Here is a 56,761-nt window from a genome sequence, read left to right on the forward strand (position 1 = left end):
ATCTGCGACGACACCGGGTCGATGTAGGTGACGTGGGCACCCTGGTCGTGGGCCGCGACTTCGAAGGCGCAGCGGGTGCGGGTCGAGGTTTTTTCGAAGATCAGCGCGATGTTCTTGCCCTTGAGGTGCGCGCGCTCGGTGCCGGTGTATTTGGCGCGTTTGAGGTCGCGGGACAGGTCCAGCAGGTAGTGCAGCTCGCGATTGGTGTGGTGCATCAGCGACAGCAGGCTGCGGTTGCGCATGTTGAAAGCCATGGTGGATCTCCTTGTGTTCAGGTTATCCCCTTGGCCGACGCCTTGTGGGCGGCGGCCAAGGCCTGGAAATTAATAGTCGATAGGGTCGCGGATGATCGGGCAGGTCATGCAGTGGCCGCCGCCACGGCCACGGCCGAGTTCACCGGCACTGATGGTGATGACTTCCACGCCGGACTTGCGCAGCAGGGTGTTGGTGTAGGTGTTGCGGTCGTAGCCGATCACCACGCCAGGCTCCAGGGCCACGACGTTGTTGCCGTCATCCCACTGCTCGCGCTCGGCGGCGAAGCTGTTGCCGCCGGTTTCGACCACACGCAGGGTTTTGAGCTTGAGGGCGGTGGCGACCACATCGAGGAAGCTTGCGTCTTCACGGCGCACATCGATGCCACCGGGCTTGCTGTCGTCCGGGCGCAGGCTGAAGGCGACGATCTGGCTGACCACTTCGGGGAAGATGGTGACCAGGTCGCGGTCGCAGAAGCTGAACACGGTATCCAAGTGCATCGCCGCGCGGGATTTCGGCAGGCCGGCGACGATGACGCGCTCGACGGCTTTGTGCTTGAACAGGTTCAGCGCCAGTTGGCCGATGGCCTGGCGCGACGAACGCTCGCCCATGCCGATCAACACCACGCCGTTGCCGAGCGGCATGACGTCGCCGCCTTCGAGGGTGGCGTTGCCATGGTCCTGGTCCGGGTCGCCGTACCAGATCTGGAAGTCGGCGTTGGTGAACTCGGGGTGGAATTTGTAGATGGCGCTGGCCAGCAGGGTTTCCTGGCGTCGCGCCGGCCAGTACATCGGGTTCAGCGTCACGCCGCCAAAGATCCAGCAGGTGGTGTCGCGGGTGAACTGGGTGTTCGGCAGCGGCGGCAGGATGAAGCTGGAGTGGCCGAGGAAATCGCGGAACATCTCGATGGTCTTGCCACCGAAGCTGTCCGGCAGGTCATCGGCCGACACGCCGCCGATCAGGAACTCGGCGATTTTGCGCGGCTCCAGGCTGCGCAGCCACGAGCCGACTTCGTTGATCAGGCCGAGGCCGACCTGGTTGGCGGTGATCTTGCGTTCCAGAATCCAGTCCAGGGCTTCGGGGATGGCGACGATATCGGTCAACAGGTTGTGCATTTCCAGCACATCGATGTCCCGTTCGCGCATCTTGGTGACAAAGTCGAAATGGTCGCGCTTGGCCTGGGCCACCCACAGCACATCATCGAACAGCAGTTCGTCGCAGTTGTTGGGGGTCAGCCGCTGGTGGGCCAAACCTGGGGAGCACACCATGACTTTACGCAGTTTGCCGGCTTCGGAATGTACGCCGTACTTCACTTTTTCCGTGGTCATTACAGATCCTCCAGTGAGCAACAATTACATAGTCAGGAAGCCGGCGTAGAGGCCATAGGCAGCCACCAGGGCGCCAACGACCACCGCAGCGAAAATCAGCTTCTCGACGTTGGTGAAAATCGGTTTGCCCAGTTCATGCTTGGCCTTGGCGAACAGGATCGCGCCAGGGGCATAGAGCAGGGCGGAGAGCAGCAGGTATTTGGTACCGCCGGCGTAGAGCAGCCAGACCGCATAGATCAGCGCGATCGCGCCGATGATCAGGTCCTTTCTGCGCTCGGCCGGGGCGTTTTCGTAGGTCTCGCCACGTACCGCCAGCAGCAGCGCATAAGCTGCCGACCACAGGTAAGGCACCAGGATCATCGAGGTGGCGAGGTAGATCAGCGACAGGTACGTGCTGGCGGAAAACAGGGTAATCACCAGGAACACCTGGACCAGAGCGTTGGTCAGCCACAGGGCATTGGCCGGCACGTGGTTGGCGTTCTCGCGGCGCAGGAACTCCGGCATGGTGTGGTCCTTGGCGGCGGCGAACATGATCTCCGCACACAGCAGCACCCACGACAGCAGCGCGCCGAGCAGCGAGATGACCAGGCCGACGCTGATCAACACGGCGCCCCAGTGGCCCACGACGTGCTCCAGCACGGCCGCCATCGACGGGTTCTGCAGCTTGGCCAGTTCCGGTTGGGTCATGATGCCCAGGGACAGCACGTTGACCAGCATCAGGAACAGCAACACGGTGATAAAGCCGATCACAGTGGCCTTGCCCACGTCGCTGCGTTTTTCGGCCCGCGCCGAGAAGATGCTTGCGCCTTCGATGCCGATGAACACCCACACGGTGACCAGCATCATGTTGCGCACTTGGTTCATCACGCTGCCCAGGTCCGGGTTTTTCAGGCCCCAGATGTCAGCGGTGAAGATGTCCAGCTTGAACGCGAATACAGCGATCAGCACGAACAGCACCAGCGGCACGACCTTGGCGACGGTGGTCACCAGGTTGATGAACGCCGCTTCCTTGATCCCGCGCAATACCAGGAAATGCACGGCCCACAGCAGCACCGAAGCGCCAATCACCGCGGCCGGGGTGTTGCCCTCGCCAAAGATCGGGAAGAAGTAGCCGAGGGTGCTGAACAAGAGCACGAAGTAGCCGACGTTGCCCAGCCAGGCGCTGATCCAGTAACCCCAGGCGGACGAGAAGCCCATGTAGTCGCCGAAGCCGGCCTTGGCGTAGGCATATACGCCGCCGTCGAGATCGGGTTTGCGGTTAGCCAGGGTCTGGAACACAAACGCCAGGGTCAACATGCCTACAGCCGTAATCACCCAGCCAATCAGGACGGCGCCGACATCGGCGCTGGCCGCCATGTTTTGCGGCAGAGAGAAGATCCCGCCGCCAATCATTGAACCCACGACAAGTGCAACCAGTGCGCCAAGTCGAAGTTTTCCGGCAGATTCAGACATTGTATGACTCCAATGCAGGAGAAGAGAGACCACAGAATAATTCCGTGCGCTAATCAAACAGCTGACTTAGATCACATCATTGGCACATTCCATTGTGAATTAATGACTTAGAGTGAAAATGCCGTGCGCGCGATAGTGCCGCCAAGACGCTCGTCATAGAGCCTCTATGCGCTTTTTTATTGTTAAGGTTTCCTGATTGCCGGGACGTTTCAAGCTAGTCCCTTTTGGTGAATGTGCAAACTTTTTCCGGGCCGGCTTGGCAAGACGCTCAAAACCTTAAAGTTCAATACTTATTTAATTTATAAATTTGACTAAACTCTATTTTTTGACATGCCTTTGGGTTATTAGAGCCTGCGTTTTATTCGCGATATCTGATAAACGCTAACGCGCCTGCGTAAATTAGTTGAGTACACGGTGGTTCTTTTAATTCTGGAGAATTCATGTCGCAATCGTCTGAAAAGCTTCGACTCAGCGCCTTGATCGCCCTGGTGGTGGGCTCCATGATCGGCGGCGGGATTTTTTCCCTGCCACAAAACATGGCCGCGCGCGCGGAAGTCGGCGCGGTATTGATCGGCTGGGCGATCACCGCCGTGGGCATGCTGACCCTGGCATTTGTGTTCCAGACCCTGGCTAACCGCAAGCCCGAGCTGGATTCCGGGGTGTATGCCTACGCCAAGGCCGGTTTTGGCGACTACATGGGCTTCTCGTCTGCCTGGGGTTACTGGATCAGTGCGTGGATGGGCAACGTCGGTTACTTCGTGTTGCTGTTCAGCACCCTTGGCTATTTTTTTCCGGTATTCGGCGAAGGCAATACGCCAGTGGCCATCGGCTGCGCCTCGGTGTTGCTGTGGGCCGTGCATTTTCTGGTGATGCGCGGGATCAAGGAGGCGGCGTTCATCAACCAGATCACCACCGTGGCCAAGCTCGTGCCGCTGCTGATGTTCGTGGTCATCGCCGGCGTGGCGTTCAAGGCCGATGTCTTCACCGCCGACATCTGGGGCCTGGGCAAGCCGCATTTCGGCAGTGTGATGAATCAGGTGCGCAACATGATGCTGGTCACGGTGTTCGTGTTCATCGGCATTGAGGGCGCCAGCGTGTACTCGGCGCGGGCGCAGAAGCGCTCGGACGTGGGCCGGGCCACGGTGATCGGGTTTCTCGGTGTGCTGGCGTTGCTGGTGCTGGTGAATCTGCTGTCCCTGGGGATCATGAGCCAGGCGGAACTGGCGCAATTGCAGAACCCGTCCCTGGCCGGCGTGCTGGAGCACATCGTCGGTCCCTGGGGCGCGCTGCTGATCAGCATCGGTTTGGCGGTATCGCTGCTGGGCGCGTTGTTGTCATGGGCGCTGCTCTGCGCGGAAATCCTCTACGCCACGGCCCATGACAAGACCATGCCGGCCTTCCTGAAAAAGGAAAACGCCAATCAGGTGCCGGTCAATGCGCTGTGGCTGACCAATGTGATGATCCAGATATTCCTGGTGATCACGCTGTTTTCCGAAAGCACCTACACCACCCTGATTTACCTGGCTTCATCCATGATCCTGGTGCCTTACCTGTGGTCGGCGGCCTACGCGGTGTTGTTGAGCGGGCGCGGGGAAACCTACGAAGGCGCCCAGCGCCAGCGTCTGAAAGATCTGCTGGTGGGCCTGATTGCATTGGGCTACGCGGTGTGGCTGCTGTACGCCGGGGGCCTGAAGTACTTGCTGCTGTCGGCGTTGCTGTATGCGCCGGGCGTGGTGCTGTTTGCCCTGGCCAAGCGCGAGCAGGGCCTGCCGTTGTTTACCCATGTGGAAAAAGGCATTTTCGCCTGTGTGATTGCGGGCGCGGGGTTGGCGGCGTATGGGCTGTATAGCGGGGTGTTGTCGTTATGAGCTGGGTGGCTTGATCGTGTGGGCCTCATCGCGGGCACGCCCGCGATGGCGGTCTCAGGTCACCAGCGAGGCCGGTGCGACCCCAATTCCCCTGCCGGCAAATCCCACTGCAACGGTGTGCCGCTGATGGTCAGCGGCGCGAGCAATCGGTGCGCCGGTCCCCAGGCGGTTTGCTCCACCACCAGCCCCTGGTCTTCGAGGGCTTCGGCCCGCAATGCCGGTTGCTCCGGAACCGGCCCGGCCTCCATCAAGCATTTTGCCGTGCGCGCCAACGATAATCGCGCCGAGCCGCCACGGCCGGACTCCAAGCGCTCGCGCAGGGCCAGGATCGCGCTGGCCGCCATCAAGTAGCCGGTGGCGTGATCCAGCGCCTGCAACGGTAGCGGCACAGGTTCATTCGTGTGTTTCCAGGCCATGCCCGCGTCGGCGATGCCGCAGCTCATCTGCACCAGGCTGTCGAAGCCCCGGCGGTTACGCCACGGGCCGCTCCAGCCATAGGCGTTGAGGCTCACGTCGATCAGGCCGGGGGCGAGCTGTTGCAATGCGCTGGCGGTGTAGCCCAATTGCTCGAGGGCATCGGCGCGGTAACCGTGGAACAGGATGTCGGTGTCTTTGAGCAACCCTTCGAAAACCTGGCGGTCTGCGGCGGTTTTCAGGTCCAGGCGCGCACAGCGTTTGCCCAGGGTCATTTCCGGCACTACGCCCGGCTCGTTCCAGGTCGGCGAGTCGATGCGCAGCACGTCCGCGCCCAGCCCGGCGAGAAAACGACTGGCCACGGGGCCGGCCAGCACGCGGGTCAGGTCCAGCACTTTGAGGCCGGCCAGCGGGCGGGCCGCCGAGCCGCGCCAGGGCCTGTTGGCGGCGGGTTCAAAAGTTTGGCGCTGAACCAGGTGCTCGGCATTCACCGCCAAGCCTTGGGGATGTTGCTGCCAGGCCTGCCACGACCGCATCTGCGCGGCACAACCGCCGGCATCGACAATCGCCTGCTCCAGCTCGGCAGCGTTCCACGCGACGACCTTGCTCGCCATCTCGGCACGGTCAGCGACGTGGCCCAGCACCCGCTCGGCAGCCGCACGGTGATGGGGCGCGTTGGTGTGCAAGCGAATCCAGCCGTCGGCGCTGGCATAGTCGCCGGCCACCGGGTCCCACAGTGGCGGTACTTGCCAGCCTGTGGGGCGGATCGAAGAAGAGAACCAGAAAGACGCGAGGCGTCGGTCCACGCTGACGCTGGGCAAGCGTCCGGTCTGTTGCAGGATGAGTTGGGCAACCGCCTGGCCGGCGGCGCCGATGCTGGCGCAGGCCAGGTCGCTCACGGCGAAGATCGACGGCAGGGCGCCGGCCCCGGTCGAGGTCAGCGGGGTGCGCGGTAGATCGAGTGCGGCTTGGATGGGAGTCAGCAGGTCAGTCATCGAAGGCCCTCCATAAGAGAAGGGCCACTATAGAAGATCATCACACCGGTGTGACAACCCCCGGCGTCAATGGCAGGTCGATGCTGGCGCTGAAACCGCCGTCGGGATGATTGGCCAGGATCAGGTTGCCGCCATGCCGTTCCGCTGCGCGCCGTGCAATCGCCAGACCCAGGCCGTGGCCCTGCGCCGTTTGGCCGGGGGCGCGGTAGAACGGCTCGCCCAGTTGGCTCAGGTGCTCGGCTTCGACGCCGGGGCCGTGGTCGCGCACGCTGATCAGAATGCGTTCGCCCAGGCGGCGCGCCTGCAACTCGATCGGTTGGCCGGGCGGGTTGAAGCGCTGGGCATTGCGCAACAGGTTATCCACGGCGCGTTCGATCATGGTCGGCCAGCCTTTGAGGCGCAGGTCGGGATCGGCGCTCAGTTGCACCACTTGGTCTGGCGCGCTGAGTTGGGCGTCCTTTTGCAGGGTCTTGAGCAGCGGGATGAGGTCGACGTCTTCGGCACTGGCGTTGTCGGCATCGACCCGGGCCAGCACCAGGATTTCGCTGATCAGTGCTTCCAGGCGGTCGCACTCGCGGGTCAGGCGCGGCCAGAGTCTTTCCCGTTCCTCGGGGCCGGCCCGCTCGGCCAGGGCCAGGGCGATACGCAGGCGGGCCAGGGGCGAGCGCAGTTCGTGGGACACGTCTCGCAGCAGCTGGCGCTGGCTGCCGATCAGGCTCTGCAAGCGTGCGCCCATGCGGTTGAAGTCGGTGGCGAGTACGCCGAACTCATCGCGGCGGTTGGCCAGTTGCGCCAGGCTGTTCTGCTGGTAGGTGGCCTGGCCGAGGTCGTGTACCGCGCCACGCAGGCGGCTTAAGGGGCGGGTGATGGACAGCGTCACCAGCAGGCTGAACAGGGTCAGCACCACCAGGGCAATCGCCAATGCGCTCAACGGCCACATCAGGCTGCTGCGGTGCCAGGCGTCCAGCTCCGGGTGGGGGATGCGATAGATCAGCAGGTAGGTGTCGCCGGTCTTTTCGCTGGTGTACTCGGCGGTCAGGCGCCGCCAGGGCAGGTGGCCGTCCTTGCTGTCGTTCTGCCGGGCTTCGAAGGCGGCGGCGCGGCGCGGAAAGGTGCCGCGGACCACGGGCTCGCCGCTTTCGTTGAGTACTTGCACGTCAATGTGATACTGACGCTTGCGCTGTTGCAGCAAGTCTTGGGCGGCGTCCTCGCCCTGGGCTTCGTAGAGTTGGGTCCACTCTTCGGCCAGGTTATTGAGGCCGGGGTGGCGGCTGAGAATCCAGGCGTCCTGGTTGAGCATATGCCCAAGCAGGATCGACAGCCCGGCAACCAAGGCGATAGCCAGCCAGAAACTGGCCAGGATGCGCCAGAACAATGAACGCACAGGAAACCCTCAAACAGGAAAAGCCCAGCGGCGCGAACCGCTGGGCTGGGGCAGTGAAGCTAACGCATTATTGCGCTTTTTGCGGCTGCTGCGCTTTCCAGGCCTGGAATTCCTTCCATTCGGCGCGGCGTTGTTCCTGTTTCTTGACGATCTCGTCGAATTTCTTCTGCTGGTCAGGCTTGAGTACGGCACGGATATCGGCCTGGGTTTTCTGCTTGCCGGCGGCGATTTCATCTTGCATGGCTTTCTGCTCAGCAGCCGGGAGTTTGTCCAGGTACTTTTTGACCAGGTCTTTGCGAGCCTGCCATTGGTCACCCATCAGCTTGCCAATTTGCTCGCGCTGTTCCTTGCTCAAGTCCAGCTGGCTGAGTGGGCCACCTTTGCCACGCGGACCGTGTTCACCGCCGTGGCCCGGGCCACCCATCATCATGTGGCCTTCTGGGCCGCCCATCGGGCCTGGGCCTTCGGGCATTGCCGCCATGGCAACGGTGGGCAGGGCAGCGGCGAACATCAGAGCGATTAGGGTCTTGCGCATGGTGATTCTCCTGTCTCTATTCCGGTGAGTCCGGATGTGAGTAGATTACGGAGATCAAGGTCAGCGGCGGTCAGGTGTGGGTAAAGCTTGGGTAAAGAGGGTTTTGGCGGCGCCTGACAAAACCCTTGGGAACGAGCAGATCAACGGTGGGATCAGTGTGGCGCGGGGTTCAGAGGCTGTAGTAGTAGCCGCGGCTGCGCAGCGCCACGATCCGTGGCCGGCCATCCGGGTGCGGGCCGATCTTCTTGCGCAGATTGCTGACGTGCATGTCGAGGCTGCGATCGTAGAGGGTCAACTTGCGGCCGAGGGCGATCTGCGCCAGTTCCTGTTTATCCAGCGGTTCGCCGGGCTGGCGCAGCAAGGCTTCGAGCAGGCGGCTTTCGGAGACGGTGAGGGTGAATTCCTGATTGTCGATGCTGACCACGCCGCGCACCGGGCTGAAGCACAGGTCGCCCAGTTCCAGCTGGGTCGACACGGCAGCCGGGTGGCTGCGGCGCAGCACCGCGCGCAGGCGGGCAGTCAGTTCCCGCGGGTCGCAGGGCTTGGCCAGGTAATCGTCGGCGCCCAGTTCCAGGCCGAGGATGCGGTCCAGCGGCTCGCCCCGGGCCGACAGCATCAGCACCGGCAACTCCGGATGGTCGTTGCGCAATTGCTTGAGCAGCTCCAGGCCGCTGCCGTCGGGCAACATCACGTCGAGCACCACGGCCGCCGGGGCGCTGTCGGCCAAGGCTTTGCGGGCGCTCAAACCGTCGTGGCAGGCGCGCACCTGGAAGCCTTCCTGGCCCAACCAACTGGTCAGCAGCTCACAGAGCTCCTGGTCATCATCTATCAGTAACAGCTCGCTCATGACTCACTCAATTTAGCCATTGTCGACGGCGACGGTGCCCACCGCTGGCGAAGATCCCGCACAGCAAGGCGATCAGCGCGACGGCCGCGCCGGTGACAAACCACTGCTGCTGCTCGGTCAGCCATCGGGTCAAGCCGCCGCCCTGTACCTCTTTGAGTTGCTGGGCCAGGCGTTGGTTCTCTTGGCGCAAGCGACTCAACTGGGCACTGTCACGCGCAGCATCCGTGGTTTGCAGTTGCTTGCTCAGTTCTTCACGCAGCCGTTCGCTTTCTTTCAAGCGTTGCTGCAATTCGGTGATCTGGCTGCCGGCGCTCAAGGACAGGGGCGTAGAACTGCCGGTGCTTGAGGTTTCTTCAGCGTGGGCCGTAGCCCCGATCATTAACACTGCCAACAGACACAACTGACGTAAGCGCATCGGAACTCCTGATTCCACACGAATATTCAGAACGTTGTCGGCAGGTTACCCAGAATAATGAGCAATTAGGAGTGCGCCGAACCGAATTGGTTCGGCGCGACCGGGGTCAAGGCAGGACTTGCTTGAACGGTTTGATCACCACGTCCGCGTAGACGCCGGCCGCTACATACGGATCGGCCTTGGCCCAGGCCTGGGCATCGGCCAGGGACGCGAACTCGGCAACGATCAGGCTACCGGTGAAACCGGCGTCGCCCGGGTCGTTGCTGTCGATCGCCGGGAGCGGGCCGGCCAACACGATGCGGCCTTCGGCCTGCAGTACTTTCAGGCGCTCGACGTGGGCCGGGCGCGCGGAGAGGCGTTTTTCCAGCGAGTTGGCAACGTCGGTGGCAATGATGGCGTAGAGCATGTCAGTCCTCGGTTTTCGGCGAAGTGGGGTCGGTGTCATGCAGGTGGCGCGACAGGTAGATGCCTTGGCCGACCAGGAACAATACGGTCATGCCCAGGCTGCCGAACACCTTGAAGTCGACCCAGTAGTCCTGGAAGGTGAAGGCCACGAACAGGTTGGCGGCGCCGCAGAACAGGAAAAACACGATCCAGGCCATGTTCAGGCGCGTCCATACCGGCTCCGGCAGGGTCAGGGCGTGGCCCATGATCCGCTTGATCAGCAGGCGGTCGCCAACGAAGTGGCTGCCGATAAACGCCAGGGCGAACAGCCAGTTCACCACCGGGGCTTTCCATTTAAGGAAGGTTTCGCTATGGAAGGCCAGGGTCAGGCTGCCGAAGACCAGGCAGGCGACGAGGGTCAGCCATTGGCTTTTTTCGAGTTTGCGCTGGGAGATGAAGATGGCGCCGTAGACCACGATGGAGCTGATGATCAGCACGGCGGTGGCGCTGTAGATGCCTCCGAAGGTCAGTTCATGGCCGGCGAGATCGATGACCCTGGGGTCGAGTTTGTAAACGATGAAAAACAGCAACAGCGGGATGAAGTCGATGAATTGTTTCACAGTAAGAGCCAGAAGCTGGATGTGGCGGCATAATAACAAACATCCTTGGTAGCGAAAGCGCCACCTGACTTGAGGTTACACACTTCCGTGAATGTTGATTTGCACTGCCACAGCACGGCCTCCGATGGCGCCCTGGCGCCCGCGGTGCTGGTTGCGCGTGCGTTTGAAAAAGGCGTGCGAGTCCTGTCGTTGACCGACCACGATACCCTCGAAGGCCTCGACGAAGCCCGCGAAGCCGCCCAGGCCCTGGGCATGCAACTGGTCAACGGCGTGGAATTGTCCTGCACCTGGGGTGGCGCCACCATTCATGTGCTTGGCTACGGTTTCGACCAGAAAGCTCCGCCGCTGGTGGAGGCCATCGCCCAATTGCGCGATGGCCGCTGGCTGCGCTCCGAAGAAATAAGCCGCAAGCTCGGCCTCAAAGGCATGTCCAACGCCCTCGACGGCGCCCGGGCCATCCAGCAGGAACTGGGCGACAGCGGCAACGCACCGGCCCGGCCGCATTTCGCCGATTGGATGGTGCGCGAAGGGTTTGTCAGGGACCGCGCCGAAGCCTTTCGCAAATGGCTGGGCGCCGGCAAGCTGGGCGACGTCAAGCAGCACTGGCCGACCTTGGACGACACCGTCGAGACCCTGCGGGCCTCCGGGGCCTGGGTCAGCCTTGCACATCCCTGGCATTACGATTTCACCCGCAGCAAGCGTCGCAAGCTGATTGGCGACTATATTGGTGCGGGCGGCCACGCAATTGAAGTGGTCAACGGGCATCAACCCGCCGAACAGGTTGGCAGCCTGGCGATTCTTGCCCGCGAATTTGGTCTGCTGGTCAGCGCCGGCAGTGACTTTCATGGCCCAGGCGGCTGGTCCGAGATCGGCGAATATCGCCCGGTCCCGGAAGACTTGCCGCTCTTGTGGGGGCGATTCAAGCATGACCCCATTATTGCCACCGTCTGAACAGGTAGAGCACGTGAGTCAATTCTTCCAGATTCATCCGGAAAACCCTCAGCCACGCCTGATCAAGCAGGCTGTGGAGATCATTCGCGCCGGTGGCGTGGTGATCTATCCAACGGATTCGTCCTACGCCATCGGTTGTCAGATCGGCGACAAAAACGCGGTCGAGCGTGTCAGACGCCTGCGTCAGTTGGACGACAAGCACAACTTCGCGCTGATCTGCAGCGACCTGTCCCAACTGGGCCTGTTCGCCAAGGTCGACACCGGCACCTTCCGCCTGCTCAAGGCCCACACGCCGGGGCCGTACACCTTTATTCTCAACGCCACCCGCGAAGTGCCGCGCCTGCTGCTGCATCCGAAGAAGCGCACCATCGGCCTGCGCGTGCCGGAACACCCGATTGCCCTGGCGCTGCTGGCCGAGTTGGGCGAGCCGCTGATGAGCGTGTCGCTGATCATGCCCGGCGCCACCGAACCGCTGGAAGACCCCTACGAAATGCGCCAACTGTTGGAAAAACACGTCGACCTGATCATCGACGGTGGTTTCGGCGGTGGCAAGGCGTCCACCGTGATCAACCTGGCCGACGGCGACCCCGAAGTGATCCGCGTTGGCTGCGGCGACCCCGCGCCGTTTATGGCCGAGGCCTGAATGTCGGCCGTGGAAACCGTCGACAGCCAGGCCGGCGCCCAGCAGGAACTGCCGTTTGCCATGGTGTATGGCCAGGCGGTCATGGAAATGCCGCTGGACCTGTACATCCCGCCGGATGCCCTGGAGGTGTTCCTCGAGGCCTTCGAAGGCCCGCTGGACTTGCTGCTGTACCTGATTCGCAAGCAGAACATCAACATCCTCGACATCCCGGTGGCGGAAATCACCCGCCAGTACATGGGCTATGTCGAGCTGATGCAGTCGGTGCGCCTGGAACTGGCCGCCGAGTACCTGGTGATGGCCGCGATGCTCGCCGAGATCAAGTCGCGCATGCTGTTGCCGCGCTCGGAGACGATCGAGGCCGAAGAGGACGACCCGCGCGCCGAACTGATCCGACGCCTGCAGGAGTACGAACGCTTCAAGGCCGCCGCCGAAGGCATCGACGGCCTCAGCCGCGTGGGCCGCGATGTGGTGGTGCCCAAGCTCGATGCCCCGGAAGCCCGGGCGCGCAAGCTGTTGCCGGACGTGAGCCTGGAAGAGTTGCTGATGTCGATGGCCGAGGTACTGCGCCGTGGCGACATGTTTGAACACCACCAGGTCAGCCGCGAGGCGTTGTCGACCCGCGAGCGCATGAGCGATGTGCTCGAACGCCTCAAAGGCGGCGGTTTTGTGCCGTTTGTCGAGCTGTTCACCGCCGAAGAGGGGCGCCTGGGGGTAGTGGTGACCTTTATGGCGATCCTTGAGCTGGTCAAGGAATCCTTGGTCGAGCTGGTCCAGAATGAGCCTTTTGCGGCTATCCACGTGCGGGCGCGAGCCGAATAACGAGCTGAATCGATGAATCTGACTGAACCCCGCGAACTGGCCCCGCTGCTGGAGGCCTTTCTTCTGGCCTCGGGTAAGCCGCAATCCCTGGAGCGCCTGTTCGAACTCTTTGAAGAGGCCGAACGTCCTGAACCGCCGGTCTTCAAGAAAGCCCTGGAGATCCTGCGCAAGTCCTGCGACGGCCGCGCCTTTGAACTGCGCGAAGTGGCGTCGGGTTATCGCCTGCAGATACGTGAGAAGTTTTCCCCATGGGTCGGCCGCTTGTGGGAAGAACGCCCGCAACGTTATTCCCGGGCGATGCTGGAAACCATGGCGCTGATCGCCTATCGCCAGCCGATCACCCGTGGTGAAATCGAGGACGTGCGCGGTGTGGCGGTCAACAGCCATATCGTCAAGACGTTGCTGGAGCGCGAGTGGATTCGCATCGTCGGTTACCGCGACGTGCCCGGCAAACCGGCGATGTTCGCCACCACCAAGGTGTTCCTCGACCACTTCAACCTGAAAAACCTCGACGACCTGCCGCCCTTGGCCGAATTGCGCGAGATGGAAACCGAGCCGGAACTCGACTTCGACGACGCCCCGGTCCCGGCGAGCCTGCAGGAACTGGCCGATGCCACGGCCGAGCCGGAAGAACCGAAGGACGAAACCAGTTTCCATACCTTGTTGCTGGAACTGGACGACATGGAGCAGGGGATCAAGACCGACTTCGATGACTTGCTGCGTGATGGCGCGGCCGAGCCCGAAAGCCAGGTGAATGTTGAAGCCGAGCCAGAGCCCGAAGCGGAACCTGAGGAAGACATTCTCGGCGTCGCCCAAGCCCGCGAAAAACTCCTGGCCGCCGTCGCCGCCCTCGAACAGCCGCCGCTGAGCGACGAAGAGGACGAAGCCCGTGCCCTGGCCGAAGCCATCGAGGCCGAGCGCCGCCAGCTCGACGACTGACGCCCACCTTGTAGGAGCGAGCTTGCTCGCGAAAAACCCAAGAGCACCGCAGACAACCAGATTCCCCGCGTTATCGTTGACGATTTTCGCGAGCAAGCTCGCTCCTACAGCCGGTGGGCACCACCGGTCGGCGGAAAAACCACCGACTCGGCACTTATCGACTAGCCTCTGATGCGCAACGCGCGCCATGCGCGTATGATTCGCGACCCTTTGCCGATGTATTCGGCCAAAGCCCCGCTTTCAACACTCTTCAGGCCACGCCTGAATCGACCCACCGGGAGGTGCTTAAGATGAACGATAAAGACCAGAACGACAGCCAGGAAATCGGCCCAGCAGGCGAAAAACTGCAAAAGGTGCTGGCGCGTATCGGCGTGGGCTCGCGCCGCGACGTCGAAGCCTGGATCACCCAGAAGCGCATCAAGGTCAACGGCGTCGAGGCCACCCTTGGCCAGCGCGTCGACCTGCACGATGCAATCACCATTGATGGCAAGGTCATCAAGCGTGAAGAGGCCGCCGAATCGGTGCGCCGCGTGATCATGTACAACAAGCCCGATGGCGAGATCTGCACCCGTGACGACCCGGAAGGCCGTCCGACCGTGTTCGACAAGATGCCAAAGCCCAAAGAAGGCCGTTGGATCAACATCGGCCGTCTCGACATCAACACCACCGGCTTGCTGATGTTCACCACCGACGGTGAGCTGGCCAACCGCTTGATGCACCCGTCCTACGAGATGGACCGCGAATACGCCGTGCGTGTGCGTGGTGAAGTCGACGACGAGATGATCGAACGCTTGAAAGCGGGCGTCGTCCTCGAAGACGGCCCGGCCAAGTTCACCGACATCAAGCAAGCACCCGGCGGCGAAGGTTTCAACCACTGGTACCACTGCGTGGTGATGGAAGGTCGCAACCGTGAAGTGCGTCGCCTGTGGGAATCCCAGGGCCTGGTGGTCAGCCGCCTGAAGCGCGTGCGCTTCGGTCCGGTGTTTCTCAACTCCGACCTGCCGATGGGCCGCTGGCGCGAAATGAGCCAGTACGAAGTCGACATCCTCAGCGCCGAAGTCGGCCTGACGCCGGTCGCGATGCCGCAGATGAACGCCAAGAGCAAAGACAAGCTCGAACGCATGCAGCGTAAATCGTCGCGCCCGGTGGCCCGCACCGAACGCGTTGCCCGCACCCTGCGCCCGGCGCTGGATGCACCGGCTACCGGCGGGCGGATTTCCCGTGAGCCGCACATTGAAGGCGAGCGTCGTCCAACCGCGCCATCGCGTCAGGAAGGCGAACGTGCGCCACGCACGCCGCGTCCTGCCGGCCGTGGCGAAGCGCCAAGCGGTGGTCGCGGTAATCGCGGTGAAGCCGGTCGCGGTGCGCCCGCAGGTCGCCCGGCCGACAACGCCAGCACCAAGCGCCCAGCCAAGCCCGCGCCGAACAAGCGCCCAGGCCTGAAACTGGTGGCGGACGAGCCGTCGGGCAAGCGCCGTGGCGCGCCGGCCGGTTCCGGTCAACGCCCGGGTTTTGGTCGCAAGAAACCGCAGTGATGTAACGGCTGCATAAAAACGCCAACCCTCGGGTTGGCGTTTTTTTTGGATCTGCATTTGCAATGCCATCAACTGTGGGAGGGAGCAAGCCCCTCCCACAGTTGGATCTGATCAGAACGCAAAGGTGCCATCGAACACCGGCTTGTCATCCAACGCCAACACCCCGCTGGCGAAGATCAAATCCAGGTGATGACTGCCTTTCTGCCCGCCACCCAACCCAAGGTGCAGGCCGCAGTGACGCTCTTCGAACCCGGCGTTGCGCGCATACAGATCCTTGACCCCTTCATTGGTACCGATCCCCAGTTCCTCCACGCGGCGGTTCGATGGGTTGGCGTTCAGGTACTTGTTGAAATCGTCCGCCAGCCCCGGGACGTCGCTGGCCACACTGCAGATGGTCGAGTTTTCGATCCACAGCTCCAGCGGTGATTGCAGCACGCCATATTTGCGTGCGAAGGGGATGGTGCTGAGGAAGGTGCCGACAAACCGCACCTGGCCGTTGATGGCTTCGCTGTGGGTGGCGATCTCGCCGGGGGCCAGGTCGTGGTTGCCGATGCCGTTGATATTGGTCCACTTCTTGATGCTGCTCAGCGGTGCTCGCAGGCGTGAGCCGTGCCGATCGCTGAAGCTCAGCACCGAGGCCTGGGACATGCGCCGGATCAGCGTGGCGTTGAGGTCGGCGATGCGTTGCGGCTCGACGCTGAAGGTGTCGTAGAAGTAGTCGCCGTAGTCCTTGAACAGCAGGGATTTTTTCCAGTGCTCGGCCATTACGCCATGCAAGGCGCGGATAAAGTCCGGGCCTTCGGCGCGGGGGTTGGGCAGGGTCGAGGCGTCGTAGAAAAACAGGTACAGGTCGCAGGTTTCGATGGCTTCGGCCAGGGTGTCGCTGGCGGCCAGGTCCAGGCGCTGCACCTGGAAGTTGAAGCGGGCGGCGCTGCCGAGGCTGATCGCCTGGGCAATCGCCTCGTAGCGTTCGGTATGGCCCAGCAGCACGGTCGGCCGGCTCAAGCCGCTGAGGGCCGGATGGTGGGCCAGGTAGTAGAGAAAGTGTTCGACGGCGCGGGCCTTGTCCATGACGGGTGTCCTTGTGTGCCTTGGGTAAGGGGGCAGGCGCAGCGCACTGCGCCTGCCGGATGCCTGCCGAGGGTTAGAACGGCCACATCGCGGTGCCAAAAGGCACCACGGCATCGGCTTGCATCATTTCAACGGCGGCCTCATGGGTCGGCGCTTCAAACCAATCGTCGAGTTGCAGTTCGGTTTCCAGGTCGTTTTCCAGTGCTTGCATGGTGTATCTCCTAGAGGACGTTGTTTGAGAACGGCTTACCCGCGGGCTTCGCAGGGCAAGTGAAAGAACCTAGGTGAGAGTGTTTCGGAATGCAAAAATTTTATTGACACGGTCTCATTTGGATTTTTTGTTCTGTTTTTGACGCGCCATTTTTTCCTCATGCAAAACAGCGCACTGGGGCAGGCGAGTGTTCGGATATGTCCTACCGCCAATTTTTTGTGAACTGACAGATACTGGCTGGGTGTAACGCCGATTTTCCGCGCTGTAACGATTGATTTACGCAAAAGGCCTGCGGTATCGGGCCGGTGCCGTGCTGTAAGGAATACCTGACAGATTGTCGCGGAGGCTCGCCAGGGCCGTCCGCAAGCGGTCGAGCGGTGTACAATGCGCCGCGTTTTACTGTGACCCCCTTGCGTAACCGCGCAAAAGGCCAAGACCTCAGGGTTTATCCACCCTGATCACTCCGCCTGGCCACGAGCCAGACGGGTTCGATTTCGTCACAGATAAAAACAAACAGGTGACGCATGACCGATAGAACGACGCTGTATTCCTGGTGCCTGCGCTGGGGTTTGAGCGGCGCTGCTTGAGTCGCACATCAAGGCAGCAACCTGCATTCAACATCATCAAACCTTGCGTGAGAGCCTTTTCATGAGTGGACCCGATTCCTCTTCAGGCGAACTGAAACGTGGCCTGAAAAACCGTCATATCCAGTTGATCGCCCTCGGTGGCGCCATCGGCACCGGCCTGTTCCTGGGCTCGGCCGGGGTGCTCAAATCCGCCGGCCCGTCGATGATCCTGGGCTATGCCATCTGCGGCTTCATTGCCTTCATGATCATGCGCCAACTCGGCGAAATGATCGTCGAAGAGCCGGTAGCCGGTTCCTTCAGCCACTTTGCCCACAAATACTGGGGCGGTTTCGCCGGCTTCCTGTCGGGCTGGAACTGCTGGATTCTGTACATCCTGGTGGGCATGTCGGAGCTGACGGCTGTCGGCAAATACGTGCATTACTGGTGGCCGGAGATTCCGACCTGGGTGTCGGCGGCGGCGTTTTTCGTGTTGATCAACCTGATCAACCTGGCCAACGTCAAAGTCTTCGGCGAGGCCGAGTTCTGGTTCGCCATCATCAAGGTGGTGGCCATCGTCGGCATGATCGCCCTGGGCAGCTACCTGCTGGTCAGCGGCAGCGGCGGCCCGCAAGCCTCGGTGAGTAACCTGTGGGAACACGGCGGCTTCTTCCCCCACGGTGTCGGTGGGTTGGTGATGGCCATGGCGCTCATCATGTTCTCCTTCGGCGGCCTGGAAATGCTCGGCTTTACCGCGGCCGAAGCCGACCAGCCACGCACCGTGATCCCCAAGGCGATCAATCAGGTGATCTACCGCATCCTGATCTTCTACATCGGCGCCCTGGTGGTGCTGTTGTCGCTGACGCCGTGGGACAGCCTGCTGGCGACCCTCAATGCGTCCGGCGATGCCTATAGCGGCAGCCCGTTCGTGCAGGTGTTTTCGATGCTCGGCAGCAACACTGCCGCGCATATCCTCAACTTTGTGGTGCTGACCGCCGCGCTGTCGGTGTACAACAGCGGCACCTACTGCAACAGCCGGATGCTGCTGGGCATGGCCGAGCAGGGCGACGCGCCGCGGGTGTTGGCGAAGATCGACAAGCGCGGCGTGCCGGTGCGCTCGATCCTCGCCTCGGCGGCGATCACCCTGGTGGCGGTGCTGATGAATTACCTGGTCCCGCAACACGCGCTGGAACTGCTGATGTCGCTGGTGGTGGCCACGCTGGTGATCAACTGGGCGATGATCAGCTTCTCCCACTTCAAGTTCCGCCAGCACATGAACCGCACCGGCCAGGTACCGTTGTTCAAGGCGCTGTGGTATCCGTATGGCAATTACCTGTGCCTGGCGTTCGTGGTGTTTATCCTGGTGATCATGTTGATGAGTCCGGGGATTCAGGTCTCGGTGTATGCGATCCCGGTGTGGGTGGCGTTCATGGGGCTGTGTTACTGGATCAAGAACAAGCGCCGCGCGGATCAGCGTCTGGCGATGGCCGCGCTGGAGTAACCCTTCGATGCTGTTGAGCAAACCCGGCCGCGTGCCGGGTTTGTCGTTTGAAGGGATGGGCGGGGCGCATTCGCGTATCCTTGGGCTCCCCTTAGAGGAACCCGTTGCTCATGCTGGTGATTTCCAACAACGTCCACTTGCCCGACGCCGAGATCGAGCTGACCGCCATTCGCGCCCAGGGCGCCGGCGGGCAGAACGTCAACAAGGTGTCGAGCGCGGTGCATCTGCGCTTTGATATTCCGGCCTCGTCGTTGCCGGAATTCTATAAGGAGCGCTTGCTGGCACTGCGCGACAGTCGGATTACCAGCGACGGCGTGCTGGTGCTCAAGGCCCAGCAATATCGCACCCAGGAACAGAACCGCGCCGATGCGCTGGAGCGCCTGGTGGAGTTGATCCTCAGCGCCACCAAGGTGGAGAAGAAACGCCGCCCGACCAAACCGACCCTGGGCTCGAAGAAACGCCGCCTCGAATCCAAGACCAAGCGCGGCAGCATCAAGGCCGGGCGCGGCAAGGTCGACTTCTAGGCGTCGCGTGCCTCGCGGGCCCTAGGGGCTTGCCGGTACAGGTAGACACTCAGCAGCAGCCCGACCAGGGCGGCGAGGGCGGCGAACAGGAAGATCGACGCAAAGCCAAAGCCGGCCGCCACGGCCCCGGCCAGCGGGCCGGTGATCCCCAGCGACAGGTCGATGAACAGCGAGTACGCGCCCACCGCCGAACCCCGGCTGGACGCAGGCACCAGATTGACCGCCTCCACTCCCAGCGCCGGAAACACCAGAGAAAAACCGAAGCCGCTCAACGCCGCGCCCGCCAGTGCCCACGGCGCATCCGGCGCCAGCCACAGCAGCAGCAAGCCCAGCACCTCCACCGACAGGCAGGCGATCGCCACGCGAAAGCCGCCGATGCGGTTGATCAAATTGCCGAACAACAGGCGCGCGCCGATAAAACTGGCGCCGAACAGGCTCAGTGCCCACACCGCGTTATCCCAATGCTGGGTGGTGTAATACAAGGTGATGAAGGTGGCGATGGTGCCAAAGCCGATGGAGCCCAGCGCCAGTGCGCAACCGTGAGGCAATACCCGGCCCAGCACATTCATGAAAGGCAGGCGCACCCCGGCGACAATCGGTGCCGGCTCTTTGCGCCACGCCAGCAGCAGACCCACCGCCGCCAGCAGCAGGATACTCACGCCCATGCTCCACAAGCCGAGGTGACGCACCAGCAGCACCCCCAACGGCGCGCCGACCGCCAGGGCGCCATAGCTGGCGATGCCGTTCCACGAGATGACCTTCGCCGTGTTCGCCGCCCCCACCCGGCCAATGCCCCAGCCGATGGCGCCCGAACCTACCAGGCTTTCGGCACTGCCCAGCACCAGGCGGCCGATGAGCAGGCTACCCAGGCTCAGCGCCGGCAGGCTGGAAAACCACGCCGCGAGCAACATGAACACGCCGCTCAGGCCGCAGCCCGCCAGGCCGATCAGCACGGCGCGCTTGCTGCCCAGGTTATCGATGATGCGCCCGGCATACGGCCGGCTCAGCAGGGTGGCGAGGTATTGCACACTGATCACCAGCCCGGCGATCACCGCGCCAAAGCCCAGCTCACTGTGGACATAGCCCGGCAACACGGCCAGGGGAATGCCGATATTCAGGTAGCCGATAAAGGTGAACAACACGATGGAAACAACTTGCAGCGTGACCGCCATGGGGCGCTGGGTATCTGGCATGGGAAGGGTCCACTGTCGCAGCAGGTAAAGATAGGCTGCTAATGATACCGATGCTTTGGCCCGCGCAGGGCAGTAAAAAGCCAAAACGTCGGTCTAAACCGCGTCAGGACCGGGCAGGAGCGAGCAATTGCGTGGTGACCAGGGCGGCCAGGGCGTTTTCCTGGGTGCCGAAGCGCTTGAGCAGCAGGGCCTGTTTGTCCGCGTTGAGGCGGTTCCATACGTCGACCATCTGCAGGGCAGTGTCGAGTATGGCGGCGTTGGGGCTATCGGAGTGGTTGTCGGTCATGGCGGGTATCTCGGGAATTTCAGGCAGTGTGGAAAGCGCTCAAAGGTGCGCTTTCCACACGGTCTGGTACGGCGTCAGTCCTGGCTTTCGCGGTCGACTGGTTTTGCTTCTTTGGCCTCAGGCTGCTTGTCGCTGGCCTGCTGCGGTGTTGGCTGCTCTGTTGGGTGCAGGCTTGGGAAGGGGAGATTAGGTATCTCGTGCATCGTCGTCGCTCCTCGCAAAGTCTGTTTTTTCAATCGCAGGTGATTCCGCGCTCTCAAAAAGCCTTGGCAGGATACAGCACTGTAAATGACAAAAAGACTTTTATATCGACGGATGGACAAAGCGTCATCGTTAAAGCACAAGTGACCAGACGTCGCACCACTAGAACGGCACTTTGCCCAGGATCATGTCGCGGTACATCACGAAATCCCCGAGCAGGCTGTAGAACGGATGCTGGAAGGTCGCCGGGCGGTTCTTTTCGAAGAAGAAGTGGCCCACCCAGGCGAAGCCGTAGCCGGCGATGGGCACCGCAATCAGCAGGCCGAGGGCGCCTTTGCCCAGCACATACGCCAGAAGCCCAATCACCAGCGTGGTGCCGATAAAGTGCAGGCGCCGGCAGGTGCTGTTGCCGTGTTCTTTCAGGTAATACGGGTAAAACTCGGCGAAGCTATTGAATTGCTTGGTATTTCCCACGGTGATCGGCCCTCTGATTGTTATGCCGTCGAACAGTTGTTCGGCGGGGAGCTTATTTGAGTCTAGAGTGATCAGTGGTAACAGCCAGTGACATTAGATGCCACTTTAGTATCCTTGCCTTCCTGGCTGCGGTTTCAGCCTGCTTTATTAAGAAGACGCCATGAGCGAACGAACAACTTCTGCAAGCTGGGCGATGGGGATAGTCAAGGCACTGGAAATGGACGGCCTGGATTGCCAGGTGTTGTTCAAGCAATTGGGCCTGGACTATGCCGCCCTCAACGACCCCGATGCGCGCTTTCCGCAAGACTCCATGACGCGGCTGTGGCAGCGTGCCGTGGAATTGTCGGGCAACCCCGCGATTGGCCTGAACATGGGCAAAGTGGTGCGCCCGGCGTCGTTTCACGTGACCGGTTACGCGCTGATGTCCAGCAACACATTGGCGGAAGGCTTTATGCGCCTGGTGCGTTACCAGCGGATCATCGCCGAAAGCGCTGACCTGAGTTTCCGATTATTACCCGAAGGCTATGCGCTGATTCTGACAGTACATGGCGATCACCTGCCGCCCACCCGGCAAAGCGCCGAAGCCTCGCTGGCCTGTGCGCTGGCGCTGTGCGGTTGGTTGACCGGGCGTACCCTGCAACCGCGCAAGGTGCTGCTGCAAGGTGAGCAACCCGCCGACCTCGCGCCCTACAAACAGGCGTTCCATGCGCCCCTGGAATTCAACGCGGCCTATGACGCGCTGATTTTCGAGCGCGCCGACATGGAGGCGCCGCTGCCCACCGCCAATGAGGCAATGGCGCTGCTGCACGACCGGTTTGCCGGTGAATACCTGGCGCGCTTCTCCGAAAGCCGCGTGACCCACAAGGCGCGGCAGGTGCTGTGCCGCCTGTTGCCCCAGGGCGAACCCAAGCGCGAAGTGGTGGCCCAGACCCTGCACCTGTCCCAACGCACGTTGCAGCGACGTCTGCAGGAAGAGGGCACCAGTTTCCAGACCCTGCTGGACGACACCCGCCGCGAACTCGCCGAGCAATACCTGGCGCAGCCGAGCATGACCCTGCTGGAGATCGCCTATCTGCTGGGCTTTGCCGACCCGAGCAACTTCTTCCGCGCCTTCCGCCGCTGGTTCGACGCCACGCCCGGCGAGTACCGCGCGCGCTTGCTGGATGCGTCGACGGTCAGTGACGCCAGAACGCCGGGATGCACAGAACAAAGACTGTAATGATTTCCAGCCGGCCGAGCAGCATGCCCAGCGCCAGGATCCACTTGGCCGCGTCCGGCAGGCTGGCGAAGTTGCCGGCCGGGCCGATGGTTTCGCCCAGGCCCGGGCCGACCCCGGACACCGTGCTGGCGGCGCCGGTCAGCGCGGTCATCCAGTCCAGGCCGAGCAGCGACAAGGCCAGGGCGATCATGCAAATGGTGATGGCGAAGAAAAACGAGAAGGTCAGGATCGAACGCACGATCTCTTCGTCGAGACGGTGGCCGTTGTACTTCTGCTTGATCACCGCGCGCGGGTGAATCAACTGGTTCAAGTTGGCCTTGAGCAGGATATAGGCGACCTGGAAGCGGAAGATCTTGATCCCGCCTGCCGTTGACCCCGAGCAACCGCCGATAAAGCCCAGGTAGAAAAACAGCATCAGTGAGAAATTGCCCCACAGGCTGTAGTCCCCCAGTGCAAAACCGGTCGTCGTCACCACCGACGTCACGTTCAGGGCCACATGGCGCAGCGCATCCAGCCAGTGCAGGTTGGTGGTCCACCAGTACCAGGTGCCGAGCACCAGCCAGGTCATCAACAGCAAGGCGAGCAAACCCTGCACCTGCTGATCCTTGATCAACGCCCGACGGTTGCCGCGCAACGTGGCGACGTACAGGGTGAACGGCAGGCTGCCGAGGATCATCACTACCACCGCCACCCAATGCACCGCCGGTTGTTTCCAGTGCGCCAGGGACTCATCGGAGGTGGAAAACCCACCGGTGGAAATCGCCGACATCGCATGGTTGATCGCATCGAACAAGCCCATCCCGGCCCACCAGAACGCCAGGCTGCCAAGGATGGTGATGCCCACATACGCCGCCACGATCAGCCGCGCCACCATGTGCGAACGCGGCATGACCTTTTCCGAACGGTCCGAGGACTCGGTCTGGAACAGGCGCATGCCACCGATGCGCAGCAGCGGCAGGATCGCCACCGCCATGCCGATAAAGCCGATCCCGCCGAGCCAGTGCAGCAGCGAACGCCACATCAAAATGCCGGGCGATATGGTGTCCAGCCCGCTCAACACCGTGGAACCGGTGGCGGTGATGCCGGACATGCTTTCAAAAAACGAGTCGGTGTAGCTGATGTTCTGCGTCAGGAAAAACGGCAGCGCGGCGAAGATGCACACCACCACCCAACTGCTCACCGTCAGCAGGTACATGTCCCGGGGACGCAGGTGGATATGTTCCGGGCGACCGGGAATCACCAGGGCCAGGCCGGCGATAAAGGTAATCAGGCTGGCCCACAGGAACGACGGCAGGTCGCTGGTGCGTTCGAAGATCACCAGGATGGCCATCGGAACGACCATGGCGATCGCGAGGGTGATCAGGAAGATGCCGATGATAAAGCCAATGATGCGAAGGGTCGGCAACGCCATGAAGTCTGCTCGGGTGACAGGGGAAGGGCGCCATTCTACCTGGGGTGCAGGGCATGTAAACCTTGGCCGCCGATCGGCGGCGCGTAGCTATGTAGCGCATGGTTCAGGGGGGGCTTAGGCACGATGGGCCGGTATGTTTCCTATTCGAGAGGCCACCATGCCGTCTGATTTATTGTTATCTGCACCGCCAACTGTCAAGGACGCACCGCAACAGGTCGCGTTGCGCGAACAGTTAATGGCGCTCGACCGCCAGATCGCCGAGCAGTTTCAGTCGCCACCGACGTTCCATTCATTTGTGCAGCATGCGTTCGAGCAAGCATTCCCGACCTTGACGCCCAGCCTCGATGTGCGCCACGCCTTCATCCGACTGCCGGAGACGTCCATCCCGCCAGCGACGTCAGAGGCGCAACCGCCCGCCGAGGTCGAGTTGCTGCCCACGCTGTTCGATGCGGTGGTGCAACGTATCACCGCTGACCAGCCAGCGAGTTATGCGGGGCGCATGGCGACCCTGCATCGGCTGCCGGCGACGGGCGAAGCGCTGCTGCCCTTGAGCGGTATCACCCCGGCCGGGCTGGATAAATTCCTCGACCGTCTGGCCACCGGGCTGACTGCTTCTTACAGCGCTTTCGTGCAAGCCTTCTGGACGCGCGCGCGCAGCCTGACCGATGCGCGCACGCAGAAACAATGGTTGGTGCAAACCCGTATCGAACTGCTGAAAACCGAAGTGGCGCTACTGGCTGCCGACCGCCTGCTCAGCCCCGCCGACCAGGACCTGTTCGCCCTGGTGCTGCGTCACCCGCACGCCCAGGCACGACAGGCGCTGCGCGCTGACCGGCCGTGTGTCTACGCGGTTGCCCTCAAGGGGGCTCCTGGCGCTGCGGACCTGACCTTGCGCGGCGCCTTTGTGCTGACCTCCAGAGACCCGGAACAAGCCGTGGTGAGGGCGCAGGAGGCGGTCGAGCCGGCCCGGGTGCGCCCCGTGGACCCAAGCATGAACGTCGGCACGCTGCTGCTGTTTCTGCCGGACTCCGGGCTTGAAGCGTTTGACTCCCTGGCCAGCCTGGATCGGGAGCTGCATCGGCGTTTGAACCACCCCGTCGAATTCGCCGCTGTGCTCGCTGGCCTGGCGGTGGCGGATCAGGCGCAAGGCTTGGCCCTGCATCGTCAGCTCAAGGCCACGGGGCAGGTGGTCTACCATGAACAGCTCGAGTCGCCGTTCGTTGAGAGTGTCGAGGCGCAATGCCGGTTGATGCTCGACAACTTCACCTCAACCCTGTCGCGCTACCCGTCACCGGTCGACCCCATCGAAGTGGCTGAGCTGCCGCAGGTGCTGGACCGGGTCACGGACCCCGCTCGCCTTTTCAGTGCCGGCGGGGTGTTGTGGGGCCGCGAAATCAAGCGCGGGCAGGCGCAGCTCCGAACCTTTCTGCACGACGCATCCCCCGCCGATAAACAGGCGTGGCGCGCCGCGATGGCCGATTATTACGAGCTGCTGTCGCGCCTGCCGGACGCCGAGGGCTTGCCGTCGCTGGCGCAATTCAGTGATAAACCGACGCTGCTGGCATACGCCAACCAACAGCTGCGCATTCGCCTCAAGGCTGACTATGCACTGGACATCGACCCCGACACTGTCCGCGTACACACCAAAGAACCGTTCGTGCCGGCGACTGTCGTGGTTCCGGGCGCGCCTGCTCCGGCGCCGCGCGAGCCCGGTACAGCGTTGTTCCGGCAGCGAAGCCGCACGCTGACCGAGTTGGCCCTGGAGAATCTCGGCGGGCTGGATTTCAACTTCACGCACTTTTCCAGGCTCAGTGAAAACACGCGCAAAAAGCCTGATGAAGCACTGCTCCCCGAAGATCTGGAGGCGGCCCCGGCCTATGACGGGCTGACCCTGCAACAGGTCAAGGATCTGGTGCGCGCGGTCAATGTCGGACAAGGCTACGACGCCTTTCTGAAGGACCGCCTTATCACCTCGCCCGCTGCGCTCGCGCAAAAACACACCTATGGCCAAGTCATGCGGCGGCAACTGCGTCTCGACGCCATCGAGGCCAAGATCCACGGCGACTTCCTCCCGGACCGCCTGGACCGTGGCTTCAATTGGGTGCGGGCGGTGCTCGATGCCCCCGTCGACAGTGATCGGCGCGAGCGCGTCGACGGGCATCGGATTCTCGTGCAGCACTTGAAACTGCGCGGTCAGCGCGTGCGCGGGGTACTGCTGTTCGGCACGGCCGCCGCCGGGGTCGGCTCGATCGTTGTGTACACCCCGCAGGCGCCCGACGGCCGCGTGTTCCACGAGTACGCCAAAGACCGCCTGATGAGCGACTTCATCATCAACAGCAGTTGGCGCGCCTACCTGCTGGGGCGCGTGGAGCGGGCCTTCGAGCCTCACGTCCGCGCCGTGCTCAGGGGCCGCGGCGACGTGTCGATGGTGAGCCTGAGCCGGATTGCCGACGACTTCTTCGAGGAGGCTTATGAGGCTGAAGCGAACTGCGTGATCAACGACGCCGCCGCGCAAGCGAAGAGCACCCGGCAAGTCGACATTGAAACCGGCCTGAACGTCGCCACCGTGGCCTTCGACGTGCTGTCCATGGTGCTGCCGGTCAGGATCATGTTGCCGATCGGTTTGGCGCGCAGCCTGTTTTCGGTGTTCAACGCCGTCGAGGCGCTGGACCTGGGCGACCGCGCCGGTGCCGCACAGTCTTTCGTGCGCTCGCTGGGCGAACTGGTCGGTGCGCTGGTGGACGGCGCGGTCGGCGCCCGCGCACCGGTGGCGGGCTCCCGGCCAAGGGCGTTGCCGGCGGAGATGGCGCTGGGGAAAAAGCCCGACGGCGTGGCACCGTTGGCCGGATGGGAAGGCCAGGGCGTGTATCACGCGCCCTCGAACGCCGCGGGTGCCCAGCACTACTTCCTCAATGAGGGTGGGCGTTGGTACTCGATCCTCGATGACGGCGACAAAGCCGCCTGGCGGCTCAGGGACGCACGCAAGCTGACGCAATATCACTACGCGCCGATTCGGCGGAATGCGTCGGGGCAGTGGGAAATAGGTTCCCATCCGCTAGCCGGACTCAAGGGCGGCAACGCGCCGGAGCGTGCCCTCAGGGACCTTTACCCTCGGCTGGATGAGGTGCAGGCCAGACGCGTGTTTGAGTCGTTCAACTTCCCGGCGGGGCGCGAAATCGAATATCGGCTGGCCCTGGTCGAAAACCTGCGGCTGAGGCTCTCCACGGCGGCCTTCGAGACCTATCTGAACGTACCGCTTCTGCGGTTTCAGTGGCGTCTGGACGGGATTGATCTGCCAGACCTGCCGGTGGTGGCGACCCGCCATCCGCCGCCCGAGGCCACGGTGGTGCGTCCTGCAAACGAACAATTCATCGAGTGGGGCAGAACCCTCGACGTGGCCGAACTCGAGGTGGTGGATGCGACGCGGGGCATCTATCGGCGGGTTGCCGGTGATCCGCAGTGGCTGGGGCAGGAATACATCAAGATGGACCAGCGCTATTTCGCGATTTTGCCCCGCGACCCCAGCGCGCCCAACGACGTATTGATTCGTGACCCGAGGCGGCCGGCCATGCATTTCCTGGATCTGGAAAACCTGCTGCTCTCCGGCATTTACAATCAGCCCCGACAGGTGAAGTTTGCCACCGGTGACGGGCTGTGGGTCGTCGCCAGTGGCGTGCCCTTGAAAAAACTGGTCACCGCCTATGTGCGCGAGGCGTTTGCGCTGTTGACCACCCGCAGCCAAGTCGAACTCGCCCAGATCCTGTTCAATCGGGCCAACCCGGGGGGCTTGACCCAACTGGGCCTGCGCTCGCTGATACGCACCCTGCGGGACTGGCAGTTCTGGCTGCCCACGGCGCAGGGGCGGTTGGCCGATCCGTTTTCGTTGCTGCCGCCCACCCACACGCTCAGCGACGGCAGTTGGCTGTTACCGACCGCGCCCGGGCATTACCGCCGCCTGGACTTTCGTCCGGAGCCCGTCGCGGTGCCGCTGTTCAACGCGCTCCCGCCCGGCTCGGCCGGCTGGTTGCGGAGCTTGATGAGCGAGGTGGTGAGCCGCTGTCGCTACGGCGTGCTTGGCGGCTATGACGTTGCCGGCGAGCTGCTGTTCCGGCGTGCGGGGGATGTCAGGCTGTATTGGTTGAGAACGCGGCGTGTGGTCGGTGAGCGGATTGCCGCCGACGCGCAGGTTGCGCCCTACCGCAGCTTGATGGATGAGCCGACGCGAACCCTGGTCGCTCAGGCTGAGGCCAGTCATAACCTGGTACCGCTGATCGGCGGCATCCAACTGACGACGCCCATCGCGTCGCCGCAGATTTTTATCATTCGGGTGTAATGCCTTCGACTGCGGGCGTAAAAAAAATGCCCCGAGCGAGTCGGGGCATTCTTTATGGCACTTAGGCGTCGGCAGTGATCAGAACTCGTGATCAGCGCTATCCGGGTTCAGGTCGCTGATCCCCAGCTTGCCGGCAGCCGCTTCGATCGAGCCGGTCTGCTTGACCAGTGCGGCGATGGCGTCCCGCACGATCTGGTTGCCCGCGTCGTTACCCGCAGCGATCAACTGGTCGTAGTGCTCACCCTTGTTGGCGTGGTCAACCATGACCTGGATCTTCGCTTCGGTCGCCGCCAGGTCCGCTTTCAACGCGGCGTCGGCGGCCGGGTCGGCCTTGGCCACCAGGGATGACAGGCTGGCGCCGGTCATTTTGCTGCCGTCAGTGCGGGTGTATTCGCCCAGGTAGACGTTGCGGATGCCCTTGGCGTCGTAGAAGTGCGAGTTGTGGGTGTTGTCGCTGAAACAGTCCTGCTCGTCTTCCGGCGAGTTGGCTTCCAGGGACACCTTCATGCGCTCACCGGCCAGTTCGCCGAGCGACAGGCTGCCCATGCCGAACAGCATTTTGCGCAGGCCGTCGGTGGCCGGTTCGGCCTCCAGGGTGGCGCGGTAGTTGTCTTCGACGTTGGGTTTCCAGTTGCCGACCATTTCTTCCAGGTCGCTGACCAGCAACTGCGTCACGGCGCGCAGGTACGTGCGGCGGCGCTCGTTGTGGCCACCGGTGGCACCGTCGCCGGTCATGTAGTCCGACGCAGGACGGTTGCCGGCGCCCGGGCCGGTGCCGTTCAGGTCCTGGCCCCACAGCAGGAATTCGATGGCGTGGTAGCCGGTGGCGACGTTGGCTTCGGAACCGCCCAGCTCATTGAGGCTGGCGAGTTTTTCCGGGGTGATGTCCTTGACGTCGACCTTGTCTTCGCCGACCTGGATCTCGGTGTTGGCGATGATGTTGGCCGTGGCGCCTGGGTTGCCCAGCGCGTGCTCGTAGGATTTGTCGGTGTAGTCGATCAGGCCTTCGTCCAGGGGCCAGGCGTTCACTTGGCCTTCCCAGTCGTCGATGATGGTGTTGCCGAAGCGGAACACTTCGCTCTGCAGGTACGGCACGCGCGCGGCGACCCAGGCGGTACGGGCGGCTTTGAGGGTCTCGTCGTTCGGGTTGGCGAGGAAGGTGTCGATCGCGGTTTGCAGGGTTTTCGCGGTGGACTCGGCATCGCTGTACACCGCGAACACCATGTCAGCGTAATGCGCGACCACGGCCTTGGCGGCGGTTTCGTCGACCTGGCCGGCAGGGGTGGCAGCCGCCGGAGCGGCAGTGCTGGCGGCCGGGGTCGGCGCCTGGGGCGCGGCGGCCTTGTCTTTACCTTCGCCGCAACCGGCGAGCGAAATGGCAATGGCCAACAGACTGGCGGTGGCCAGGGGCATACGAATCATGGCGAACATCCTGCATCGGTCGTTGATAGGGCGCGCGGGGGCCGCGCAAAACTGCAACATAATGCGAAAGATTTGCATTTTCTGTAAAGGGTTATACGAGGGAAATCTCAACTATCGTTTGGTCGTGTCAGAGAATGGCTGCGTTATTGCGCTCGGCCTGCTTCAAATACGCCGCCAACTCCCGTGCCGGCAACGGTTTGCTGTAGTGGTAGCCCTGACCTTCATGGCAGCCCTCGGAGATGATGTAAGCCTCCTGTTCCGCGGTTTCCACGCCTTCGGCGATCACCTGCATGCCCAGGCTTTTACCCAATTGGATAATCGCGCGCACGATGGTGGCGTCGTCGTCATCGTCGAGCAGGTCCTGCACGAAGCTCTTGTCGATCTTGATCTTGTCCAGCGGCAGGCTTTTCAGATAGCTCAAGGATGAATAGCCGGTGCCGAAGTCATCGATGGCGATCAGCGCGCCGGAGCGGCGCAGGCTCAGCAGGTGCTGGGCGGCGGTGCTGATGTCTTCCATCAGGCCGGTCTCGGTCACTTCCAGTTCCAGGCTGCGTGGCGGCAAGCGATAGATCTGCATCAGGTTATTCACCACCCGTGGCAATTCGGTGTGGTGCAGTTGCACGGTGGACAGGTTGACCGCCATGCGCAGCTCGGTGAAGCCCTGGTCGTGCCATTCGCGCAATTGTCGACAGGCCTGGTCGAGCACCCATTCACCGATCGCGATAATCGTGCCGTTCTGTTCCGCCAGGGGGATGAACAAGTCCGGCGGCACCAGGCCGTGTTCCGGGTGCTGCCAACGGATCAACGCTTCGACGCCGACCACGCGGTGGTCGCGGTAGCTGATCTGCGGTTGGTACACCAGGTAAAACTGATTGCGGCTCAAGGCGTCGCGCAGGTCTTTCTCCAGTTCGCGGCGTCGGCGCATTTCACTGTCGACACTGGCGATATAGAACTGATAGCGGTTGCGCGAGCGGCTCTTGGCCAGGGTCATGGTCTGTTCGGCTTTTTGCAGCAGTTTCTCGGTGCTGTCGCCGTCTTCCGGGAACAAGGTGATGCCGATGGTGGCGCGTAGGCGAATCTGCTCGCTGTCGAGGGCAAACTCCGCTTCCAGGTCATCGAGGATGCTTTGCGCCAGCTCGGCGGCTTCGTAGGGCTGATCGATATCGGCCTGCACCAGGGCGAACTGGTCGCCGCCGAGGCGGGCGAGGGCGCCGAGGCGGCCACTGTGGGCGCGCAGGCGATCGGCCAGGGCCAGCAGCAGTTTGTCGCCGGCCTGGTAGGTGAACTGCTCGTTGACGCTTTTGAAGTCATCCAGGCCCACGCACAACACGGCGACGCGGCGCTGCCGACGGCCGGCGTCGATCAGGATCTTGTCCAGTTGCTCCTGCAGTTTCTGGCGGTTCGGCAGGCCGGTGAGAAAGTCGTACTGGGCCATGCGCAGCAGGCTGGATTCCGCTTCATGGCGCAGGTGGGTGTTGCGTTCGATGGATTCGAGCAACTGGTTGGCCGTATTGATCCACAGCCCCAGTTCATTGCGTTCGTGGCCCTTGAGCTGGGGGATCTTGTGTTCGCTGGGGCGGTCGGGGTTGATCGAGGTCAGGTGCTCGATAATCCGCGACAGCGGCTTGGTCAGCAGCCAGTGATACACCAGGTACAGCACCAGGCCCATGGCCAGTGCGCGCAGCACCCCGGAAATAAAAATGATCACCGAGCTGACAATGAAACCCTTGCCGTAGGTGGCCGTGTCGAGCGTGATGCTCAGGTCGCCGTAATACTCGCTATAGGGGCCTTTGCCGACCAGGGCGGTGGTGAACGTGCGCTCCTGGCCGAGAATCAGGTCGGTCAACCAGCGGCTGGAGGATTGCTGCAAGGCGCGGTTTTTTTCCGCGAGCATGGTTTCGTTGGGATGGCCGATGGAGGCCATGCGGACCGCGTCGTCCTGAAACAGACCTTCGATCACCTGCATGCCCATCTCGCGGTCCAGGCTGTAGACGGCCTGGGTCGAGGGGTCGCGAAACATGTCGAGGATGCGCTGGGCATCATCGGCCACGGCCTGGCGCGTCTTGTAGGCATCGAAAACGATCTGCGCCACGCTCAGCGCCACGCCCACGATCAATGCCGACAGCAGCACAACCCGTAGCAACTTCACCGACAAGCTGTTTTTGAGTTCCAGCTTCAAAGGGGCATTCCTTGTCTCATGCGGGTGGCCTTCAATATGCCATGAGTATTGGCAATCTGGTGATGGCAGTCAAAGGAACATTGCGGCGCGATGCTCCATGACGCCATGGTGGGCCGGTCTGTTGCAGGCGGGGTCGTCAGGCGAGGGGGGAATTCAAGTGATGGCGGACTGATTTTGCTCCGCCACCGTTCACGCTTTCCCAATCAGAATTTGATTTGCTGCTGTTGATTCGTTGCGCTGCCGGCAGCACTCGTTGCGTTTTTCAGAAGGTCTTTTGCGACATTCATGGCCATACCGGCGGCTTGTTCAGCCAACGGCATTAGCACGGGGGCGAGTGCTGCGGCTGCGGAGGCTGCTGCTCCTAATCCTGCTGCGCCTGCGATCATAAGTTAATTCTCCGACATTGAATGAAAGGGACATTCCTCTCACTGCCTGGGTGGCAATTTCCGCGCAGTTGGTTCCGTCATGCCCAGCTGGCGCCGCCGTCGAACGCACAAAAAAAAGCCCGGCAATCGCCGGGCTCTTTTTACTGCAAGGGGTGCTTAGGCAGTGAAGGCCTTGCCTTCGAACTGCTCAGCCACGAACTTCCAGTTGACCAGGTTCCAGAACGCTTCCACATACTTTGGACGGGCGTTGCGGTAGTCGATGTAGTAAGCGTGTTCCCAGACGTCGCAGGTCAGCAGCGGGGTGTCGCCGCTGGTCAGCGGGTTGCCGGCGCCGATGGTGCTGGCCAGGGCCAGGGAACCGTCAGCCTTTTTCACCAGCCAGCCCCAACCGGAACCGAAGGTGCCGACGGACGTCTTGGTGAATTCTTCTTTGAACTTGTCGAACGAACCGAACGCAGCGTTGATGGCCTCAGCCAGTGCGCCGGTCGGTTGACCGCCGGCGTTTGGCGCCAGGCAGTTCCAGTAGAAGGTGTGGTTCCAGACCTGAGCGGCGTTGTTGAAGATGCCGCCCGAAGAAGACTTGACGATTTCTTCCAGGGTCTTGCCTTCGAACTCGGTGCCAGGCACCAGGTTGTTCAGGTTCACGACATAGGTGTTGTGGTGCTTGTCGTGGTGGTATTCCAAGGTTTCCTTGGAAATGTGCGGCTGCAGGGCATCGTGTGCGTAGGGCAGCGGCGGCAATTCGAAAGCCATGATGATTCTCCTAATCAGGTCAGTTGCGGTGAGCGCAAGGCCGATCACGGGCGGCCAAACAAGCGCCGGGGAGTTTGTACTCTTTGCGGCGCAGGGTCCGGATCATAGCACTCGGGGTGTGGCAAAACCACGCAACAACTGTGTGGGATAGAGGTTCCAGAGCGTTTTGGAATATTCATCATGCACTGATCAATTGATAGGCCACGCTGAACATCATCCCGGCCACCAGAAGGTCGAGCAGACGCCACGTCGCCGGACGTGCTAGCCACGGGGCCAACCAGGCGGCGCCGAGCGCCAGCGTGGCGAACCACAGGAACGAAGCGCTGGCCGCGCCGGCCACATAGGCGCCGGGTTCGGTCTGTTGGGCGCCCAGCGAGCCAATCAGCAGCACGGTGTCCAAGTAAACGTGGGGGTTGAGCAACGTCACCGCCAACGCGCTGAGCAACACGGCGCGCAATGAGCGCACCTTGAGGGCGTCGCCTTGGTCGAGGCTCTGTTTCGAACAGGCCCGCCGCAGCGCGCAGGCGCCGTACCACAGCAGGAACGCGGCACCGCCCCAGCGGGCAATCCCCAGCAGGATCGGGCTTTGCGCCAGTATCGTCGCCAGGCCGAATACCCCGGCGGCCACCAGCAGCGCATCGCAGACCACACACAGGGCCGCCACCGGCAGGTGGTGTTCACGACGCAGGCTTTGCGCGAGCACAAAGGCGTTCTGGCTGCCGATGGCCATGATCAGCCCCAACGCGACCAGCAGGCCGTTCATATAGCTTTGCCACATAGTTGAAGATCCTTGCTCAAGCCGAAACGATGCTGGCTATCTTCCCTGGCATAGCTGTATAAGAAAAACCAATATTGCTGATCGCTCATTAGAGAAACTGATGTTCGACTATAAATTGCTCTCCGCCCTGGCGGCGGTGGTGGAACAAGCCGGCTTCGAGCGCGGTGCCCAGGTGCTGGGGTTGTCGCAATCGGCGATCTCCCAGCGTATCAAGCTGCTGGAGGCACGGATCGGCCAGCCGGTGCTGGTGCGGGCCACGCCGCCGACGCCGACCGATATCGGCCGGCGCCTGCTCAACCATGTGCAACAGGTACGGCTGCTGGAGCGCGACTTGCAAAGCCAGGTGCCGGCGCTGGATGAAGAAGGCATGCCCGAACGCCTGCGCATCGCGTTGAATGCCGACAGCCTCGCCACCTGGTGGGCCGAGGCCGTCAGCGACTTTTGCGCCGAGCAGCATTTGCTGCTGGACCTGGTGGTGGAAGACCAGACCGTCGGCCTCAAGCGCATGCGCGCCGGTGAAGTGGCGGCCTGTATCTGCGCCAGTGAACGCCCGGTGGCCGGGGCGCGCAGCCTGTTGCTGGGCGCCATGCGCTATCGGGCGCTGGCGAGTCCGGCGTTTATCGCACGGCACTTCCCCAACGGCGTGCGCGCCGATCAACTGGCGCGCACGCCGGCCTTGGTATTCGGCCCGGACGATTTCCTGCAACACCGTTACCTAGCCGCGCTCGGGGTGGACGGCGGTTTCGAGCACCATTTGTGCCCGTCGTCCGAAGGGTTTATCCGCTTGGCGGAAGCCGGGCTCGGTTGGGGCCTGGTGCCTGAACTGCAGGTCGGCGACCAGCTGCAAAGGGGCGTATTGGTCGAGTTATTGCCAGATAAGCCCATCGATGTGCCGCTGTACTGGCATCATTGGCGCAGTGGCGGGCAACTGCTGGGTTTGTTGACCGACCATCTGGCTCAGGCCTGTGGTCAATGGTTGGTGCCGTTGGACTGATGGCGGGCGTCAAGGCAACAGCGATGAAAAACGAAAGAACACGGAGTAATACATGAAGATTCTGGTCACCGGCGCAAGCGGCTTCATCGGCGGGCGCTTTGCGCGTTTCGCCCTGGAGCAGGGCCTGGACGTGCGGGTCAACGGGCGGCGCGCCGAAGGTGTGGAACACCTGGTACGGCGCGGTGCCGAGTTTATCCAGGGTGATTTGAATGATGCCGACCTGGTGCGCGAACTGTGCCGCGATGTCGAAGCCGTGGTGCATTGCGCCGGCGCTGTCGGGCTGTGGGGGCGCGCTCAGGATTTCCATCGAGGCAATGTGCTGGTGACCGAGAACGTTGTCGAAGCCTGCCTCAAGCAACGGGTCGGGCGCCTGGTTCACTTGTCGTCGCCATCGATCTATTTCGACGGCCGCGACCACCTGGGGCTGACCGAAGACCAAGTGCCCAAGCGCTTCAAGCATCCCTATGCCGCCACCAAGTACCTGGCCGAGCAAAAGGTGTTCGGTGCCCAGGAATTCGGCCTCGAAGTCCTGGCCCTGCGCCCGCGTTTTGTCACCGGCGCCGGCGACATGAGCATCTTCCCGCGTCTGTTGAAAATGCAGCGCAAGAACCGCCTGGCCATCGTCGGCGACGGCCTGAACAAGGTCGACTTCACCAGCGTCCACAACCTCAACGAAGCGCTGCTCAGCAGTCTGCTCGCCACCGGCTCGGCGCTGGGCAAAGCCTACAACATCAGCAACGGCACCCCGGTGCCGGTGTGGGATGTGGTGAACTACGTGATGCGCCAGATGGACTTGCCCCAGGTGACGCGGTATCGGTCCTACGGTTTGTCCTACAGTATCGCCGCGTTGAACGAGGCATTCTGCGCGCTGTGGCCCGGGCGCCCGGAGCCGGCGTTGTCGCGCCTGGGCATGCAGGTGATGAACAAAGATTTCACCCTCGACATCAGCCGCGCAAGGCATTATCTCGACTATGACCCCAAGGTCAGCCTGTGGACCGCGCTCGACGAGTTCTGCAGCTGGTGGAAGGCCCAGGAACCGGGGCTGAAGTAAGCTCACAAGCAGCAACACATCGGGAACCGAATTCAGGGTTCCAGGTCGATCAGTGCGGTAGGACAGCGGTTTATACTGCCGCCGCTCGGCTTTTCAGATAGCTATCTCACCGATTCAGGGTTGATTCATGCGTAACGATGCCAACGACGATTTCGACAATGTTCCCAGCCTGCGGGCCGACTCCTTGGACGATGATGATTTCGTGCCGACCGCCGCCACCTCCGTGCGTTCGCGCAATACCCCTGTGGTCAAGGTCAAGAGCGCCAGTACCGGGCCGCTGTGGGCCTTGGTCGGCGCGCTGCTGATCGCCTTTGCCGGCCTGGCCTGGTGGAGCTTCCAGCAGATCTCCCTGATGGGCCAGCAACTGGTTGCCACCCAGGAAAGTTTTGCACGCATCAGCGAAGAAGCGGCGGGGCGCCTGCAGGATATTTCCGGCAAGTTCGTGGCCAGTGAGGCCAGCGTGAACAACGGCAGCGAAGCGCTGAAACTGCAGATCAAGCAGCTGGAAACCCAGTTGCTGGAGCAGGGCAAGCAGCAAGTCGGCGTGGCCGGCCAGGCCACCGAACTGGACAAGCGCCTGGCCCAGATGACCGCCAGCACCACCGACCTGTCGAACGCCAACGCCAAGCTGCAAGGCCAGGTGCAGGCGTTGACCGACGCCGTGGCCAGCCTCAAGGCGGCACAAGGTGAGGCCGCCAAGCGCGATGCCGAGATCAGGGAACTGGTCGCCGACGTGGCGGCCCTGAAGAAACAGGGCAACCCGAGTGCAGCCATCGCCCGTCTTGAACAAGACCTGGTGGTGCTAAAGAGCGCGCAGGACAACCAGCCGGGCAATAGCGACGCGCCGACCAATAAAGAGTTCGATGTGTTCCGCATCCAGACCACCCGCAATATCACCACCTTGCAGAGCCAGATGCAGAACCTGAACCAGCGCCTCAATGCGCCGGCCGCGGTCACGCCGATCGGTCAGTAAAGGGCTTGGGGGGAATGTCACCATCTGGTGACATTTCCCTGGTCCTTCGTTACATGTGCTCACCTCGCCCTTGTTTAGACTCCGGTCATCCCACAAACAATAATAAGGGCTCCCCATGACCACCCAACCACTGCCTGCCAGCAGTTGGCTGAACGCACCTGCCCACCACGCCTGGCTCGCCAGCGAAGGCCAGCGCCTGCTGTCATTCGCCAAGGCTTCGCGCCTGCCCGACGGGTTCGGCAACCTGGACGATAAAGGCCAGTTGCCGGCCGATGCCGTTGCCGAGACCATGAACACCGCGCGCATGACCCATAGCTTCGCCATGGCTCACGCGATGGGGTTGCCCGGTTATGCCGGGCTGGTCGAACATGGGGTGGCCGCCCTCAGCGGCGCGCTGCGCGATAACGCGCACGGTGGCTGGTTCGCCACGCCCCGTGCGGTGGATGGCAACCGCACCAAAGCTGCCTACCTGCACGCCTTTGTCGCCTTGGCCGCCAGTTCTGCGGTGGTCGCGGGCGCACCCGGCGCACAAGCCCTGTTGAACGACGCGATCCAGATCATCGAGCAGTTTTTCTGGAGCGAGGAAGAGGGCGTCATGCTCGAATCCTTTGCCCAGGACTGGAGCGGCGTCGAGGCCTATCGCGGCGCCAACAGCAACATGCACGCGACGGAAGCGTTCCTCGCCCTGGCCGACGTCACCGCCGACACACGCTGGCTGGACCGCGCGCTGCGCATCGTCGAGCGCGTGATCCACACCCACGCCGCCGGCAACCAGTTCATGGTGATCGAGCACTTCGACGCCCAGTGGACACCCTTGCGCGGTTACAACGAAGACAACCCCGCCGACGGCTTCCGCCCCTATGGCGTGACCCCCGGCCACGGCTTCGAGTGGGCGCGGTTGCTATTGCACCTGGAGGCTGCGCGCCTGCGGGCCGGGCTGGCCACGCCGGACTGGCTGGTGACCGACGCCAAAGGCCTGTTCGCCAGCGCCTGCGACAGCGCCTGGGCCGTGGATGGCGCCCCCGGCATCGTCTACACCCTGGACTGGAACCAGCGCCCGGTGGTGCGCGAACGCCTGCACTGGACCCACGCCGAAGCCAGCGCCGCCGCGCAGGCCTTGCTCAAACGCACCTTCGAGCCGCATTACGAAACCTGGTACCGGCGCTTCTGGGAGTTTTGCGACAGCCATTTCATCGACCGTACCCACGGCAGTTGGCACCACGAACTCAGCCCGCACAACCAGCCCAGCAGCAAGATCTGGGGCGGCAAACCGGACCTGTACCATGCCTGGCAAGCGGTCTTGCTGCCGGCGCTGCCGTTGGCGCCGAGCATGGCCAGTGCGTTGGGTTCCGGGTGCTATGTCACCAAGTGGTGACATTTGTACATCCCTTTGTTACCTGCGCTTAAAAATTCCCTGTTTAAACTCCGTGCAGCGCAAGCTCCAGACTTGCATGCATAACAACAAGAAAAGGTACTCAGATGAACGCGATTAATCGCCTCGCCGTCGCTATTTCCATTGCCTCGTTGTTTCCCCTCAGTGCATTTGCCGCCGACTCGAAAGGGACGGTTGAAGTTGTGCATTGGTGGACCTCGGGCGGTGAAAAAGCGGCTGTAGATGTCCTGAAGGCCCAAGTTGAAAAAGACGGCTTCACCTGGAAAGACGGTGCTGTCGCAGGTGGCGGTGGCGCCACGGCCATGACCGTGCTGAAAAGCCGCGCGGTCGCCGGCAACCCACCCGGCGTAGCCCAGATCAAAGGCCCGGACATCCAGGAATGGGCATCCACCGGTCTGCTCGACACCGACGTCCTCAAAGACGTGGCCAAAGAAGAAAAATGGGACTCCCTGCTCGACAAGAAAGTCTCCGATACCGTGAAGTACGACGGTGACTACGTTGCCGTTCCGGTGAATATCCACCGCGTGAACTGGCTGTGGATCAACCCGGAAGTCTTCAAGAAAGCCGGTATCACCAAGAACCCGACCACCCTCGAAGAATTCTACGCCGCTGGCGACAAGCTCAAGGCCGCTGGCTTCATCGCGCTCGCCCATGGTGGCCAGCCTTGGCAGGACAGCACCGTGTTCGAAGCGGTCGTTCTGTCGGTGATGGGCGCCGATGGCTACAAGAAAGCCCTGGTTGACCTGGACAACGGCGCGCTGACTGGCCCGCAAATGGTCAAGGCGCTGACCGAGCTGAAGAAAGTCGCGACCTACATGGACGTCGACGGCAAAGGCCAGGACTGGAACCTCGAAGCCGGCAAAGTCATCAACGGCAAGGCCGGCATGCAGATCATGGGTGACTGGGCCAAGTCCGAGTGGACCGCCGCGAAGAAAGTCGCCGGCAAAGACTACGAGTGCGTAGCCTTCCCGGGCACCGACAAAGCCTTCACCTACAACATCGACTCCCTGGCGGTGTTCAAGCAGAAAGACAAAGGCACTGCAGCCGGTCAGCAGGACATCGCCAGAGTCGTGCTGGGTGAAAACTTCCAGAAAGTGTTCAGCATCAACAAGGGTTCGATCCCTGTGCGCAACGACATGCTGAACAAAATGGAATCCTACGGTTTCGACTCCTGCGCCCAGACCGCGGCCAAAGACTTCCTGGCTGACGCCAAGAGCGGCGGCCTGCAGCCAAGCATGGCGCACAACATGGCCACCACGCTGGCCGTGCAAGGTGCGTTCTTTGACGTCGTGACCAACTACATCAACGACCCGAAAGCCGATCCGGCCGACACCGCCAAGAAACTCGGCGCTGCGATCAAGTCGGCCAAGTAACGGTTGACCGGATGGGGGAGCCCTGGCCCCCATCCGGTACGTTCCTGTAGTCCTTTTCCTCTGTATTGGATTTTCCCATGAGTTCTGTTGCTGTGTTCAGCAAAGCCTCGCCGTTCGATGCCCTGCAGCGCTGGCTACCCAAACTGGTGCTGGCGCCAAGCATGTTCATCGTGTTGGTGGGCTTCTACGGTTACATCCTGTGGACGTTTGTGCTGTCGTTCACCACGTCGACGTTCCTGCCGAGCTACAAATGGGCGGGCCTTGCGCAGTACGAGCGGTTGTTCGACAACGATCGCTGGTGGGTCGCGAGCAAGAACCTGGCGCTGTTCGGCGGGATGTTCATCGGTATCACCCTGGTGATCGGTGTGACGCTGGCGATTTTCCTCGACCAGAAAATCCGTCGTGAAGGCTTTATCCGCACCATTTACCTGTACCCGATGGCGCTCTCGATGATCGTCACCGGTACGGCCTGGAAATGGCTGCTCAACCCGGGCATGGGCCTGGACAAACTTCTGCGGGACTGGGGCTGGGAAGGCTTCCGTCTCGACTGGCTGATCGACCCGGACCGCGTGGTCTACTGCCTGGTGATCGCTGCCGTGTGGCAAGCCTCCGGTTTCATCATGGCGATGTTCCTGGCCGGCCTGCGTGGCGTCGATCAATCGATCATCCGTGCCGCGCAGATCGACGGCGCAAGCCTGCCGCGCATCTACTGGAGCGTGGTGCTGCCGAGCCTGCGTCCGGTGTTCTTCAGTGCGGTGATGATCCTGGCGCACATCGCGATCAAGAGCTTCGACCTGGTGGCGGCGATGACCGCAGGCGGACCGGGCTACTCGTCCGACCTGCCGGCGATGTTCATGTACTCGTTCACCTTCAGTCGCGGCCAGATGGGCATGGGTTCGGCCAGTGCAATCCTGATGCTCGGTGCGATCCTCGCGATCATCGTGCCGTACCTGTACTCCGAGCTGAGGACCAAGCGTAATGACTAGTCTTGCCGCAAAACCTGCCATCAGCCTGAGCCGCATCGCGATCTACGCGGTGCTGATCTTAGCGGTGCTGCTGTACCTGGTGCCGCTGGTGGTGATGTTGCTCACCAGCTTCAAGACCCCGGAAGACATCAGCACCGGCAACCTGTTGAGCTGGCCGACCGTGGTCACCGGCATCGGCTGGGTCAAGGCCTGGGCCACGGTGGATGGCTACTTCTGGAACTCGATCAAGATCACTGTGCCGGCCGTGCTGATTTCCACCGCCATCGGTGCGTTGAACGGCTATGTGCTGTCGTTCTGGCGCTTCCGTGGTTCGCAACTGTTCTTCGGCCTGTTGCTGTTCGGCTGCTTCCTGCCGTTCCAGACCGTGCTGCTGCCCGCGTCGTTCACCCTCGGCAAGATGGGCCTGGCCAGCACCACCACCGGCCTGGTGTTTATCCATGTGGTCTACGGCCTGGCGTTCACTACGCTGTTTTTCCGTAACTACTACGTAAGCATTCCGGATGCGTTGATCAAGGCGGCGCGCCTGGACGGTGCAGGTTTCTTCACCATCTTCCGTCTGATCATCCTGCCGATGTCGACCCCGATCATCATGGTCTGCCTGATCTGGCAGTTCACTCAGATCTGGAACGACTTCCTGTTCGGCGTGGTGTTCTCCAGCGGCGACTCGCAGCCCATCACGGTGGCGCTGAACAACCTGGTCAACACCAGCACCGGGGCCAAGGAATATAACGTGGATATGGCGGCGGCGATGATCGCCGGGCTGCCGACCCTGCTGGTCTATGTGATCGCAGGCAAGTATTTCGTGCGCGGCCTCACGGCCGGCGCGGTCAAGGGGTAATCATGGCTACGCTTGAACTTCGCAATGTAAACAAGACCTATGGCGCCGGCCTGCCCGACACCTTGAAGAACATCGAACTGTCGATCAAGGAAGGCGAGTTCCTGATCCTGGTCGGCCCGTCGGGGTGCGGCAAGTCCACGCTGATGAACTGCATCGCGGGCCTTGAGACCATCACCGGCGGCGCGATCATGATCGGCGACCAGGACGTCAGCGGCATGAGCCCCAAGGATCGCGACATCGCCATGGTGTTCCAGTCCTACGCGCTGTACCCGACCATGAGCGTGCGTGAAAACATCGAGTTCGGCCTGAAGATTCGCAAGATGCCCCAGGCCGATATCGACGCCGAAGTGGCGCGGGTGGCCAAGCTGCTGCAGATCGAACACCTGCTCAACCGCAAGCCGGGCCAACTCTCCGGCGGCCAGCAACAGCGCGTGGCCATGGGCCGGGCCCTGGCGCGTCGGCCGAAGATCTACCTGTTCGACGAACCGCTGTCCAACCTCGACGCCAAGCTGCGCGTCGAGATGCGTACCGAAATGAAGCTGATGCACCAGCGTCTGAAAACCACCACCGTCTACGTCACCCACGACCAGATCGAAGCGATGACCCTGGGCGACAAAGTGGCGGTGATGAAGGACGGCATCATCCAGCAGTTCGGCACGCCGAAAGAGATCTACAACGATCCGGCCAACCTGTTCGTGGCGAGCTTTATCGGTTCGCCGCCGATGAACTTCATTCCCCTGCGCCTGCAGCGCAAGGACGGCGGCCTGGTAGCGCTGCTCGACAGCGGCCAGGCGCGTTGCGAGCTGCCGCTGAGCATGAGCAACGCCGGCCTGGAAGACCGTGACGTGATCCTCGGCCTGCGCCCGGAGCAAATCGTGCTGGCGACGGGGGAGGGCAACGGTGCGTCGAGTATTCGTGCCGAAGTCCAGGTCACCGAGCCGACCGGCCCGGACACCCTGGTGTTCGTGCAGCTCAATGACACCAAGGTCTGCTGCCGCCTGGCACCCGATGTGGCGCCGCAGGTGGGCGAGACCCTGACCCTGCAATTCGATCCGGCCAAAGTGTTGCTGTTCGACGCCAAGACCGGCGAGCGCCTGGGCACCGCTGCGTCGCTGCCGGCACAGGATCGTGCCGACAACGTGGCCCAGTTCAAGGGTCGCTGAATTAGGTAAGTTGTTGTTTTTATTAAAAAAATGTAACCCGCGTTAGATAAAAACAGTTTAATAACAATAAAGACGAGGATGTAGGGATGAAAAAGCAACACAACAACACCCGGCTGATCTGCCAATTGTCAGCAGTGGCAGCCCTGGTCCTGTCCGCCAATGCGATGGCGGACGACGCGTTCAGCGCCGATTCCAAATGGATGACCGGCGATTGGGGCGGCGAGCGGACCAAGCTGATCGAGCAAGGTATCGATATCAAGGCTGACTACGTCGGCGAAGTCGGTGGCAACCTGAGCGGCGGCTACAACAACGACAAAACGGCGCGTTACGCTGACCAGTTCGGTCTGGGCGTGGCATTGGATCTGCAAAAGTTGTGGGGCTGGGATAACACCCAGGCCAAGATCCAGCTGACCAACCGTAACGGCCAGAACATCTCCAACGACCGTATCGGTGATCCGCGTGCCGGCACCTTGAGTTCGTCTCAAGAAGTGTACGGCCGTGGCCACATGGTGCGTCTGACCCAGTTCTGGATTCAGCACCAGATGTTCGACAACAAGCTGGACGTGAAGCTCGGTTACTTCGGTGAAGGCGAAGACTTCAACACCTTCCCGTGCGACTTCCAGAACCTGTCGTTCTGCGGCTCTCAGGTCGGTAACTACGTCAGCACCTGGTACAACTGGCCGGTCGCCCAGGCCGCGATCCGCGTGAAGTACCACATCACGCCTGAGCTGTATGCGCAGATCGGTGCGTACAACCAGAACCCGTCGCAGTTGGAGCACGGCAACGGCTTCAAACTCAGCGGCAGTGGCACCAAGGGCACCGTGATCCCGGTGGAATTGGTCTGGTCGCCGAAGGTCAATAACCTGCCGGGCGAATACCGTGTGGGTTACTACAAGAGCGCCGCCGACGCCAGCGACGTCCGTGAAGACGTCAACGGCAACGATGCTGCCACCACCGGCGCGGCCTACCGTACCCACAGCAGCAAAAAAGGCTATTGGTTCGTTGCACAGCAACAACTCACTACCCATAACGGCGACGCGTCCCGTGGTCTGAACATCGCGGCCAACGCCACGTTCCACGACAAGGACACCAACACCGTCGATAACTACCAGTCGATCATGTTGGTGTACAAAGGGCCTTTCGACGCACGTCCAAAAGACGATGTGGGGATTGGTGCCGCTCGTCTGCACGTTAACGATGACGTGAAGAAAAACGCCGAGCTGCTCAACGTTGCCAATGGCGTGAGCGACTACGACAACCCACTGTACGCACCGCTGCGCAGCACCGAGTACAACTACGAAATCAACTACGGTTTCCACGTCACCAACTGGCTGACCGTGCGTCCCAACCTGCAATACGTCGTCCACCCGGGCGGCGTGGATAAAGTCGACAACGCGCTGGTGGCCGGTCTGAAAATTCAGTCGGTGTTCTAACGCTGTTGCGATAAGCTCCTTCTCTCTGTGCGCATTTGCGGGTAGCCATGGCTATCCGCTTTTTTTTGGATTGCACTGTGAAGATATTCAGGACCGTGGCACATGCATGAGCATCCGCTGCAACGCTTTTTCAAATCCCTGCGCGAGCGTCCGGTGTTCGCCTGGGAGCGCTTCCAGACGCGCGATGTGTTGGTGATCGACCATCCGTTGTGCCAGGCGGTATTCAGCCGCCAGGGCGCGCAATTGCTGCATTTTCAGCCCCGTGGGCAGAAACCCTGGTTGTGGTGTGCAGCCAAGTGGCCACAAGTCGGTGCCATTCGCGGCGGCGTGCCGGTGTGCTGGCCGTGGTATGGCCGGCATCCCAGCGAAAATGCGTGGCCGTCCCATGGCTGGGCGCGGCTGATCGATTGGAAACTGCTCGACAGCAACACCGACGACGACGGCGTGCGCCTGCACTGGCAGTTGCAGTTGTGCGACTGGCAGGTGGACTTGCACGCGCACCTGGGCGAAACCCTGGAGTTGCGCTTGTGTACCGAGCATCAGGATGAGCTGCCGTGCCAACTGAGCCATGCGTTGCACGCTTACTGGCGGATTGGCAATGTCGGTGAGATAGCGCTGTCTGGGCTCGACGGGGCGCTAGGTTATGACCAGCTCAATCGCCAGGCTTGCCAGCAGGAAGGCGAGTTGCGCGTGGAAGGCGGGTGTCAGCGCGTGTTCCAGCATGAGGGCGAGCTACACCTCAAGGACCACGCCTGGCAGCGCGAATTGTGCATCGACACCGGCGACAGCGCCGACACCGTGGTGTGGCACCCGGGCAGCCGGCCGCTGTTGGGCGTCAGTTTTAATGAGGCGTCGGGGTTTGTATGCGTGGAGTCGGCGATGGCCGGGGCCAGCCTGGCGCCGGGGGAGCGGGCGCATCTGAGTTTGCAGGCCAGGGCTGGGGTTTAGCGCTGTTGCTGATACCGTCTTCGCGAGCAAGCTCGCTCCCACATTTGAACCGTATTCCAAAGTAGGACTCGTCAAAATGTGGGAGCGGGCTGGCTCGCGAAGAGGTCGGGACTGCTGGAGGCATTGTCTGCCTCAGTTGAACTCATCGCCAACCGGATACCGGCTGTCATTCAAGCTCTCTTTGATCTTGCGCAGGTGCGGCTGGAAGTCCACGCCACGGCGCAAGGTCATGCCGGTTGCCAGTACATCCAGCACCGTCAGTTGGATGATCCGCGAGGTCATCGGCATATAGATGTCGGTGTCTTCCGGCAGCGGAATGTTCAGACTCACGGTGCTGACCTTGGCCAGCGGCGAGTTCTCGGCGGTCACACCCAGCACCGATGCGCCGTTTTCCCGGGCAATACGCGCCACTTCCACCAGCTCGCGGGTACGCCCGGTGTAGGAGATGATCACGAACAGCTCACCGGTGTGCGCCACCGAAGCAATCATGCGTTGCATCAGCACGTCGGCATGGGCGGTCACCGACAGGTTGAAGCGGAAAAACTTGTGCAACGCATCCATGGCCACCGGGGCGGACGCGCCGAGGCCGAAGAAGTGGATCTGGCGCGCCTGGATCAACAGGTCCACGGCCTTGCTGATCAGGTTCGGGTCGAGGGCCTGGCAGGCGCTGTCCAGAGAGGCAATGGCGCTGCCGAAGATCTTTTGGGTGTAGGCCTCGGGGTCATCATCGGCCTCCACCGCACGGCTGACATACGCCGCGCCACTGGCCAGGCTTTGCGCCAGTTGCAATTTGAGTTCAGGGTAACCGCTGACGCCGAACGAACGGCAGAAACGGTTGACCGTCGGTTCACTGACCGAGGCGGCTTGGGCGAGGGCTGCGATCGAGAAGCGGGTCGCCTGCTGTGGGTTGAGCAGGATGACCTCGGCGACTTTTTTCTCGGCCTTGTTCAATTCTTCGAGGCGGTTCCGGATCTGTTCCAGAAGATTTCGCACGCGGTCCATACAGTGTTTCCTTGGGGCGACGATGCAAATAAAGGGTGGTCACCAATCGACGAGTGGCCCTTTGCGGTGGCCTATCCTACTTAGGGTAGCTGAACACCACCACTCGGAATGCGTATTTCGGGAAAATGTTGTGGTTATTACTACATTTTTCCTTGAGTGATGCCTTGAAAAAAGGTATTTGTAGCTTAACTTGATAAAAGAACAAACATCATGCCTTCGATAACGGTAGAACCCTGCACCTTTGCCCTGTTTGGCGCGTTGGGTGATCTGGCGCTGCGCAAGTTATTTCCTGCCCTCTATCAACTCGATGGTGCCGGGCTCTTGCACGACGACACGCGCATCCTGGCCCTGGCCCGCGAAGCCGGTTCCGAGCAACAGCACCTGGCGCATATTGAAACAGAACTGCGCAAATACGTCGGCAAGGAACTGGACGAAGCCATCGCCCAGCGTTTCCTGGCGCGCCTGACGTATGTTCACGTCGATTTCATGAACGCCGATGACTACGTGGTCCTGGCTGAAAAAGCCGGCACCGGGCAGCGCCTGATCGCCTACTTCGCCACGCCTGCGGCGGTGTACGGGGCGATCTGCGAAAACCTGTCCAAGGTCGGCCTGGCGGACAATACCCGCGTGGTGCTGGAAAAACCCATCGGCTCGGACCTGGAATCTTCGCGCAAGGTCAACGACGCTGTCGCACAGTTTTTCCCGGAAAACCGCACATACCGCATCGACCATTACCTGGGCAAAGAAACCGTTCAGAACCTGATCGCCCTGCGTTTCGCCAACAGCCTGTTCGAGACCCAGTGGAACCAGAACTACATTTCCCACGTGGAAATCACCGTGGCCGAGCAGGTCGGCATCGAAGGCCGCTGGGGTTACTTCGACAAGGCCGGGCAGCTGCGGGACATGATCCAGAATCACCTGCTGCAGCTGCTGTGCCTGATTGCCATGGACCCGCCGGCCGACCTGTCCGCCGACAGCATCCGTGACGAGAAGGTCAAGGTGCTCAAGGCCCTGGCGCCGATCAGCCCGGACGGCCTGACCACCCAGGTGGTACGCGGCCAGTACATTGCCGGCTACAGCGCCGGCAAGCCGGTGCCGGGTTACCTGGAAGAAGAGAATTCCAACACCCAGAGCGATACCGAAACCTTCGTTGCCCTGCGCGCCGATATCCGCAACTGGCGCTGGGCCGGGGTGCCGTTCTACCTGCGCACCGGCAAGCGCATGCCGCAAAAGCTGTCGCAGATCGTCATCCACTTCAAGGAACCGTCCCACTACATCTTCGCCCCCGAGCAGCGCTTGCAGATCAGCAACAAACTGATCATCCGCCTGCAACCGGACGAAGGTATTTCCTTGCGCGTGATGACCAAGGAGCAGGGCCTGGACAAGGGCATGCAACTGCGCAGCGGTCCGCTGCAACTGAATTTTTCCGACACCTATCGCAGCGCGCGGATTCCCGATGCCTACGAGCGGTTGTTGCTGGAAGTAATGCGCGGCAATCAGAATCTGTTTGTTCGCAAAGATGAAATCGAAGCCGCGTGGAAGTGGTGTGACCAGTTGATCGCCGGGTGGAAAAAATCCGGTGATGCGCCCAAGCCGTATGCGGCGGGTTCCTGGGGGCCGATGAGCTCGATTGCACTGATCACGCGGGATGGGAGGTCGTGGTATGGCGATATCTGAATTGAAACTGCCTCAGGGCGTCACTGCCCATGAGTACCGTTCGCCGGCGTTGCTGGCCGATGGCCTGGCCAACGACGTGGCCGAACAACTGCGCGCGGCCATCAGTGCCCGTGGCGAAGCGACCCTGGTGGTGTCCGGCGGCCGCAGCCCCGTGGCGTTTTTCCAGAACCTGGCCAAGCAGGGTCTGGACTGGTCCAAGGTCACCGTCAGCCTGGCCGATGAGCGCTGGGTGCCGGTGGAGCACGCCGACAGCAATGCCGGCCTGTTGAAGAAGTACCTGTTGCAAGGCCCGGCAGCCAAGGCCAAGTTCCTCAGCCTGTACAGCGCCGCCGCCAATCTTGAAGACGCCGCCGAGCAGGCCGATCGCCTGCTGGCCGAACTGCCAGCCATTGATGTGCTGGTACTGGGCATGGGCGACGACGGCCACACCGCGTCGTTGTTCCCCAACAGTCCGAACCTGAGCGAAGCCCTGCAGGCCGACGGTACCCGCCGTTGCTGGCCGATGCTCGCGCCGACCGTGCCACGCCAGCGCCTGACCATGAGTCGCGCGCTGCTGGCTACGGCGAACTACACCGTACTGTCGATTTCCGGCAGTTCGAAATTGACCACGTTGAGCGCCGCGCTCGCCAGCAACGACGTTGCTGCCATGCCGATTCGCGCATTTTTGCAACCTACATTAGAGATTTACTGGTGCCCATGAGCCAAGGATCAGCCGCTATGAAAAGCCCTCAATCGACCGTGTCCATGGCGGATAAAGTTGCCCTGATCGACAGCCTCTGCGCCAAGGCGCGGATCCTGCCGGTGATCACCATCGCCCGTGAACAAGACATCCTGCCACTGGCCGACGCCCTGGCAGCCGGTGGTTTGACCGCATTGGAAGTGACCCTGCGTTCCGAGTTCGGCCTCAAGGCCATTCAGGTCCTGCGCGAGCAACGCCCGGAGTTGTGTACCGGCGCCGGTACCGTGCTCGATCGGCATATGCTCGAAGCCGCGGAGGTTGCCGGCTCGCAATTTATCGTCACCCCTGGCATTACCCGCGACCTGCTTGAAGCTTCGGTCCACAGCCCTATCCCACTGCTGCCGGGCATCAGCAATGCCTCCGGAATCATGGAAGGCTATAGCCTGGGGTATCGCCGCTTCAAACTGTTCCCGGCCGAAGTCAGCGGCGGCGTCGCAGCCATCAAAGCCCTGGGCGGCCCGTTTGGCGAAGTGAAATTCTGCCCGACCGGCGGCGTCGGCCCGGCCAATATCAAGAGCTACATGGCGTTGAAAAACGTGATGTGCGTGGGCGGTAGCTGGATGCTCGACCCGGAATGGGTCAAGAACGGCGACTGGGCGCGTATCCAGGAAGTCACCGCCGAGGCACTGGCGCTGCTGGACTGAGCTGATTCATCGAATCGTTGTTGCTGTGCTTAACGGCATTTTTGCGGTGCGCTTGGTCGGCGGACCGCTTTTTTTTGCCTGCGCAAAACCTTGAGACCCACACATCTTCAAATGTGGGAGGGAGCAAGCCCCCTCCCACATTTTTCAGTCCGCGCTGAGTGCGGTGATGGCGTTGATCAGTGCATGGATGTCTGCGGTTGATGTCGCCAACCCCGGTGTCACCCGGATACAGGTGCCGAACGCCGCTCCACTGCGGGTAGTGGTAAACAGGTTGTAGTCCCTGAGCAGGCGGTCCGCCATCACCGGCTGATCCCGCCCGATGAACTTGAACGCCGTGATCCCGCAATACAGTCGCGGGTCATCAGAGGTCAGCACTTCAATCCCCGGTAATGGCCGCACCTGGCGTACCCACAGATCCCGCAGGTAATTCATCCGTGCGCCTTTGGCCGCGGCGCCCCCCAATGCGCGGTGTTCTTCGAACACCAGCGGCAAGGTCATCAGCGCCGGGAAGTTCGGCGTGCTGTAGGGCGTGCGGGCGCGCACGTCGGTGATGGGGTAATGGAACTCACCCATGTCCGGGTCGATGTCGGCCAGGCGCTCGGTGGCTATATACAGAAAACCCAGGGTCAGCGGTGCGCCAATCCATTTGTGCAGGTTGAAGCCGGCGAACGCGATACCCACTTCAGCGAGGTTGAACTCGATCTGGCCAAGGGCGTGGGCGCCGTCGAGGATCACGTCGACAGCGTGTTCGCGAGCCGCTCTGGCAATGGCTTCGACCGGCATGACCAGGCCGGTGCGGTGGGTCACGTAGGTCAACGCCATCAGTTTCAGGCGAGGGTATTGGACGAAGGCATCGCGATAGCTCTGCAGCAAGCTATCGAAACTGGACGGGTGGGCGTGGGAAATTTCGATCACTTCCACCCCTCGGTAGCCGGCCAACCAGCGCATGGCGGCCTTGACCGTGTCGTATTCCAAGTCGCTGATCAGCACTTGGTCGCCCGGTTGCAGGCGGTTGTAGTTGCGGATCAGCGACTGCAAGGCTTCGGTGGCGTTGCGGGTGAAGGCGACCGATTCGGGGTCGGCGTCGATCAGTTCGGCCAGTTGGCGGCGGATCTCGACGTTTTCGCCCTGCTCGAAACGCTGGCGCACATGCACCGCGTTACTGCGGTTGATAAACGCGACGTGCTCGAGGTACTGCGCTTGCACCGCACGGCTCATGCGCCCGAAGTAGCCGTTTTCCAGGTTGATCGGGCCTGGCTCCAGTGCATAGCGGTCGGCGATGGCCCGCCAGTGCGCTTCGTTGGCTGCATTGCATGGCATGGTGCGGGTTCCTAGTGACGAGGCGCGGGTTTGCCGTGTTTGGCGCGCAGTGGCTCCAGCAGTTCGGACAGGCCGTTGTGGTCGATTTCCTGCATCAAGGCCAGCAACCCGCCCAGCTCGCCGTGGGGGAAACCTTCGCGGGCGAACCAGTTCAGGTAGGGGCCGGGCAGGTCGGCGATGATCCGTCCCTTGTACTTGCCGAAGGGCATTTCGCGGGTGATCAGCAGTTCGAGTTTTTCGGGGTTCATGACGGCTCAGGCGTTTGCATCGAGGTCTTGGAAAATACAGGCATTCTGCATGAAGGCCAAATGACAGATCATGCAAATAACGCATGTACAGATCGTTCAATTATTTTTAACTTATTGAAATCTAAAGAAAAAGTTGTTTTTTAAAACCTGGCACGGGCGCTGCAATCATTAATGCAACCTTTCTCAACCCACATAAGGAATTGAAAAATGACTGATATCAATAAAGAGTCCATCTCCGTATTGAACGACCTGATCGAAACCAGCATCGACGGTCAAAAAGGTTTCAAAGAGTGCGCTGACGACATCAAGCATCCCGAACTCAAGGCGCTGTTTGCCAAGCGCTCCGCAGACTGCGCCACTGCCGCCGCCGAGCTGAAAACCGCCGTGCGTGCCCTGGGTGGCGACCCGGAACAGTCCGGCAGCGTTGCCGGCGCCCTGCACCGTGGCTGGGTCGATGTGAAGTCGATGGTCACCGGCAAAGACGAAGAGGCTGTGTTGAACGAAGCCGAGCGCGGTGAAGACCACGCCCTCAAGGCTTACAAAGCAGCGATCGAGAAGATCACCCAGCACAACCTGGTGGGCATTCGTGACTTGGTTGAGCGCCAGTACCACGGCGTACAACGCAACCACGATCAGGTGAAAGCCTTGCGTAACCAGGCTCGCGCCCAGTCGTGAGTCGCCGCTGAATAAAAAATCCCCGCCGATGCGGGGATTTTTTATGGGAATTGATCAGCCGATGGTGATGGCTGGCAGTTCGGTCAATGTCACGACCTGTTGCTTGCGTGGCGCGAGGATTTCCGCTTCGCCATCCACCACCAGCTCATCGCGCTGATTGAACACGCGGGTGGCAATACGCACGCGGAACTTTGGCAGCTTTTCGAGGATTTCCAGACGCACGGTCAGGGTATCGCCGATTTTCACCGGTTTCTGGAAGCTCATCTGTTGGCCGATATAGATCGTGCCCGGCCCAGGCAGCTCACAGGCAACCGCCGCGCTGATCAGGGCGCCGCTGAACATGCCGTGGGCGATTCGCTCCTTGAACATGGTCGCCTTGGCAAATTCCGCATCCAGGTGTACCGGGTTGTGGTCGCCGGACATCGCGGCGAACAGTTGGATGTCACGCTCTTCGACGGTCTTGCTGTAGCTGGCGGTCTGGCCGACTTCGAGGGCTTCGTATGGGGTGTTGGTTACCTGGGTCATCTAAAGGTGCATCCTGTGGCTAATCGATAATTTAATTGGCTGATTTTAAACGAAAAATTATTCGCAGCGAGTCGGCCTGCGCGAGGTCAGGGCCTGGTCGAGCCACGTCAGCACATCCGCGGTGACTTCGTCGCGGTTGGTTTCGTTGAACAGTTCGTGACGCGCCTGCGGGTAGATATTCAGTTGCAGGTTCTGGCAGCCGGCCTCACGCAGGGCATGGGCCAGTCTTTTCAGACGCTTGCCTTCACTCACCGGATCACATTCGCCGCCGATCACCAGGATCGGCAAGCCCGGATCGATCTGCGCGAGATTGGACGCTTTGCTGATTTGCTGCAAGCCGCCCAGCAGGTCGATCCACAGTTGGTTGGTGCAGCGGAACCCGCAAAGCGGGTCGTGGCGGTAGCGGTCGACTTCGTCCGGGTCACGGCTGAGCCAGTCGAAAGCCGTGCGGTTGGGCTTGAACGCTTTGTTGAACGAGCCGAACGACAGGAACTCGATCAGCGCACTGCGGCCGCGCAAGCCCTGGCGCAGGCGTTCGGCACGGGCGATCAGCCGCGCGGCGCGGTACAGCGCCACCGGCTGGAAATTCGAACCGCTGAGAATCGCCCCATGCAGGCTGGCGCTGTGGTGCAGCAGGTAAGCCTGGGCGATATAGCTGCCCATGCTGTGGCCCAGCAAAATGATCGGCACTCCCGGCAACTGCTGGCCGATGTGCTGGTTGAGGCTGGCCAGGTCGCCCACCACCTTGTTCCAGCCGTCCCGCTCGGCGAACAGGCCCAGGGTGCCCTCGTCGGCGGTGCGACCATGGCCGCGCTGGTCCAGGGCAACCACCCCGTAGCCCGCCCCACATAACGCTTCGGCCAGGCGCGCATAGCGACCGCCATGCTCGGCCATGCCGTGGGACACCATGATCAACGCCTTCGGCGGCGTGTCCGGCAGCCATTGATTGACGTACAGGCGGCTGTGGTCATTCGCGGTCAGCCAGAAGGTGGTGTGGTTCATGGCGCTTCCTTTGCTCGGGGTCATTGCAGTGTATAGCCCATCCTCGGCCAAGCGGCTGATCAGTACAGACCCTTGTAGGAAGATTCACGCTATCAATGACGCTATTGCCCGTATTTGCCTGTTTGGCCATAGCTGCTAACGTCCCCGAAGCTCCGCTTTTTATAGCAGCAGAAAAGCGGCCAGGCACATTCAGGTAAGAGGACAAGAATAATGCAACCTGATTTCTGGAATGACAAACGCGCGGCGGGCGTTCCCAACGAGATCGATCTGACCGCCTACAAGTCGGTGATCGAAGTCTTCGAGCGTTCCTGCAAGGCCTTTGCCGACCGCCCGGCGTTCAGCAACATGGGCGTCACCCTGACCTACGCCGAGCTTGAGCGCCAGAGTGCGGCGTTCGCCGGCTACCTGCAGCAGCACACCGACCTCAAGCCGGGCGATCGCATCGCGGTGCAGATGCCCAACGTGCTGCATTACCCGGTGGCGGTGTTCGGTGCGCTGCGCGCCGGGCTGATCGTGGTCAACACCAACCCGCTGTACACCCCGCGCGAGATGCGTCATCAGTTCAAGGACGCCGGCGTGCGCGGCCTGATCTACCTCAACCTGTTTGGTTCGCGGGTGCAGGACGTCTGCACCGACACCGAGATCGACTACCTGATCGAAGCCAGGATGGGCGACTTCATGCCAGCGGCCAAGGGCTGGCTGGTCAACACCCTCGTCGACAAAGTGAAGAAAATGGTCCCGGCCTATCACTTGCCGCGCGCGGTGTCGTTCAAGCGCGCCTTGCGCATGGGCGCAGGGCAGGGCGTGACGCGCCACCCGGTGAGCCTCGATGACGTCGCGGTGCTGCAATACACCGGCGGCACCACCGGCCTGGCCAAGGGCGCAATGCTCACCCATGGCAACCTGGTGGCGAACATGCAGCAGGTGCGCGCCTGCATGTCGCAGACCGGCGAGGATGGCCACCCGCTGATCAAGGAAGGCCAGGAGGTGATGATCGCGCCGCTGCCGCTGTACCACATCTATGCGTTCACCGCGAACTGCATGTGCATGATGGTTTCCGGCAACCACAACGTGTTGATCACCAACCCGCGTGACATCGCGGGCTTTATCAAGGAGCTGAAAAACTGGCGCTTCACCGGCTTGCTCGGGCTCAACACGTTGTTTGTGGCGTTGATGGACCATCCCGACTTCAAGAGCCTGGACTTCTCCAGCCTTAAACTCACCAACTCCGGTGGCACGGCACTGATCAAGGCCACCGCCGAACGTTGGGAGCAACTCACCGGTTGTGCGATCGGCGAAGGGTATGGCCTGACGGAAACGTCGCCGGTGGCCAGCACCAATCCGTATGGCAGTCAGTCACGCCTGGGCACCGTAGGCATCCCGGTGCCGGGGACGGCGATGAAGGTGATCGATGATGAAGGCGCCGAGCAGCCCCTGGGCGAACGCGGCGAGCTGTGCATCAAGGGCCCGCAGGTGATGAAGGGCTACTGGCAGCAGCCGGCCGCCACCGCCGAGGCGCTGGACGCCGAGGGGTGGCTCAAGACCGGCGATATTGCCGTGATCGACGAGGATGGGTTTGTACGCATCGTGGATCGCAAGAAGGATTTGATCATCGTCTCGGGTTTCAACGTTTACCCCAACGAGATCGAAGACGTGGTGATGGCTCACCCGGCGGTGGCCAACTGCGCGGTGATCGGCGTACCGGACGAGCGCACGGGGGAGGCGGTGAAGCTGTTTGTGGTGGCGCGTGCCGAAGGCGTGAGCCTTGAGGAGTTGAAGAACTACTGCAAGACCAACTTCACGGGGTACAAGGTGCCCAAGCACATCGTGTTGCGTGAGTCGTTGCCGATGACGCCGGTGGGCAAGATCCTGCGGCGTGAGTTGCGCGACATCGCCTGATGTGAAATGCAGTCGACAATGGGGGAGGGGGCTTGCCCCGATGGCAGTGGATCAGTCACCAAATGTGTTGGCTGATTCACTGCTATCGGGGGCAAGCCCCCTCCCACATTTGTCTGTGTTTATCCCGTTAAGCCCTGTTCTAGAGCCATTTTCAAGCGTATAGAATTTTTGCTCTAAAAATGACTATTAGTTATTCATGAGTCATGTTTATGACTGTAGGGCCCTCTTTTGGCTCTAGTCGGCCCTTGGCAAAGCTGCTACTCTCGGCGCGCTTTGTGACCTCTCGGCCTGCTTAAACGCGCCAGACTCACCTAAAAAACATACACCAATAATAATCGCATCAAATGCGATGATGAATTCGCGTCGCTGAGGAGTGGGCTTCCATGAACGTAGACTTTTGGAAGGATAAGTACCCCGCCGGGATTGCTGCAGACATCAATCCAGACGAGTATCCAAATATTCAGGCGGTACTGAAACAGTCCTGCCAGCGCTTCGCCAACAAACCGGCTTTCAGCAACCTGGGCAAGACAATCACCTATGGTGAGTTGTACGAATTGTCCGGCGCTTTCGCCGCGTACCTGCAACAGCATACCGATTTGAAGCCTGGCGATCGAATCGCCGTGCAACTGCCCAACGTCCTGCAATACCCGGTCGCCGTGTTCGGTGCCATCCGTGCCGGCCTGATCGTGGTCAACACCAACCCGCTGTACACCGCGCGGGAAATGGAACACCAATTCAACGACTCCGGGGCCAAGGCCCTGGTCTGTCTGGCCAACATGGCGCACCTGGCTGAAAAAGTCGTGCCCAAGACTGCCGTCAAACACGTGATCGTCACCGAAGTCGCCGACCTGCTGCCGCCGCTCAAGCGCCTGCTGATCAACAGCGTCATCAAGTACGTGAAGAAAATGGTCCCGGCCTATCACTTGCCCAAGGCGATCAAGTTCAACGACGTGCTGGCCAAGGGGCACGGCCAACCGGTCAATGATGTCAGCCCGGCCAGTAGCGACGTGGCGGTGCTGCAATACACCGGCGGCACCACCGGCGTGGCCAAGGGCGCGATGCTGACCCACCGCAACCTGGTGGCGAACATGCTGCAGTGCAAGGCGCTGATGGGCTCCAACCTCAATGAAGGCTGCGAGATCCTGATCACTCCGCTGCCGCTGTACCACATCTATGCGTTCACCTTTCATTGCATGGCGATGATGTTGATCGGCAACCACAACATCCTGATCAGCAACCCGCGCGATCTGCCGGCGATGGTCAAGGAGCTGTCGAAGTGGAAGTTCAGCGGCTTTGTCGGCCTGAACACGCTGTTCGTGGCGCTGTGCAACAACGAAGGCTTCCGCAAGCTGGACTTCTCTGCGCTGAAAGTCACCCTGTCTGGCGGCATGGCCCTGCAACTGGCCGCAGCTGAGCGCTGGAAGGCCGTGACCGGCTGCGACATCTGCGAAGGCTACGGCATGACCGAGACCAGCCCGGTGGCGACGGTCAACCCGATCCAGAAGATCCAGATCGGCACCATCGGCATTCCGGTGCCGTCGACCTTGTGCAAAGTCATCACCGATGACGGCGTCGAGCTGGGCCTGGGCGAGGTCGGCGAGTTGTGCGTCAAAGGCCCGCAAGTCATGAAGGGCTACTGGCAGCGCGAAGACGCCACCGCCGAGATCCTCGACAGCGAAGGTTGGTTGAAGACCGGTGACATCGCGATCATCCAGCCGGACGGCTACATGCGGATTGTCGACCGTAAAAAAGACATGATTCTGGTCTCCGGTTTCAACGTCTACCCCAACGAACTCGAAGACGTGCTGGCGACCCTGCCGGGCGTGCTGCAGTGCGCGGCCATTGGTGTGCCGGACGAGAAGTCCGGGGAGCACATCAAGATCTTCATCGTGGTCAAGCCGGGCGCCACCCTGACCAAGGACCAGGTGATGGAGCATATGCGTGCCAACGTCACCGGCTACAAGGTGCCCAAGGCCGTGGAATTCCGCGATG

General features: G+C 61.7%; 53 protein-coding genes (2 of these 53 only partly in view). 26 read left to right on the forward strand and 27 right to left on the reverse strand.

Going from position 1 to position 56,761, the window contains the following annotated elements:
* The 3 genes from NR164_RS14950 to arcD (NR164_RS14960) form a co-directional block, all read right to left on the reverse strand.
* On the reverse strand, positions 1-254 hold the 5' end (the start) of the coding sequence (locus tag NR164_RS14950) for an ornithine carbamoyltransferase (protein ID WP_017847147.1). The gene continues 757 nt to the left of window position 1, outside the view; only the first 254 of its 1,011 coding nucleotides appear in the window; the start codon lies at positions 252-254; its stop codon lies off the left edge, out of view.
* Positions 255-323: 69 nt separating this feature from the next.
* On the reverse strand, positions 324-1,580 hold the full coding sequence (gene arcA, locus NR164_RS14955; RefSeq protein WP_017847148.1) for an arginine deiminase: 1,257 nt from the start codon (positions 1,578-1,580) through the stop codon (positions 324-326).
* Positions 1,581-1,604: 24 nt separating this feature from the next.
* The gene (arcD, locus tag NR164_RS14960) at positions 1,605-3,032 is read right to left on the reverse strand and encodes an arginine-ornithine antiporter (RefSeq protein ID WP_026140052.1); all 1,428 of its coding nucleotides are present in this window, start codon (positions 3,030-3,032) and stop codon (positions 1,605-1,607) included.
* Positions 3,033-3,472: 440 nt separating this feature from the next.
* On the opposite strand from arcD (NR164_RS14960), the gene arcD (NR164_RS14965) reads away from it, so the two are divergent.
* Complete coding sequence (arcD, locus tag NR164_RS14965; RefSeq protein WP_046382266.1) at positions 3,473-4,900, forward strand: arginine-ornithine antiporter; 1,428 nt, start codon at positions 3,473-3,475, stop codon at positions 4,898-4,900.
* Positions 4,901-4,959: 59 nt separating this feature from the next.
* On the opposite strand, the gene NR164_RS14970 is transcribed toward arcD (NR164_RS14965), so the two are convergent.
* From NR164_RS14970 to NR164_RS15000, 7 genes are all read right to left on the reverse strand, one after another.
* Positions 4,960-6,309 carry a CoA transferase gene (locus NR164_RS14970; RefSeq protein ID WP_256822905.1) on the reverse strand — a complete coding sequence of 450 codons (1,350 nt, stop codon included), beginning with the start codon at positions 6,307-6,309 and terminating at the stop codon, positions 4,960-4,962.
* Positions 6,310-6,349: 40 nt separating this feature from the next.
* A complete protein-coding gene (locus NR164_RS14975) occupies positions 6,350-7,693 on the reverse strand; it encodes a HAMP domain-containing sensor histidine kinase (RefSeq protein WP_057004521.1) in 1,344 nt (447 codons plus the stop codon).
* Positions 7,694-7,760: 67 nt separating this feature from the next.
* Positions 7,761-8,228 (reverse strand): LTXXQ domain protein, encoded by a 468-nt coding sequence (locus NR164_RS14980; protein WP_046382269.1) that lies wholly within the window; start codon positions 8,226-8,228, stop codon positions 7,761-7,763.
* A gap of 169 nt (positions 8,229-8,397) precedes the next feature.
* Complete coding sequence (locus NR164_RS14985; RefSeq protein WP_046382270.1) at positions 8,398-9,075, reverse strand: response regulator transcription factor; 678 nt, start codon at positions 9,073-9,075, stop codon at positions 8,398-8,400.
* 7 nt (positions 9,076-9,082) lie between these two features.
* Positions 9,083-9,490, reverse strand: coding sequence for a hypothetical protein (locus NR164_RS14990; RefSeq protein WP_057004520.1), 408 nt, complete (start codon positions 9,488-9,490; stop codon positions 9,083-9,085).
* A gap of 106 nt (positions 9,491-9,596) precedes the next feature.
* Positions 9,597-9,896, reverse strand: a complete 300-nt coding sequence (locus tag NR164_RS14995; protein ID WP_046382272.1) for a YciI family protein — start codon at positions 9,894-9,896, stop codon at positions 9,597-9,599.
* A 1-nt stretch (position 9,897) separates the two neighbouring features.
* Positions 9,898-10,494, reverse strand: coding sequence for a septation protein A (locus NR164_RS15000; protein ID WP_046382273.1), 597 nt, complete (start codon positions 10,492-10,494; stop codon positions 9,898-9,900).
* Positions 10,495-10,581: 87 nt separating this feature from the next.
* Between NR164_RS15000 and NR164_RS15005 the strand changes: the two genes are divergently transcribed.
* The 5 genes from NR164_RS15005 (at position 10,582) to rluB (ending at position 15,381) form a co-directional block, all read left to right on the forward strand.
* A complete protein-coding gene (locus tag NR164_RS15005) occupies positions 10,582-11,445 on the forward strand; it encodes a PHP domain-containing protein (protein ID WP_046382274.1) in 864 nt (287 codons plus the stop codon).
* A 13-nt stretch (positions 11,446-11,458) separates the two neighbouring features.
* Positions 11,459-12,088 carry an L-threonylcarbamoyladenylate synthase gene (locus NR164_RS15010; RefSeq protein ID WP_017847159.1) on the forward strand — a complete coding sequence of 210 codons (630 nt, stop codon included), beginning with the start codon at positions 11,459-11,461 and terminating at the stop codon, positions 12,086-12,088.
* A gap of 120 nt (positions 12,089-12,208) precedes the next feature.
* A complete protein-coding gene (locus tag NR164_RS15015; RefSeq protein WP_169850570.1) occupies positions 12,209-12,907 on the forward strand; it encodes a ScpA family protein in 699 nt (232 codons plus the stop codon).
* A gap of 12 nt (positions 12,908-12,919) precedes the next feature.
* The gene (gene scpB, locus NR164_RS15020) at positions 12,920-13,846 is read left to right on the forward strand and encodes an SMC-Scp complex subunit ScpB (RefSeq protein ID WP_079444579.1); all 927 of its coding nucleotides are present in this window, start codon (positions 12,920-12,922) and stop codon (positions 13,844-13,846) included.
* Positions 13,847-14,136: 290 nt separating this feature from the next.
* Positions 14,137-15,381 carry a 23S rRNA pseudouridine(2605) synthase RluB gene (rluB, locus tag NR164_RS15025; RefSeq protein ID WP_017847162.1) on the forward strand — a complete coding sequence of 415 codons (1,245 nt, stop codon included), beginning with the start codon at positions 14,137-14,139 and terminating at the stop codon, positions 15,379-15,381.
* Between the two features lie 111 nt (positions 15,382-15,492).
* On the opposite strand, the gene NR164_RS15030 is transcribed toward rluB, so the two are convergent.
* Positions 15,493-16,452, reverse strand: a complete 960-nt coding sequence (locus NR164_RS15030; protein ID WP_017847163.1) for a hypothetical protein — start codon at positions 16,450-16,452, stop codon at positions 15,493-15,495.
* Positions 16,453-16,525: 73 nt separating this feature from the next.
* Positions 16,526-16,663: a hypothetical protein gene (locus tag NR164_RS15035; RefSeq protein ID WP_003175756.1), complete on the reverse strand. Its 138-nt coding sequence runs from the start codon at positions 16,661-16,663 to the stop codon at positions 16,526-16,528.
* A 648-nt stretch (positions 16,664-17,311) separates the two neighbouring features.
* Here NR164_RS15035 and NR164_RS15040 point away from each other — a divergent pair.
* Positions 17,312-18,727 carry an amino acid permease gene (locus NR164_RS15040; RefSeq protein WP_057004518.1) on the forward strand — a complete coding sequence of 472 codons (1,416 nt, stop codon included), beginning with the start codon at positions 17,312-17,314 and terminating at the stop codon, positions 18,725-18,727.
* Between the two features lie 110 nt (positions 18,728-18,837).
* A complete protein-coding gene (arfB, locus tag NR164_RS15045) occupies positions 18,838-19,251 on the forward strand; it encodes an alternative ribosome rescue aminoacyl-tRNA hydrolase ArfB (protein ID WP_017847165.1) in 414 nt (137 codons plus the stop codon).
* Here arfB and NR164_RS15050 read toward each other — a convergent pair.
* The 4 genes from NR164_RS15050 to NR164_RS15065 form a co-directional block, all read right to left on the reverse strand.
* On the reverse strand, positions 19,248-20,444 hold the full coding sequence (locus tag NR164_RS15050) for an MFS transporter (protein WP_177033487.1): 1,197 nt from the start codon (positions 20,442-20,444) through the stop codon (positions 19,248-19,250). The two genes, arfB and NR164_RS15050, sit on opposite strands and share 4 nt — an antisense overlap.
* Positions 20,445-20,547: 103 nt before the next feature.
* Positions 20,548-20,730 carry a hypothetical protein gene (locus NR164_RS15055; RefSeq protein ID WP_046382277.1) on the reverse strand — a complete coding sequence of 61 codons (183 nt, stop codon included), beginning with the start codon at positions 20,728-20,730 and terminating at the stop codon, positions 20,548-20,550.
* A 74-nt stretch (positions 20,731-20,804) separates the two neighbouring features.
* On the reverse strand, positions 20,805-20,933 hold the full coding sequence (locus NR164_RS15060; protein ID WP_255320444.1) for a hypothetical protein: 129 nt from the start codon (positions 20,931-20,933) through the stop codon (positions 20,805-20,807).
* A 160-nt stretch (positions 20,934-21,093) separates the two neighbouring features.
* Positions 21,094-21,405: a DUF962 domain-containing protein gene (locus NR164_RS15065; protein WP_017847169.1), complete on the reverse strand. Its 312-nt coding sequence runs from the start codon at positions 21,403-21,405 to the stop codon at positions 21,094-21,096.
* Between the two features lie 160 nt (positions 21,406-21,565).
* Between NR164_RS15065 and NR164_RS15070 the strand changes: the two genes are divergently transcribed.
* Entirely contained in the window at positions 21,566-22,624 is a 1,059-nt protein-coding gene (locus tag NR164_RS15070; protein WP_046382278.1) for an AraC family transcriptional regulator, read from the forward strand.
* Here the strand turns inward: NR164_RS15070 and NR164_RS15075 are convergent.
* A complete protein-coding gene (locus tag NR164_RS15075) occupies positions 22,581-24,035 on the reverse strand; it encodes a TrkH family potassium uptake protein (protein ID WP_079444576.1) in 1,455 nt (484 codons plus the stop codon). The two genes, NR164_RS15070 and NR164_RS15075, sit on opposite strands and share 44 nt — an antisense overlap.
* A gap of 157 nt (positions 24,036-24,192) precedes the next feature.
* Here NR164_RS15075 and NR164_RS15080 point away from each other — a divergent pair, with 157 nt between their 5' ends.
* Positions 24,193-28,368, forward strand: coding sequence for a dermonecrotic toxin domain-containing protein (locus NR164_RS15080; protein WP_256822906.1), 4,176 nt, complete (start codon positions 24,193-24,195; stop codon positions 28,366-28,368).
* A gap of 78 nt (positions 28,369-28,446) precedes the next feature.
* Here NR164_RS15080 and NR164_RS15085 read toward each other — a convergent pair whose 3' ends face one another.
* The 5 genes from NR164_RS15085 to NR164_RS15105 all read right to left on the reverse strand — a co-directional run bounded on the left by NR164_RS15085 (position 28,447) and on the right by NR164_RS15105 (position 33,886).
* Complete coding sequence (locus NR164_RS15085) at positions 28,447-29,790, reverse strand: imelysin family protein (RefSeq protein ID WP_102617884.1); 1,344 nt, start codon at positions 29,788-29,790, stop codon at positions 28,447-28,449.
* A 127-nt stretch (positions 29,791-29,917) separates the two neighbouring features.
* A complete protein-coding gene (locus tag NR164_RS15090) occupies positions 29,918-31,969 on the reverse strand; it encodes a bifunctional diguanylate cyclase/phosphodiesterase (RefSeq protein WP_017847174.1) in 2,052 nt (683 codons plus the stop codon).
* A 203-nt stretch (positions 31,970-32,172) separates the two neighbouring features.
* Entirely contained in the window at positions 32,173-32,355 is a 183-nt protein-coding gene (locus tag NR164_RS15095; RefSeq protein ID WP_017847175.1) for a hypothetical protein, read from the reverse strand.
* A gap of 156 nt (positions 32,356-32,511) precedes the next feature.
* The gene (locus tag NR164_RS15100; RefSeq protein WP_017847176.1) at positions 32,512-33,108 is read right to left on the reverse strand and encodes a superoxide dismutase; all 597 of its coding nucleotides are present in this window, start codon (positions 33,106-33,108) and stop codon (positions 32,512-32,514) included.
* A gap of 178 nt (positions 33,109-33,286) precedes the next feature.
* Complete coding sequence (locus NR164_RS15105) at positions 33,287-33,886, reverse strand: LysE/ArgO family amino acid transporter (RefSeq protein WP_017847177.1); 600 nt, start codon at positions 33,884-33,886, stop codon at positions 33,287-33,289.
* Between the two features lie 100 nt (positions 33,887-33,986).
* Between NR164_RS15105 and NR164_RS15110 the strand changes: the two genes are divergently transcribed.
* The 10 genes from NR164_RS15110 (at position 33,987) to NR164_RS15155 (ending at position 45,038) form a co-directional block, all read left to right on the forward strand.
* On the forward strand, positions 33,987-34,880 hold the full coding sequence (locus NR164_RS15110) for a LysR family transcriptional regulator ArgP (protein WP_017847178.1): 894 nt from the start codon (positions 33,987-33,989) through the stop codon (positions 34,878-34,880).
* 52 nt (positions 34,881-34,932) lie between these two features.
* Positions 34,933-35,931 (forward strand): NAD(P)-dependent oxidoreductase, encoded by a 999-nt coding sequence (locus tag NR164_RS15115; RefSeq protein ID WP_256822907.1) that lies wholly within the window; start codon positions 34,933-34,935, stop codon positions 35,929-35,931.
* A gap of 127 nt (positions 35,932-36,058) precedes the next feature.
* Positions 36,059-36,904, forward strand: coding sequence for a hypothetical protein (locus NR164_RS15120; RefSeq protein ID WP_017847180.1), 846 nt, complete (start codon positions 36,059-36,061; stop codon positions 36,902-36,904).
* A gap of 115 nt (positions 36,905-37,019) precedes the next feature.
* Positions 37,020-38,279, forward strand: coding sequence for an AGE family epimerase/isomerase (locus NR164_RS15125; RefSeq protein WP_057004513.1), 1,260 nt, complete (start codon positions 37,020-37,022; stop codon positions 38,277-38,279).
* A 104-nt stretch (positions 38,280-38,383) separates the two neighbouring features.
* Positions 38,384-39,670: an ABC transporter substrate-binding protein gene (locus NR164_RS15130; RefSeq protein ID WP_017847182.1), complete on the forward strand. Its 1,287-nt coding sequence runs from the start codon at positions 38,384-38,386 to the stop codon at positions 39,668-39,670.
* A 77-nt stretch (positions 39,671-39,747) separates the two neighbouring features.
* Positions 39,748-40,656, forward strand: a complete 909-nt coding sequence (locus tag NR164_RS15135) for a carbohydrate ABC transporter permease (RefSeq protein WP_003175732.1) — start codon at positions 39,748-39,750, stop codon at positions 40,654-40,656.
* Positions 40,649-41,494 carry a carbohydrate ABC transporter permease gene (locus NR164_RS15140; protein WP_046382285.1) on the forward strand — a complete coding sequence of 282 codons (846 nt, stop codon included), beginning with the start codon at positions 40,649-40,651 and terminating at the stop codon, positions 41,492-41,494. The genes NR164_RS15135 and NR164_RS15140 overlap by 8 nt, the downstream gene beginning before the upstream one ends.
* Positions 41,495-41,496: 2 nt before the next feature.
* Positions 41,497-42,657: an ABC transporter ATP-binding protein gene (locus NR164_RS15145; RefSeq protein ID WP_046382286.1), complete on the forward strand. Its 1,161-nt coding sequence runs from the start codon at positions 41,497-41,499 to the stop codon at positions 42,655-42,657.
* 86 nt (positions 42,658-42,743) lie between these two features.
* Positions 42,744-44,090, forward strand: coding sequence for a carbohydrate porin (locus NR164_RS15150; protein ID WP_017847186.1), 1,347 nt, complete (start codon positions 42,744-42,746; stop codon positions 44,088-44,090).
* Positions 44,091-44,192: 102 nt separating this feature from the next.
* On the forward strand, positions 44,193-45,038 hold the full coding sequence (locus tag NR164_RS15155; RefSeq protein ID WP_057004511.1) for a D-hexose-6-phosphate mutarotase: 846 nt from the start codon (positions 44,193-44,195) through the stop codon (positions 45,036-45,038).
* A gap of 132 nt (positions 45,039-45,170) precedes the next feature.
* On the opposite strand, the gene NR164_RS15160 is transcribed toward NR164_RS15155, so the two are convergent.
* On the reverse strand, positions 45,171-46,031 hold the full coding sequence (locus NR164_RS15160; RefSeq protein ID WP_169850571.1) for a MurR/RpiR family transcriptional regulator: 861 nt from the start codon (positions 46,029-46,031) through the stop codon (positions 45,171-45,173).
* A 219-nt stretch (positions 46,032-46,250) separates the two neighbouring features.
* On the opposite strand from NR164_RS15160, the gene zwf reads away from it, so the two are divergent.
* Genes zwf through NR164_RS15175 form a run of 3 tightly spaced genes read left to right on the forward strand, consistent with a single transcriptional unit; the run spans position 46,251 to position 49,100 of the window.
* Positions 46,251-47,717 (forward strand): glucose-6-phosphate dehydrogenase, encoded by a 1,467-nt coding sequence (gene zwf / locus NR164_RS15165; RefSeq protein ID WP_017847189.1) that lies wholly within the window; start codon positions 46,251-46,253, stop codon positions 47,715-47,717.
* Positions 47,704-48,417: a 6-phosphogluconolactonase gene (gene pgl / locus NR164_RS15170; RefSeq protein ID WP_126585422.1), complete on the forward strand. Its 714-nt coding sequence runs from the start codon at positions 47,704-47,706 to the stop codon at positions 48,415-48,417. The genes zwf and pgl overlap by 14 nt, the downstream gene beginning before the upstream one ends.
* Before the next feature lie 17 nt (positions 48,418-48,434).
* The gene (locus tag NR164_RS15175) at positions 48,435-49,100 is read left to right on the forward strand and encodes a bifunctional 4-hydroxy-2-oxoglutarate aldolase/2-dehydro-3-deoxy-phosphogluconate aldolase (RefSeq protein ID WP_017847191.1); all 666 of its coding nucleotides are present in this window, start codon (positions 48,435-48,437) and stop codon (positions 49,098-49,100) included.
* Between the two features lie 144 nt (positions 49,101-49,244).
* Here NR164_RS15175 and NR164_RS15180 read toward each other — a convergent pair whose 3' ends face one another.
* A complete protein-coding gene (locus tag NR164_RS15180) occupies positions 49,245-50,420 on the reverse strand; it encodes an aminotransferase class V-fold PLP-dependent enzyme (protein ID WP_256822908.1) in 1,176 nt (391 codons plus the stop codon).
* An 11-nt stretch (positions 50,421-50,431) separates the two neighbouring features.
* Positions 50,432-50,668, reverse strand: coding sequence for a DUF3820 family protein (locus NR164_RS15185; protein WP_003213031.1), 237 nt, complete (start codon positions 50,666-50,668; stop codon positions 50,432-50,434).
* A gap of 207 nt (positions 50,669-50,875) precedes the next feature.
* On the opposite strand from NR164_RS15185, the gene NR164_RS15190 reads away from it, so the two are divergent.
* Entirely contained in the window at positions 50,876-51,343 is a 468-nt protein-coding gene (locus tag NR164_RS15190) for a PA2169 family four-helix-bundle protein (protein ID WP_017847193.1), read from the forward strand.
* Between the two features lie 54 nt (positions 51,344-51,397).
* On the opposite strand, the gene NR164_RS15195 is transcribed toward NR164_RS15190, so the two are convergent.
* Both NR164_RS15195 and NR164_RS15200 read right to left on the reverse strand, forming a co-directional pair.
* Positions 51,398-51,868 (reverse strand): MaoC family dehydratase, encoded by a 471-nt coding sequence (locus NR164_RS15195; protein WP_017847194.1) that lies wholly within the window; start codon positions 51,866-51,868, stop codon positions 51,398-51,400.
* Between the two features lie 57 nt (positions 51,869-51,925).
* Positions 51,926-52,870 (reverse strand): alpha/beta hydrolase, encoded by a 945-nt coding sequence (locus tag NR164_RS15200; RefSeq protein WP_017847195.1) that lies wholly within the window; start codon positions 52,868-52,870, stop codon positions 51,926-51,928.
* A 210-nt stretch (positions 52,871-53,080) separates the two neighbouring features.
* On the opposite strand from NR164_RS15200, the gene fadD2 reads away from it, so the two are divergent.
* Positions 53,081-54,769 carry a long-chain-fatty-acid--CoA ligase FadD2 gene (fadD2, locus tag NR164_RS15205; RefSeq protein WP_017847196.1) on the forward strand — a complete coding sequence of 563 codons (1,689 nt, stop codon included), beginning with the start codon at positions 53,081-53,083 and terminating at the stop codon, positions 54,767-54,769.
* Between the two features lie 383 nt (positions 54,770-55,152).
* Positions 55,153-56,761, forward strand: the 5' portion of a protein-coding gene (fadD1, locus tag NR164_RS15210) for a long-chain-fatty-acid--CoA ligase FadD1 (RefSeq protein WP_017847197.1). The gene runs 83 nt beyond the window's last position; only the first 1,609 of its 1,692 coding nucleotides appear in the window; its start codon is at positions 55,153-55,155; its stop codon lies off the right edge, out of view.

The organism is Pseudomonas sp. Pse79, assembly GCF_024519615.1.
Classification (GTDB): Bacteria; Pseudomonadota; Gammaproteobacteria; order Pseudomonadales; family Pseudomonadaceae; genus Aquipseudomonas; species Aquipseudomonas veronii.

Excerpts from the sequence above, each read along its gene's own strand:
- arcA (WP_017847148.1), bottom strand. The coding sequence starts at position 1,580 with ATGACCACGGAAAAAGTGAAGTACGGCGTACATTCCGAAGCCGGCAAA.
- arcD (WP_026140052.1), bottom strand. The coding sequence starts at position 3,032 with ATGTCTGAATCTGCCGGAAAACTTCGACTTGGCGCACTGGTTGCACTT.
- arcD (WP_046382266.1), top strand. The coding sequence starts at position 3,473 with ATGTCGCAATCGTCTGAAAAGCTTCGACTCAGCGCCTTGATCGCCCTG.
- NR164_RS14970 (WP_256822905.1), bottom strand. The coding sequence starts at position 6,309 with ATGACTGACCTGCTGACTCCCATCCAAGCCGCACTCGATCTACCGCGC.
- NR164_RS14980 (WP_046382269.1), bottom strand. The coding sequence starts at position 8,228 with ATGCGCAAGACCCTAATCGCTCTGATGTTCGCCGCTGCCCTGCCCACC.
- NR164_RS14985 (WP_046382270.1), bottom strand. The coding sequence starts at position 9,075 with ATGAGCGAGCTGTTACTGATAGATGATGACCAGGAGCTCTGTGAGCTG.
- NR164_RS14990 (WP_057004520.1), bottom strand. The coding sequence starts at position 9,490 with ATGCGCTTACGTCAGTTGTGTCTGTTGGCAGTGTTAATGATCGGGGCT.
- NR164_RS14995 (WP_046382272.1), bottom strand. The coding sequence starts at position 9,896 with ATGCTCTACGCCATCATTGCCACCGACGTTGCCAACTCGCTGGAAAAA.
- scpB (WP_079444579.1), top strand. The coding sequence starts at position 12,920 with ATGAATCTGACTGAACCCCGCGAACTGGCCCCGCTGCTGGAGGCCTTT.
- rluB (WP_017847162.1), top strand. The coding sequence starts at position 14,137 with ATGAACGATAAAGACCAGAACGACAGCCAGGAAATCGGCCCAGCAGGC.
- NR164_RS15030 (WP_017847163.1), bottom strand. The coding sequence starts at position 16,452 with ATGGACAAGGCCCGCGCCGTCGAACACTTTCTCTACTACCTGGCCCAC.
- NR164_RS15035 (WP_003175756.1), bottom strand. The coding sequence starts at position 16,663 with ATGCAAGCACTGGAAAACGACCTGGAAACCGAACTGCAACTCGACGAT.
- NR164_RS15040 (WP_057004518.1), top strand. The coding sequence starts at position 17,312 with ATGAGTGGACCCGATTCCTCTTCAGGCGAACTGAAACGTGGCCTGAAA.
- arfB (WP_017847165.1), top strand. The coding sequence starts at position 18,838 with ATGCTGGTGATTTCCAACAACGTCCACTTGCCCGACGCCGAGATCGAG.
- NR164_RS15050 (WP_177033487.1), bottom strand. The coding sequence starts at position 20,444 with ATGCCAGATACCCAGCGCCCCATGGCGGTCACGCTGCAAGTTGTTTCC.
- NR164_RS15055 (WP_046382277.1), bottom strand. The coding sequence starts at position 20,730 with ATGACCGACAACCACTCCGATAGCCCCAACGCCGCCATACTCGACACT.
- NR164_RS15060 (WP_255320444.1), bottom strand. The coding sequence starts at position 20,933 with ATGCACGAGATACCTAATCTCCCCTTCCCAAGCCTGCACCCAACAGAG.
- NR164_RS15070 (WP_046382278.1), top strand. The coding sequence starts at position 21,566 with ATGAGCGAACGAACAACTTCTGCAAGCTGGGCGATGGGGATAGTCAAG.
- NR164_RS15075 (WP_079444576.1), bottom strand. The coding sequence starts at position 24,035 with ATGGCGTTGCCGACCCTTCGCATCATTGGCTTTATCATCGGCATCTTC.
- NR164_RS15080 (WP_256822906.1), top strand. The coding sequence starts at position 24,193 with ATGCCGTCTGATTTATTGTTATCTGCACCGCCAACTGTCAAGGACGCA.
- NR164_RS15085 (WP_102617884.1), bottom strand. The coding sequence starts at position 29,790 with ATGATTCGTATGCCCCTGGCCACCGCCAGTCTGTTGGCCATTGCCATT.
- NR164_RS15095 (WP_017847175.1), bottom strand. The coding sequence starts at position 32,355 with ATGATCGCAGGCGCAGCAGGATTAGGAGCAGCAGCCTCCGCAGCCGCA.
- NR164_RS15100 (WP_017847176.1), bottom strand. The coding sequence starts at position 33,108 with ATGGCTTTCGAATTGCCGCCGCTGCCCTACGCACACGATGCCCTGCAG.
- NR164_RS15105 (WP_017847177.1), bottom strand. The coding sequence starts at position 33,886 with ATGTGGCAAAGCTATATGAACGGCCTGCTGGTCGCGTTGGGGCTGATC.
- NR164_RS15110 (WP_017847178.1), top strand. The coding sequence starts at position 33,987 with ATGTTCGACTATAAATTGCTCTCCGCCCTGGCGGCGGTGGTGGAACAA.
- NR164_RS15115 (WP_256822907.1), top strand. The coding sequence starts at position 34,933 with ATGAAGATTCTGGTCACCGGCGCAAGCGGCTTCATCGGCGGGCGCTTT.
- NR164_RS15120 (WP_017847180.1), top strand. The coding sequence starts at position 36,059 with ATGCGTAACGATGCCAACGACGATTTCGACAATGTTCCCAGCCTGCGG.
- NR164_RS15125 (WP_057004513.1), top strand. The coding sequence starts at position 37,020 with ATGACCACCCAACCACTGCCTGCCAGCAGTTGGCTGAACGCACCTGCC.
- NR164_RS15130 (WP_017847182.1), top strand. The coding sequence starts at position 38,384 with ATGAACGCGATTAATCGCCTCGCCGTCGCTATTTCCATTGCCTCGTTG.
- NR164_RS15135 (WP_003175732.1), top strand. The coding sequence starts at position 39,748 with ATGAGTTCTGTTGCTGTGTTCAGCAAAGCCTCGCCGTTCGATGCCCTG.
- NR164_RS15140 (WP_046382285.1), top strand. The coding sequence starts at position 40,649 with ATGACTAGTCTTGCCGCAAAACCTGCCATCAGCCTGAGCCGCATCGCG.
- NR164_RS15145 (WP_046382286.1), top strand. The coding sequence starts at position 41,497 with ATGGCTACGCTTGAACTTCGCAATGTAAACAAGACCTATGGCGCCGGC.
- NR164_RS15150 (WP_017847186.1), top strand. The coding sequence starts at position 42,744 with ATGAAAAAGCAACACAACAACACCCGGCTGATCTGCCAATTGTCAGCA.
- NR164_RS15155 (WP_057004511.1), top strand. The coding sequence starts at position 44,193 with ATGCATGAGCATCCGCTGCAACGCTTTTTCAAATCCCTGCGCGAGCGT.
- zwf (WP_017847189.1), top strand. The coding sequence starts at position 46,251 with ATGCCTTCGATAACGGTAGAACCCTGCACCTTTGCCCTGTTTGGCGCG.
- pgl (WP_126585422.1), top strand. The coding sequence starts at position 47,704 with ATGGCGATATCTGAATTGAAACTGCCTCAGGGCGTCACTGCCCATGAG.
- NR164_RS15175 (WP_017847191.1), top strand. The coding sequence starts at position 48,435 with ATGAAAAGCCCTCAATCGACCGTGTCCATGGCGGATAAAGTTGCCCTG.
- NR164_RS15180 (WP_256822908.1), bottom strand. The coding sequence starts at position 50,420 with ATGCCATGCAATGCAGCCAACGAAGCGCACTGGCGGGCCATCGCCGAC.
- NR164_RS15185 (WP_003213031.1), bottom strand. The coding sequence starts at position 50,668 with ATGAACCCCGAAAAACTCGAACTGCTGATCACCCGCGAAATGCCCTTC.
- NR164_RS15190 (WP_017847193.1), top strand. The coding sequence starts at position 50,876 with ATGACTGATATCAATAAAGAGTCCATCTCCGTATTGAACGACCTGATC.
- NR164_RS15195 (WP_017847194.1), bottom strand. The coding sequence starts at position 51,868 with ATGACCCAGGTAACCAACACCCCATACGAAGCCCTCGAAGTCGGCCAG.
- NR164_RS15200 (WP_017847195.1), bottom strand. The coding sequence starts at position 52,870 with ATGAACCACACCACCTTCTGGCTGACCGCGAATGACCACAGCCGCCTG.
- fadD2 (WP_017847196.1), top strand. The coding sequence starts at position 53,081 with ATGCAACCTGATTTCTGGAATGACAAACGCGCGGCGGGCGTTCCCAAC.